Here is a 57671-nt window from a genome sequence, read left to right as displayed (position 1 = left end):
AGATCAGGTCAAATCCCTGTTGCTGGTGCAGCCGGGCCAGGTGTTCTCGCGCAAGGTCATGACCACGACGTCCGAACTGATCACCCGCCGTCTGGGTAACGAAGGCTATACCTTCGCCAACGTCAACGGCGTGCCGACACCGAACAACGAAGACCACACGGTCGATATCACCTTCGTCGTCGACCCGGGCAAGCGTGCCTACGTCAACCGTATCAACTACCGCGGCAACACCAAGTCGGAAGACGAAGTGCTGCGTCGCGAAATGCGCCAGATGGAAGGCGGCTGGGCATCGACCTACCTGATCGACCAGTCGAAAACCCGTCTGGACCGTCTGGGCTTCTTCAAGGAAGTCAACGTCGAAACGCCACCTGTTCCTGGCACCGACGATCAGGTCGATGTGAACTACGCCGTTGAAGAGCAGGCGTCCGGTTCGATCACCGCCAGCGTCGGCTTTGCGCAAAGCGCCGGTCTGATCCTTGGTGGTTCGATCAGCCAGAACAACTTCCTGGGTACCGGTAACAAGGTCAGCATCGGCCTGACCCGCAGCGAATACCAGAGCCGTTACAACTTCAGCTACGTCGATCCGTACTACACGCCGGACGGTGTCAGCCTGGGTTACAGCGCGTTCTATCGCACCACCAACTACGATGACCTCGACGTTGATGTTGCAAGCTATGCGGTTGACAGCCTGGGTGCCGGTATCAACCTTGGCTACCCGATCAGCGAGACTTCGCGCCTGACCTACGGTCTGACCGTGCAGCAGGACGAAATCAAGACCGGCAAGTACACCGTTGACGAGATTTTCGACTTCGTCGAGAAGGAAGGCGACAAGTACCTGAACTTCAAGGGCTCGGTTGGCTGGTCTGAATCGACTCTGAACAAGGGTGTTCTGGCGACCCGTGGTCACTCGCAAAGTCTGGTGTTCGAATCCACCTTGCCGGGTAGCGACCTGTCGTTCTTCAAGCTGGATTACCGTGCTCAGTACTTCCACCCGATCACTGATAACTACACTCTGCGCCTGCACACCGAGCTGGGTTATGGCGACGGCTATGGTTCGACCTCGGGTCTGCCGTTCTACGAGAACTACTACGCCGGTGGCTTCAACTCGGTACGTGGCTTCAAGGACAGCACCCTTGGTCCGCGCAGTACGCCAAGCCGCGGAGAGGGCAATCCAGGTGGCAAGCCTGGAACGATAGCCGATCCGGACCAGGATCCACTGCCGTTCGGTGGCAACGCTCTGGTTCAGGGTGGCGTAGAAGTCATGTTCCCGCTGCCATTCGTCAAGGATCAGCGCTCGCTGCGTACGTCTGTTTTCTGGGACGTGGGTAACGTGTTCGACACCAATTGTGACTCGAAAAAGACCACTGCCAGCAACAAGACCGTAGAGTGCAACAACATCGACCTTTCCGGCATGGCCAGCTCTGTGGGTATCGGCGTCACCTGGATCACAGCACTCGGCCCGTTGAGCTTCGCGCTGGCGATGCCGATCAAGAAGCCGGACGACGAAGCCGAAACTCAGGTTTTCCAATTCTCCCTGGGTCAGACCTTCTAAGCGTCTGATCTTTGATAACGCAACGAATTTTGTAGGAGTTGTATTGTGCGTAAGTTGACTCAACTGGTAATGCTGGCCACCGTACTGGTCGCCAGCCCTGCATTCGCCGACATGAAAATTGCGGTACTTAACTATCAGATGGCCCTGCTGGAATCGGACGCTGCCAAGCGTTACGCAGTGGACGCCGAGAAGAAGTTCGGCCCGCAACTGACCAAGCTGAAAAGCCTGGAAAGCAGCGCCAAGGGTATTCAGGATCGTCTGGTCAGCGGTGGCGACAAGATGGCTCAGCCTGAGCGCGAGCGTCTGGAGCTTGAGTTCAAGCAAAAGGCTCGTGATTTCCAGTTCCAGTCCAAGGAGCTGAACGAAGCCAAGGCCGTTGCTGACCGTGAAATGCTCAAGCAGTTGAAGCCCAAGCTGGATCAGGCTGTAGAAGAAGTCATCAAGAAAGGTGGTTTCGACCTGGTCTTCGAGCGCGGTGCGGTGATCGACGTCAAGCCACAGTATGACGTGACTCGCCAGGTCATCGAGCGCATGAACCAGCTGAAGTAACCATGAGCATAACCATCAAGCTCGGCCAGTTGGCCGAGTTCCTTGGTGCCACGTTACGTGGCGACAAGGACAAGGACATCACCGGGCTGGCCTCTTTACAAGAGGCCGGCCCTGGTCAAATCAGTTTCCTGGCAAAATCCAAATACCGTCAATTCCTGGCCGATGCCCAGGCTGCTGCCGTGCTGCTCAAGCCCGCAGATGCCGACAGCTACGCCGGGGATGCGCTATTGGTCCCGGATCCTTATCTGGCTTATGCCCGCATTTCGCATTTGTTCGACCCCAAGCCCAAAAGCGTAGCCGGCGTTCATCCGACGGCAGTGATTGCCGAGGATGCATTGATTGATCCTGCTGCCAGCGTTGGCGCTTTTGCTGTGATCGAGAGCGGTGTGCGCATTGCAGCAGGTGTCACCATCGGTGCTCACTGCTTCATCGGCGCTCGTTGTGAAATCGGTGAAGGCGGCTGGCTGGCACCGCGTGTGACGCTTTATCACGATGTGCGCATCGGCAAGCGTGTGGTGATTCAGTCGGGTGCAGTGTTGGGCGGCGAAGGCTTCGGCTTTGCCAGCGAGAAGGGTGTCTGGCAGAAAATCGCACAAATCGGTGGCGTCACCCTGGGTGACGACGTCGAGATCGGCGTCAATACGGCGATCGATCGCGGTGCACTGGCTGACACACGCATCGGCAATGGCGTGAAACTGGATAACCAGATTCAGATTGCTCACAACGTTCAGATTGGCGACCACACGGCGATGGCTGCGTGTGTCGGCATTTCCGGAAGCACCAAAATCGGCAAGCATTGCATGCTGGCTGGAGGTGTCGGTCTGGTGGGGCATATCGAGATTTGTGATGGCGTTTTCATCACCGGCATGACGATGGTGACGCATTCCATCACCGAGCCGGGTTCGTACTCGTCCGGTACGGCCATGCAGCCGGCCGCCGAGTGGCGCAAGAGTGCAGCTCGTCTGCGCAAAATCGATGATATGGCGCGACGTCTGCAAAAGCTTGAAAAGGCCATAGAGACGGTGACCTGCGCTGATAATCGCTCATCTGATGGCTGATACCTTTTTAATATCAAGCGTGCTCAGTCGATAAACTGCCTCCTTGATGTAGAGGGGTGCTGCGCAGTCGCGACGCACTCCTAATCTTTACTACAGGCTTCCCCTCGAAATGATGGACATCAAAGAAATTCGCGAATACCTGCCTCATCGTTACCCGTTCCTGCTGGTGGATCGCGTGACCGAGCTGGATATCGAGAACAAGAACATTCGCGCCTACAAGAATGTCAGCGTCAACGAGCCTTTTTTCAACGGTCACTTCCCTGAGCATCCCATCATGCCGGGCGTGCTGATCATCGAAGCGATGGCACAGGCTGCAGGTATCCTCGCGTTCAAGATGCTCGACTCCAAGCCGTCGGACGGCACGCTCTATTATTTCGTCGGTTCGGACAAACTGCGTTTCCGTCAGCCGGTTCTGCCGGGCGACCAACTGGTTCTCGAGGCGAAATTCCTGAGCAGCAAGCGTCAGATCTGGAAGTTCGAATGCAAGGCTACCGTTGATGGCAAGGCAGTCTGCTCTGCCGAAATCATTTGTGCGGAACGCAAACTATGAGTTTGATTGACCCTCGCGCAATCATCGATCCGACGGCCGTTCTGGCCGACAATGTTGAGGTCGGCCCCTGGTCGATCATCGGACCCGGTGTGGAAATTGGCGAGGGTACAGTCGTCGGTCCTCACGTTGTCCTCAAGGGGCCAACCAGAATCGGCAAGCACAACCGCATCTACCAGTTTTCATCGGTGGGTGAGGACACGCCTGATCTGAAATACAAGGGCGAGGAAACCCGTCTTGTCATCGGCGATCATAACGTGATCCGCGAAGGCGTGACCATTCACCGCGGGACCGTTCAGGACCGTGCCGAAACCACGCTGGGCGATCACAACCTGATCATGGCCTATGCCCATATCGGGCATGACAGCGTGATCGGCAACCACGTGATTCTGGTCAACAATACTGCCCTGGCAGGCCACGTTCACGTGGATGACTGGGCGATCCTGTCCGGCTTTACCCTGGTCCATCAGTTCTGCCACATCGGTGCGCACAGCTTCTCCGGCATGGGCACTGCGATCGGCAAGGATGTACCGGCGTTCGTCACGGTCTTTGGCAACCCGGCCGAGGCGCGCAGCATGAACTTCGAGGGCATGCGCCGCCGCGGCTTCTCCGAAGAAGCCATTCATGCGCTGCGCAGAGCCTACAAGACGGTTTATCGCCAGGGGCTGACCATCGGTCAGGCGCTGGCCGATCTGGCAGAGCCTGCGGCGCAGTTTCCTGAAGTGGCCGTATTTCTTCAGTCCATTCAGACGTCGACCCGCGGCATCATTCGCTAACCATGACCAGTCCACTCTGTATCGCTCTGGTCGCGGGTGAAGCATCCGGCGATATCCTCGGATCCGGTCTGATGCGTGCCCTCAAGGTGCGCCATCCCGACATCCGCTTCATTGGTGTCGGCGGTCCGTTGATGGAAGCCGAAGGCATGCAGTCCTCCTTCCCGATGGAGCGCCTGTCGGTGATGGGGCTGGTTGAAGTGCTCGGGCGACTGCGCGAGCTGCTGGCCCGGCGCAAGCTGTTGGTCCAGACCCTGATCAATGAAAAGCCGGACGTCTTCATCGGCATTGACGCGCCTGACTTCACGCTCAATATCGAACTTCAGCTACGTCGCGCCGGGATCAAGACTGTGCACTACGTCAGCCCGTCGGTCTGGGCCTGGCGTCAGAAGCGTGTGCTGAAGATTCGTGAAGGCTGTGACCTGATGCTGACCCTGTTGCCATTCGAAGCGCGTTTCTACGAAGAGCAGGGCGTGCCGGTGCGTTTTGTCGGTCATCCGCTGGCAGACACCATCCCTCTGGAGTCTGATCGTGCAGGTGCTCGCGCAGGCCTGGGATTGGCGCAGGAGACGCCGGTTGTCGCGCTGATGCCGGGCAGCCGGGGCGGTGAAGTGGGGCGTCTGGGCGGGTTGTTTTTCGACACGGCCGAGCGGCTGCTTGCCCGGCGCCCAGAGCTGCGCTTCGTACTGCCCTGCGCCAGCCCGCAGCGACGGGCTCAGGTGGAGCAGTTGCTGCAGGGGCGTGATCTGCCCGTCACGCTGCTCGACGGCCAGTCGCATGTTGCTCTGGCCGCGTGCGATGCGGTACTGATAGCCTCCGGCACCGCGACCCTGGAGGCGCTGCTTTACAAGCGCCCCATGGTGGTTGCCTATCGCCTGGCGCCGCTGACCTTCTGGATACTCAAGCGAATGGTCAAAAGCCCTTACGTGTCGCTGCCCAACCTGCTGGCCCAGCGTCTGCTGGTGCCTGAGCTGCTGCAGGACGACGCTACGCCAGAAGCCCTGGCGCGTACGCTGCTGCCATTGATCGACGACGGTCGCGAGCAAACCGCCGGTTTTGATGCCATTCACCGGATCCTGCGCCGCGATGCGTCCAATCAGGCCGCCGATGCGGTATTGAGCCTGCTCGGACGGTCGCCTTCACTGTGAGGTCGCCCATGATGCAAACAGGTCTGGATTTTACCCTCGTCGAGGACCTGGTGGCGGGTGTTGATGAAGTGGGTCGCGGCCCGCTGTGCGGTGCCGTGGTAACCGCCGCCGTCATTCTCGACCCGACCAGGCCCATTCTCGGTCTCAATGACTCGAAGAAACTGACCGAAGCCAGGCGCGAAAAGCTCTACGTCGAAATTCAGGAGAAAGCCCTGTGCTGGTTCATTGCCAGGGCTGAAGTCGAAGAGATCGACCAGCTGAATATCCTCCACGCCACGATGCTGGCCATGCAGCGCGCCGTTGAGGGGTTGAGTATCACGCCCAGACTGGCGCTTATCGACGGCAACCGCTGCCCGCAGTTGTCGGTGCCCTCGGCGCCGGTGGTAAAGGGTGACTCCAAGGTGCCTGCCATAGCTGCCGCCTCGATTCTTGCCAAGGTGAGTCGAGATCGGGAAATGGCAGCGTTCGAACTCATCTATCCGGGTTATGGCATCGGTGGGCACAAGGGTTATCCTACCCCGGTGCATCTGGAAGCACTGGCCCGGCTCGGGCCGACGCCCATTCATCGGCGTTCCTTCGCTCCGGTGCGTGCAGCCCATGAAGCGCGCGCAACGATAATGATGGGCGGCTCGATTTCGCCTTCAGTCGGGTTGCTGCAGGACTGACGTTTCACTCCGGGCCAGCTACAATCCTGCCCTTCGTTTTTTGTATTTTCGCGTTTTATAGGATCACCATGCTGGCTTCTTTCGTTCATCTACGCCTGCACACCGAATATTCGCTGGTTGACGGTCTGGTCCGGGTCAAACCGTTGATCAAGGCGCTGACCGGCATGAACATGCCCGCCGTGGCGGTGACCGACCAGAACAACATGTGCTCGCTGGTCAAGTTCTACAAGGCCGCCCAGGGCTCCGGAATCAAGCCGATCTGCGGTGTCGACCTGTGGCTGGCGGGCAGGGACGAAGATGCCGCGCTCAGCCGCATCAGCCTGCTGGCCATGAATGCCCAGGGTTACCGTAACCTGACCGAGCTGATTTCCCGAGGCTTTATCGAAGGCCAGCGCAACGGTCAGATCGTCATTCAGCGTCAGTGGGTCGCGCAGGCCAGTGAAGGCGTGATTGCGCTTTCTGCGGCCAAGGAAGGCGAGATCGGCATGGCCTTGCTCGGCGGCAATCCGGGGGAGGCTGACGAACTGCTGCGCGAGTGGCTGGAAGTCTTTCCTGACCGCTTCTATATCGAAGTGCAGCGCACCAACCGCGCCAATGACGAAGAACATCTGCACGCTGCGGTGGCCCTGGCCGAGCGTCACGGTGCACCGCTGGTGGCGACCAACGATGTGCGCTTCATCAAACAGGCCGATTTCGAAGCTCACGAAACCCGTGTGTGCATCGGTGAAGGGCGTGCGCTGGACGACCCGCGTCGCTCGCACAACTACAGCGATCAGCAATACCTGAAAAGTCCGGAAGAAATGGCCGAACTGTTCAGCGATCTGCCGGAGGCGCTGGAAAACACCGTCGAGATTGCCAAGCGCTGCAACATCGACGTCAAGCTGGGCACGCACTTCTTGCCCAACTTCCCGATTCCCGATGGCATGACCATTGATGAGTATTTCCGTAAGGTCTCCTTCGACGGCCTCGAAGAGCGTCTTGCAGTCCTGTTGCCCAAGGACACGACCGAAGATTACGAAGCCAAGCGTCAGGTGTATGTCGACCGGCTGAATTTCGAGCTGGATATCATTATCCAGATGGGCTTTCCCGGTTACTTCCTGATCGTGATGGACTTCATCCAGTGGGCCAAGAGCAACGGCGTACCGGTGGGGCCGGGTCGTGGTTCGGGTGCCGGGTCGCTGGTTGCCTATGTGCAGAAGATCACCGACCTCGACCCGCTGGAATATGACCTGCTGTTCGAACGCTTCCTGAACCCGGAACGGGTTTCCATGCCCGACTTCGACGTCGACTTCTGCATGGATGGTCGTGACCGGGTGATCGAATATGTGGCCGAGAAGTACGGTCGCAACGCGGTCAGCCAGATCATCACCTTCGGTTCCATGGCCGCCAAGGCGGTGGTGCGTGACGTGGCGCGGGTGCAGGGCAAGTCTTACGGGCTGGCTGATCGTCTGTCGAAGATGATCCCGTTCGAGGTCGGCATGACCCTCGAAAAAGCCTACGAGCAGGAAGAGATTCTTCGCGATTTCCTCAAGGTCGATGAGGAAGCTGCGGAAATCTGGGAGATGGCGCTCAAGCTCGAAGGCATTGTGCGTAACGTCGGCAAGCACGCCGGTGGTGTGGTTATTGCCCCGACCAAGCTGACCGACTTCTCGCCGATCTATTGCGACGAGGCCGGTGACGGTCTGGTGACCCAGTTCGACAAGGACGATGTCGAGGCTGCGGGACTGGTGAAGTTCGACTTCCTCGGTCTGCGTACCCTTACCATCATCGACTGGGCACTCAAGACCATCAACCGCGACCGCGCCAAGGTCAACGAAGAACCGCTGGACATCGCGTTCATTCCGCTCGATGACATGCCGACTTATCAGTTGCTGCAGCGCGCCGAGACCACGGCAGTGTTCCAGCTCGAGTCGCGCGGCATGAAAGAGCTGATCAAAAAGCTCAAGCCCGACTGTCTGGAAGACCTGATCGCACTGGTGGCCCTGTTCCGTCCCGGCCCGCTGCAATCGGGCATGGTCGACGACTTCATCAACCGTAAACACGGTCGCGCCGAGCTGTCCTATCCGCACGTCGATTACCAGTACGAAGGCCTCAAGCCGGTACTGGCACCGACCTACGGCATCATCCTGTATCAGGAACAGGTGATGCAGATCGCCCAGGTCATGGCCGGTTACACCCTTGGCGGTGCGGACATGCTGCGTCGTGCCATGGGTAAGAAAAAGCCCGAGGAAATGGCCAAGCAGCGCGGTGGTTTCATCGATGGCTGCAAGACCAATAATATCGACCCGGACCTGGCCGGTAACATCTTCGACCTGGTGGAAAAGTTCGCCGGTTACGGTTTCAACAAGTCCCACTCCGCGGCCTACGGGCTGGTGTCGTACCAGACTGCCTGGCTGAAGACTCACTACCCGGCGCCGTTCATGGCGGCGGTATTGTCGGCGGATATGCACAACACCGACAAGGTCGTGACCTTGATCGAAGAAGTGCGCACGATGAAGCTGCGCCTCGATGCGCCGGACGTGAACACCTCGGAGTTCAAGTTCACGGTAAGTGACGATGGCCGCATTCTTTATGGCCTTGGTGCGATCAAGGGGGTAGGCGAGGGGCCGGTCGAGGCGATTACCGACGCGCGCCAGAACGGGCCGTTCAAGGACCTGTTCGACTTCTGCGCCCGCGTCGACCTCAAGCGGGTCAACAAGCGAACCCTGGATGGGCTGATTCGCAGCGGTGCGCTGGATCGCCTCGGGCCGTACTTCGAACTGGAGCCCAAGGCCTATCAGGCCAATATCGACCGTAACCGTTCGGTGCTGCTTGCCGCACTGGAAGAAGCCATTCAGGCAGCAGAGCAGACGGCGCGCAGTCGCGACAGTGGTCACTCGGACCTGTTCGGCGGCCTGTTCGTCGAAGCGGATGCCGATGTCTACGCCAACCATCGCAAGACCCGCGAGCTGAGCCTCAAGGATCGTCTGCGTGGCGAGAAGGAAACCCTGGGGCTGTACCTGACCGGGCATCCGATCGATGAATATGAAGGCGAGATCCGCCGGTTCGCCCGGCAACGGATCATCGATCTCAAGCCGGCAAGAGACACTCAGACGGTGGCAGGTCTGATCATTGCCCTGCGCGTCATGAAGAACAAGAAGGGCGACAAGATGGGGTTCATTACCCTGGACGATCGCTCGGCGCGCATCGAGGCGTCGCTGTTTGCCGAAGCCTTCCATTCGGCTCAGTCACTGTTGCAGACCGATGCTATGGTGGTGGTCGAGGGCGAAGTCAGTAATGATGACTTCTCCGGCGGGCTGCGCCTGCGCGCCAAGCGTGTCATGAGTATCGAGGATGCCCGCACCAATCTGGCCGAGAGCCTGCGTGTGACGGTGCGTGCCGAAGCGCTCAAGGGCGACCGGCTGCGCTGGCTGGGCGATCTGTGCAAGCGCCATCGCGGTGCCTGTCCGATCACGGTGGACTACACGGGGCAGGACGCCCGTGCATTGCTGCAATTGGGAGAAGCATGGCGGATTGATCCTGCGGACAGCTTGATTCAAGCTCTGCGTGACCAGTTCGGACGTGAGAACGTCTTTCTCCAGTATCGTTGAACGCCGCAGGCGCGACTTGCGCTCAACCCTGAATTTTAATTTCGACCTGAACGCGCCGGTTCCGAACAGGAACGGCGCAGACGGATCAACCGGCCGGCCTCTTGGCCGTCGACCCAAGACGGATGCCTATGAACCCGAATTTTCTTGATTTCGAACAGCCTATCGCTGACTTGCAGGCCAAAATCGAAGAACTGCGCTTGGTGGGTAACGACAACTCGCTGAACATCGGCGACGAGATCTCCCGGCTGCAAGACAAGAGCAAGACGCTCACCGAAAGCATCTTCGGCAACCTGACCAGCTGGCAGATCGCGCGCATGGCGCGCCATCCGCGTCGTCCCTACACGCTGGACTACATCGAAAACATCTTTACCGAGTTCGATGAGCTGCACGGTGATCGTCATTTCTCCGATGATGCGGCGATCGTCGGCGGTATTGCCCGTCTGGACAACCAGCCAGTCATGGTCATCGGTCATCAGAAAGGTCGTGAAGTGCGCGAGAAGGTTCGTCGCAACTTCGGTATGCCGCGCCCCGAAGGCTATCGCAAGGCCTGCCGTCTGATGGAGATGGCCGAGCGCTTCAAGATGCCGATCCTGACCTTTATCGACACGCCGGGCGCCTATCCGGGTATCGACGCGGAAGAGCGCAACCAGAGCGAGGCCATTGCCTGGAACCTGCGCGTGATGGCCCGTCTCAAGACGCCGATCATCGCTACCGTCATCGGTGAAGGCGGTTCCGGTGGTGCGCTGGCGATTGGTGTCTGTGACCAGTTGAACATGCTGCAGTATTCGACCTACGCGGTGATCTCTCCGGAAGGCTGCGCATCGATTCTGTGGAAGACCGCCGAGAAGGCCCCGGATGCTGCCGAAGCCATGGGCATCACCGCTGATCGCCTGAAAGGCCTGGGTATCGTCGACAAGGTCATCGCCGAACCACTGGGTGGCGCGCATCGTGACCCGGTAGCCGCCGCTGCCTTGATTCGTGAAGAGCTGAGCAGTCAGCTGGCGATGCTCAAGGAGTTCGATAACGACGAACTGCTGGCCCGCCGTTATGACCGCTTGATGAGCTACGGTCTGTAAGCTGCGTCGCCCCGATTGTTTCCACGTCTTGCGGGCTTCTGCCCGAAGGGCGTGGGAGCGAACCTGTTCGCGAAAGGGCGGGTTCGAGCACTGAAGCCGTTAGTGTGCGAACCCGTCAGGCCGGTGAAAACACCCATGACCACCCCCTCACGCACCGGTCATGATCTTTCTGTCAGGCTTCTTCAAGTCCTGGCCCCCTGGCGCAATGCGCCTGTCTGGCATGTCGGTTTCTCCGGCGGCCTCGACTCAACCGTGCTTTTGTATCTTCTGGCTGAGCTCGCCAGTCGCGAAACCCTGCCTGCGCTAAACGCCATCCACGTGCATCACGGTCTGCAGCCCGCTGCCGATGCCTGGCCAGAGCATTGTCAGCAGGTCTGCAGGACGCTCGGTGTGGCATTCGAGTCGGTTCGTGTTCAGGTCGAGCCGGGTGCAAGTCTCGAGCAGGCGGCCCGGCAGGCGCGATACAGCGCGTTCAGCGAGCGGCTGGGTGAGGGCGAGGTGCTGCTGACGGGGCAGCATCGCGATGATCAGGCCGAGACCCTGTTGTTCCGTCTGCTGCGCGGCGCAGGCGTACGCGGTCTGGCTGCGATGCCCGATCAGCGGGTGCTGGGGTGTGGGCACCTGGTGAGGCCGCTCCTGGATATGTCGCGAATGCAGCTGGAGGATTACGCGCATCGGCACGGGCTGAACTGGATCGAAGATCCCAGCAATGACGATCAGCAGTTCTCGCGCAATTTTCTGCGCAGTCAGGTACTGCCGTTGCTGACCTCCCGATGGCCACAGGCAGCGGCCAGTCTGGCGCGAACCGCACGTCACCTTGGCGAAGCGCAGCAATTGCTGGACGAGCTTGCGCTGCAGGATATTGCCCATGCCCAGGCTGCAACGTCGTTCGCTTGGATTGGCCTGCCGGTATTGAGTCTTGGGCCGATTGCCGCATTGTCCGCAGCCCGGCAGCGCAATGCACTGCGTCACTGGCTTGCACCGCTGACGCGCCTGCCGGACACCGATCACTGGGCCGGCTGGGAGGCGTTGCGCGATGCGGCGCAGGACGCGGGTCCGCTGTGGCGGCTCGCCGATGGAGCGCTGCACAGGGCGCAGGGCTGCCTCTGGTGGGTGCCCGCTGGCTGGGAGCCGCTCGGTCATCAGACAATGGACTGGTCAGACCCTGGCGCGGCGCTGCTCCTTCCCGGTAATGGCCGCGTGGTTCTGCAAGGCGAGGCGCCGTCGGGGTGTCTGCAAGTCCGCTATCGGCAGGGCGGTGAAGTGTTACGCCTGGACGGGCGTGGCAGCCGTGACCTCAAGCGCTTGCTCAACGAGCAGGCAGTGCCGGCGTTTCTGCGCGGCAGATTGCCGCTGCTGTACCTCGATAACGTGCTGCTGGCGGTCGCCAACCTGCCAGGGCTGGACGGTTCGCCCAATGAAAACTGGCGTTTGCGCTGGGTTGCGCCGACCGGCGACCAAAGTTTGAGCTGAAAGGCCCTTTCAGGTAGACTACGCTCCCTTCTTGATACAGCTTCTGTCGGCTCTTTTGAAACGACATGAGTTGCCGGTTACCAACCAGTATTTACTGGGTAATTCTTAAAATGTAGCGCACACCACACTGGCTTCGGCCGGTCGGTTTCAACGCAGCAGTTTCGGGAGTGCACCGTGAATTTTGTCGGTAATCGGGGGCTTCGGCCTTCCTTCGCTATCCCCGGCGGCTCTGACCGCTTTAACGCAGACTTCTAGGGTTTTTCATGACGCGCTACATCTTCGTCACGGGCGGTGTTGTTTCTTCATTGGGGAAAGGCATTGCCTCGGCTTCATTGGCGGCCATCCTGGAGGCGCGGGGACTCAAGGTCACCATGCTCAAACTGGATCCCTACATCAACGTGGACCCAGGCACCATGAGCCCGTTCCAGCACGGTGAGGTGTTCGTCACTCACGACGGCGCCGAGACCGACCTGGACCTTGGTCACTATGAGCGGTTCATCCGCACCACCATGACCCAGAACAACAACTTCACCACCGGCCGTGTGTACGAGCACGTCCTGCGCAAAGAGCGCCGTGGTGATTACCTGGGCGCGACCATTCAGGTCATCCCGCACATCACCGATGAAATCAAGCGCCGCATCATCAAGGGTGCAGGCGATGCCGACGTGGCGCTGGTCGAGATCGGCGGCACGGTGGGTGACATCGAGTCCCAGCCGTTCCTTGAAGCCATCCGCCAGTTGCGTTTCGAAGTCGGCGCGCGCCGCGCGATGCTGATGCACCTGACGCTGGTGCCGTATATCGCCACTGCCGGCGAGACCAAGACCAAGCCGACCCAGCATTCGGTGAAGGAATTGCGCTCCATCGGCCTGCAGCCTGATGTGCTGGTCTGCCGTTCCGATCACCCGATCGACGTTTCTTCGCGTCGCAAGATCGCTCAGTTCACCAACGTCGAAGAGCGTGCAGTCATCGCCCTCGAAGACGCGGACACCATCTACAAGATCCCGGGCATTCTGCATTCGCAAGGCCTGGACGATTTTGTGGTCGAGCGCTTCGGCCTGCAATGTGGCGGTGCCGACCTGTCCGAGTGGGACAAGGTTGTCGACGCCAAGCTCAACCCGGAGCACGAAGTGACCATCGCGATGGTCGGCAAGTACATGGAACTGCTCGACGCCTACAAGTCGTTGATCGAAGCCATGAGCCACGCCGGTATCACCAATCGCACCAAGGTCAACCTGCGCTACATCGACTCTGAAGACATTGAAAACCAGGGCACCGGCCTGCTGGAAGGCGTGGATGCGATCCTGGTTCCGGGTGGCTTCGGTCTGCGCGGCGTGGAAGGCAAGATCACGGCCGTTCAGTTCGCCCGTGAGAACAAGGTTCCGTATCTGGGCATCTGCCTGGGCATGCAGGTCGCAGTCATCGAGTTCGCGCGTAACGTGCTGGGCTGGAAAGACGCCAACTCCACCGAGTTCGACCGCACCAGCGCACACGCTGTGGTGGGGCTGATCACCGAATGGGAAGACGCCACCGGCGCGGTCGAAACCCGTACCGAAAGCTCCGATCTGGGCGGCACCATGCGTCTGGGTGCGCAAGAGTGCCAGCTTGAAGCCGGTTCGCTGGTTCACGATTGCTACACCAAGGACGTGATCGTCGAACGTCATCGGCATCGTTACGAAGTGAACAACAACCTGTTACCGCAACTGATCGAGGCCGGCCTGAAGATTTCCGGTCGCTCCGGCGACGGCGCGCTGGTTGAAGTGGTCGAAGCACCGGATCATCCATGGTTCGTTGCTTGCCAGTTCCACCCGGAATTCACCTCCACGCCCCGTGACGGTCATCCGCTGTTCAGCGGTTTCGTCAAGGCGGCACTGGCTCAACATCAGAAAAATTCCTGACAGGGACTGCAGACATGGCTCAGAAAATCATCCGCGTAGGTTCGATCGAGGTCGCCAACGACAAGCCAATGGTGCTGTTCGGCGGCATGAACGTACTCGAATCCCGGGATATGGCCATGCAGGTCTGTGAAGAATACGTAAAGGTCACCGAAAAGCTCGGTATCCCTTACGTGTTCAAGGCCAGCTTCGACAAGGCCAACCGCTCTTCGGTGAACTCCTACCGCGGGCCGGGCCTTGAAGAAGGCATGCGTATTTTCGAAGAGATCAAGCGCACCTTCAACGTGCCGCTGATCACCGATGTTCACGAGCCTCATCAGGCTGCCGTGGTGGCCGAAGTCTGCGACATCATTCAGCTGCCGGCTTTCCTGTCGCGGCAGACCGATCTGGTTGTGGCGATGGCGAAAACCGGCGCGATCATCAACATCAAGAAAGCCCAGTTCCTTGCACCCCAGGAAATGAAACACATCCTGACCAAGTGCGAAGAGGCCGGTAACGATCAGTTGATTCTCTGTGAGCGGGGTTCCAGCTTCGGTTACAACAACCTGGTCGTGGACATGCTTGGCTTCGGCATCATGAAACAGTTCGAGTACCCGATCCTGTTCGACGTAACCCACGCCCTGCAGATGCCGGGCGGTCGTTCCGATTCTGCCGGCGGCCGCCGCGCCCAGGTGCTGGACCTGGCCAAGGCCGGCATCAGTCAGAATCTGGCCGGTCTGTTCCTTGAAGCCCATCCGGACCCTGACAACGCCAAATGCGACGGGCCATGTGCCCTGCGTCTGAACAAGCTGGAGCCGTTCCTGGCCCAGCTCAAGTCACTGGATGAACTTGTCAAAAGTTTTCCGATCGTAGAGACCGCTTGAGCAGGGTTCTCCGGTAAAGTGCCGTTCCCCGTCATTCGTGACGGGGTTGTCACATTCAGGGCTGCCGGTTTTTGCGCCTGACTGTGAACATCGTTTTCCCGCTGCGTCGTTTTCGTCAATCCTGGAGTGTTTACAACAATGGCAAAAATCGTTGACATCAAAGGTCGTGAAGTTCTTGACTCCCGTGGCAACCCAACCGTTGAAGCAGATGTGCTCCTCGATAACGGCATCATCGGCAGCGCCTGCGCGCCGTCTGGCGCTTCAACCGGCTCGCGCGAAGCGCTGGAGCTGCGTGATGGCGACAAGAGCCGTTACATGGGCAAGGGCGTTCTGAAGGCTGTTGCCAATATCAATGGTCCGATCCGCGACCTGCTGCTGGGCAAGGATCCGGTTGACCAGAAGGCGCTGGATCACGCGATGATCGAGCTGGACGGCACCGAAAACAAGGCAAGCCTGGGCGCGAACGCCATCCTCGCAGTCTCCCTGGCAGCTGCCAAGGCAGCGGCACAGGATCAGGACCTGCCGCTGTACGCGCACATCGCCAACCTCAATGGCACACCGGGCGTGTATTCCATGCCGGTGCCGATGATGAACATCATCAACGGTGGCGAGCATGCCGATAACAACATCGACATCCAGGAATTCATGATCCAGCCTGTCGGCGCCAAGTCCTTCGCTGAAGGCCTGCGCTGGGGCACCGAGATTTTCCATCACCTCAAGGCGGTTCTCAAGGCGCGTGGCCTGAACACCGCAGTGGGCGACGAAGGTGGCTTCGCGCCTAACCTGGCGTCCAACAAGGAAGCGCTCGACGCCATCGCCGAGGCGGTTGCCAATGCGGGTTACACGTTGGGCACTGACGTGACTCTGGCGCTGGACTGCGCAGCGAGCGAGTTCTACAAGAACGGCAAGTACAAGCTGAGCGAAGAGGGCGAGTACAGCTCTGCCGAGTTTGCCGAATACCTTGCCGAGCTGACTCGCAAACACCCGATCATTTCCATTGAAGACGGTCTGGACGAGTCCGACTGGGATGGCTGGAAAATCCTCACCGACAAGATCGGCGAGAAAACCCAGTTGGTAGGTGACGACCTGTTCGTGACCAACACCAAGATCCTCAAGGAAGGCATCGACAAGAAGATCGCCAACTCGATCCTGATCAAGTTCAACCAGATCGGCACGCTGACCGAAACCCTGGAAGCCATTCAGATGGCCAAGGCTGCCGGTTATACTGCGATCATCTCTCACCGTTCCGGCGAGACCGAAGATTCGACCATTGCCGACCTGGCGGTGGGCACCTCTGCCGGTCAGATCAAAACCGGTTCGCTGTGCCGCTCCGATCGCGTGTCCAAGTACAACCAATTGCTGCGCATCGAGGAGCAATTGGGCTCCAAGGCTGTGTATCGTGGTCGTGCCGAGTTTCGCGGCTGAGCCATAGATGGTAAAAAGACGCAGAGTGCTGCACGGATTCGGGTTCCCTGACTCGCCTGTGCAGCTCCGATGCTGACGCTCCGCGGTAATCTGGAGTGATTGAGCCTGGCTTATGTCAGGCTCAATGCCCTCAGTCGTTTGTTGTTCACGTTGGCTCTGCTGTCTTTTTTACTGGGTACCTGATATTTCAATGCGCAGTCCTAACTGGTTGTTCCTCGTCCTGCTCCTGTTGCTGGCTGGCTTGCAGTACCGCCTTTGGGTCGGTAACGGAAGCCTCGCGCAAGTGGCCAGCCTGACTCAGCAGATTGCCGACCAGCACGCTGAAAATCAGGTGCTGCTGGAGCGCAACCGCGTGCTTGATGCCGAGGTCATGGAATTGAAAAAAGGTCTGGAAACCGTCGAAGAGCGTGCCCGACATGAATTGGGCATGGTCAAGGACGGCGAAACCCTTTACCAGCTCGCGCAATAATCAAGTTGGTGCGATGAAAGACTTTCTTCCTGCCTTCTGGGCGGTGATACCTGCAGCGGGCATTGGTGCTCGCATGGCAGCCGACCGTCCCAAGCAATACCTGTCACTGGGCGGCCTGACAATTCTGGAACACAGCCTGCTTTGTTTTCTCGATCACCCCCGTCTCAAGGGGTTGGTGATCAGTCTGGCTGTGGACGACCCTTACTGGGCGGCATTGCCCTGCGCGCATGACACTCGCATCCAGCGCGTGGACGGCGGCAGCGAGCGCTCAGGCTCGGTGCTCAACGCGCTTCTGCACCTGCATGCGCAGGGCGCCAGTGACAATGACTGGGTGCTGGTTCATGACGCTGCGCGTCCGAATCTGGCGCGCAGTGATCTGGATAATCTGCTCGGCGAGCTGGCCGATGATCCTGTCGGCGGCCTGCTGGCCGTGCCGGCCCGCGATACGCTCAAGCGTGCCGACAGCAGCGGTCGCGTGCTTGAGACTGTGGATCGCAGCCTGGTCTGGCAAGCGTTCACGCCGCAGATGTTTCGTCTTGGGGCCCTGCATCGCGCCCTGGCGGACAGCCTGGTCTCCAACGTCAGCATCACCGATGAGGCATCGGCCATCGAGTGGGCAGGGCAGTCGCCCCGCCTGATCGAGGGGCGCTCGGATAACATCAAGGTCACTCGCCCCGAGGACCTGGAATGGCTACGTCAGCGCCGCAGCGAGTTCGGGCGCTAGGTTTTCGCTATTGGCGATATTCATCCCGCATCGCCAACCCTTCCTTAAGATAATCCACCAGCTTGCGCACCTTGGGTGACAGGTGCCTTTGCTGCGGATACAGCGCCCACACGGCGGTGTTGGGCGGTTGATGTGCCTCCAGCAACGACACCAGCGTGCCGTCGTTGAGGTGTTTCTGCACGTAGTAATCCGGCAACTGGCATAAGCCGACCCCGTGCAGCGCGGCATCCAGCACGGCCTGGCCGCTGTTACAGCGCCAGTTGCCTTGCACACGTTGGGAAAATTCACGCCCGTTCTGCTGAAGCTGCCAGGTGTCGCTGCCACCGATCAGGCAATTGTGGCGATTCAGTTCTGAAAGGCTGTGCGGCCGGCCGTAACGCTGGATGTAGGACGGCGAAGCGCACAGGTACATCTGCCGTGGCGCGAGGCGGGTTGCGACCAGACGCGAATCCTGCAGCCGACCCAGACGAATCGCCAGGTCCATGCCTTCATGAACCAGATCCAGCGTGTCGTTGCTCAGCTCGATATCGACCCGCAGGTGTGGGTACACATCCATGAAACGCGTGACCAGCGGCGTGATGAAGCGCTCCCCGTACGCCACGGCGCAGGTCATGCGCAACAACCCCTTCGGTTCGCTGGCCAGATCGCCCACGGCGCGCAGTGCTTCTTCACGGCCGTCCTGCAGGCGCTGGCAGTGATGCAGAAAGGTCTGCCCGGCTTCGGTGAGTGCGACCTTGCGTGTACTGCGGTAGAGCAGACGGGTCTGCAGGCGTTCTTCAAGACGCACGATCTGACGGCTGACGTGCGACGAGGAGACCCCGAGCCGCTGAGCCGCCGCCGTGAACTGCCCGCATTCCGCGACAGCAACGAACTCATCCAGACCTTCCCAACGATTGGTGTACATCGATTATCCCTGTACAGCATTAATGTTTTGCTTTTAGCCGCATTACTCGTCAATTGGCACTGTACTACACTGCAATCCTTGTTTTTACCCGTCGGAGAAGATTGATGATCAAGTCGCGCGCTGCTGTCGCTTTTGAAGCCAAAAAGCCATTGGAGATCGTTGAAGTCGATGTGGCCATGCCCAAGGCGGGAGAAGTGCTGCTCAGAGTAGTAGCCTCCGGCGTTTGCCACACCGATGCCTACACATTGTCCGGGGCTGACCCTGAAGGGATTTTTCCGTCGATCCTCGGCCACGAAGGTGGTGCGATTGTCGAAGCGGTGGGTGAGGGCGTGACCTCGGTGGTGGTCGGCGACCACGTGATTCCGCTGTACACCCCGGAATGCCGTCAGTGCAAGTTCTGCCGCTCGGGCAAGACCAACCTGTGCCAGGCGATTCGTGCCACGCAGGGTAAAGGCCTGATGCCGGATGGCACCACGCGCTTTTCCTACAAGGGCGAGCCGATTTTCCATTACATGGGCACCTCGACCTTCTCCGAATACACCGTACTGCCGGAAATCTCGGTGGCCAAAATCGACAAGCAGGCACCGCTGGAAAAAGTCTGCCTGCTGGGATGTGGCGTCACCACCGGTATCGGTGCGGTGCTCAACACCGCCAAGGTCAAGCCTGGTGATACCGTGGCCATCTTCGGTCTGGGCGGTATTGGCCTCTCGGCATTGATCGGTGCGGTCAAAGCCAAGGCGGCTCGAATCATCGCCATCGACATCAACCCGGCCAAGTTCGAGATCGCCAAACAGCTGGGCGCGACTGATTGCGTCAATCCGAAGGATTTCGACCGTCCGATCCAGGAAGTCATCGTCGACATGACCGATGGCGGCGTCGACTTCTCGTTTGAGTGCATCGGTAATGTGCAACTGATGCGTGCAGCGCTGGAATCCTGCCACAAGGGCTGGGGCGAGTCGGTCATCATCGGCGTGGCCGGCGCCGGTCAGGAAATCGCTACCCGTCCGTTCCAGCTGGTGACCGGGCGCGTCTGGCGCGGTTCGGCATTTGGCGGCGTGCGTGGCCGTACCGAATTGCCGAGCTATGTGGACATGGCGCAGACCGGAGAAATCCCGCTGGATACGTTCATCACCCACACCATGGGCCTGGAGGACATCAACAAGGCGTTCGACCTGATGCATGAAGGCAAAAGCATCCGCACCGTCATTCATTTTTAAGGAGCAGCGGCAAGCTGTCAGCTCCAAGCGGCAAGCACGAAGGTCTCTTACCTGCTTGTAGCTTGCGGCTTATAGCTTGCAGCTGGAGGACATCACATGCCTTTGGAAAATATTTCCTGTCAAAAGAGTTTCGGCGGCTGGCACAAGCGCTACAAGCACCACTCCCAGGTGCTGGGCTGCGACATGGTGTTTGCCGTCTATCTGCCACCGCAGGCGGAGCAGGGCGGCAAGCTGCCGGTGTTGTACTGGCTGTCCGGCCTGACCTGTACGGATGAAAATTTCATGCAGAAAGCCGCCGCCCATCGACTGGCGGCCGAGTTGGGCATCATCATCGTGGCGCCTGATACCAGTCCGCGTGGTGCAGACGTGGCAGATGACCCTGACGGCGCCTGGGACTTCGGTCAAGGCGCGGGCTTCTACCTCAACGCTACCGAGCAGCCTTATGCACGGCATTACCAAATGCATGATTACGTGGTCAAGGAGCTGCCGGCGCTGATCGAGGGGCATTTTCCGGCGTCACAGGTGCGCAGTATCAGCGGGCACTCGATGGGCGGTCACGGCGCGCTGGTCTGCGCATTGCGTAATCCGGGTCGCTATCGGTCGGTGTCGGCGTTCTCGCCGATCAGTAATCCGATCGATTGCCCATGGGGGCAAAAGGCATTCTCGCGTTATCTGGGCGAAGACCGTTCCCGCTGGCGCGAATGGGATGCCAGCGTGTTGATTGCGCAGGCGTCCGAAAAGCTGCCGACGCTGGTCGATCAGGGCGATCGTGACGATTTTCTGGTCAATCAGCTCAAGCCTGAGGCGCTGGTTCAGGCGGCCAAGGCTGCGGACTATCCGCTGACCCTGCGCATGCAGCCAGGCTACGACCACAGCTATTTCTTCATCGCCAGCTTCATTGAGGACCATCTCAGGCATCACGCTGCAGCCTTGAACAGCTAACGCGCGCCAAAGCAGGTAGAATCACGCCCTGACTTTTTTCAGGGCGTTTTTTTATGCGTATTGGCCATGGCTATGATGTGCACCGTTTCGCTGAAGGCGACTTCATTACCTTGGGCGGCGTGCGGATTGCACACGGGTTCGGCCTGCTGGCCCATTCCGATGGCGATGTCCTGCTGCATGCCTTGAGCGACGCGCTTCTGGGCGCCGCAGCGCTGGGCGATATCGGCAAGCATTTTCCCGACACCGATCCGCAGTTCAAGGGCGCCGACAGCCGCGTGCTGCTGCGTCATGTCCTCACGCTGATCCATGGCAAAGGCTGGAAGGTCGGTAATGTCGACGCCACCATCGTCGCTCAGGCACCAAAAATGGCACCGCATATCGATGCCATGCGGGCATTGATCGCTGAAGATCTTCAGGTTGAGCCGGACCAGGTCAACGTCAAGGCCACAACGACCGAAAAGCTTGGCTTTACCGGGCGTGAAGAAGGCATCGCGGTGCATGCCGTTGCGTTGTTGCTGCGCGCATGAACGAACTTGAACTGCTGGGCCCGCGAGCTTACGGCGAGGCACTGGGGCGTGCAGTCCTCAAGGCGACTGCCGAAGACTTTCAGGTCGACGAAGTGCTGGACATTCCGCTTTCCGGGGATGGCGAGCACTTGTGGCTATGGGTCGAGAAGCGCGGTCTGAACACGGAAGAGGCGGCACGTCGGCTGGCCAGGGCTGCGGGCGTTCAGCTGCGCACAGTCAGCTACGCCGGGCTCAAGGATCGCCAGGCACTGACCCGCCAGTGGTTCAGCATTCAACTGCCGGGCAAGGCCGATCCTGACCTGTCCGCGGCGCAGGACGACACGCTGCAGATTCTCAAGAGCGGCCGCCACAAACGCAAGCTGCAGCGCGGCGCCCATGCGGCCAATGGCTTCACGCTGCGTCTGACCCAGCTGGATGCAGACAAGGACGCCTTGAATCAGCGTCTTGAAACCATCGCCCGGCAGGGCATCCCCAATTATTTCGGCGCGCAGCGTTTCGGTTATCAGGGCGGAAATCTTGGCGAGGCACGCGATTACGCCGCCCGCAAGGCGCTGCCTGAGCAACGCGCGGTGCGTTCGCGACTGTTGTCCACGGCGCGCAGTTACCTGTTCAATCGGGTGTTGGCCGCCCGGGTTGCCGATGGCAGCTGGCAGAAGGCTCAGGTCGGTGATTTGCTCGCGTTCACCGACAGCCGCAGCTTTTTTCCGGCCGGGGTGGATGAATGCAGCGATCCTCGTCTGGCGATCCTCGACCTGCACCCCACCGGACCTCAATGGGGTGAAGGCCCTTCGCCGGCTGGCGGTGCGACGGCAGCGCTGGAAAATACCGTTGCCGATGACGAATCAGTGTTGCGTGACTGGCTGGTCAGAGCGGGCATGGAGCACGAACGTCGCATCCTGCGACTGCCCATTGGGCGGCTGACGTGGCATTATCCCGAGTCTGACATTCTGCAACTGGAATTCGTCCTTCCGCCCGGATGCTTTGCTACCGTTTTGGTACGCGAACTCATCGATCTGGTGCCGGTTGGGCAGACGGACAGCTCATGCGTATTCTGATATCAAATGATGACGGGGTGAATGCGCCCGGTCTTGTCGCGCTCCATGCGGCGTTGGCGGACTACGCCGACTGCGTGGTGATTGCGCCTGATCAGGACAAAAGTGGTGCCAGCAGTTCTCTGACACTCGACCGGCCCCTGCATCCGCACACCCTGGAAAATGGCTTCATCAGTGTCAACGGTACGCCCACCGACTGCGTGCATCTGGGCATTCACGGGCTACTGGAGCGTCAACCGGACATGGTGGTTTCAGGCATCAACCTGGGGGCCAATCTGGGCGACGATGTACTGTATTCCGGAACGGTCGCTGCAGCCCTGGAAGGGCGTTTTCTGCAGCGCCCGTCGTTTGCCTTTTCGTTTCTGTCACGTCAGCCGGATAATCTGGCGACGGCGGCGCATTACGCGCGTTTGCTGGTCGAGGCCCATGAGCAACTCGACCTGCCACCCCGCACGGTATTGAACGTGAATATTCCCAACCTGCCGCTCGAGCATATCCGCGGCATTCAATTGACCCGATTGGGGCATCGTGCCCGCGCTGCGGCGCCGATCAGGGTCGTCGACCCGCGTGGCCGTGCAGGCTACTGGATCGCGGCTGCCGGCGATGTCGAGGACGGCGGTGCCGGGACCGACTTTCATGCGGTCGTACAAGGCTACGTATCGATCACGCCGTTGCAACTGGATAGAACCTGTCAGGACGGATTCAGCAGCCTGAACACCTGGCTGGAGGGACTTCGTTGATGTCACGCGAGCAGGATGATTTATTGCGTCGAGGGATCGGAATGACGTCGCAGCGTACCCGCGAGCGTCTGATTCAACGCCTCTGTGAAGAGGGCATTTCCAATCAGCGGGTACTGGACGTGATTCGCAAGACGCCCCGGCATCTGTTTGTCGATGAAGCGCTGGCGCATCGCGCCTACGAAGACACCGCATTGCCCATCGGCCACAACCAGACGATATCCCAGCCCTACATGGTCGCGCGGATGAGCGAGCTGCTGCTGGCAGCAGGGCCGCTGGACAAGGTCATGGAGATCGGTACAGGGTCCGGCTATCAGACCGCTGTGCTCGCCCAGCTGGTAGAGCGAGTGTTTTCGGTCGAGCGCATCAAGGGGCTGCAGGATCGCGCCAAGGAGCGTCTGGTCGAGCTCAATCTGCGCAACGTGGTTTTTCGCTGGGGTGACGGCTGGGAGGGCTGGCCAGCCCTGGCGCCGTATAACGGCATCATCGTCACGGCGGTGGCAACCGATGTACCGCAGGCATTGCTCGATCAACTGGCACCGGGAGGCCGTCTGGTCATCCCTGTTGGCTCTGGGGAGGTTCAGCAGTTGATGCTGATCATTCGTGAAGAAAACGGTTTTTCCCGGCATGTGCTGGGGGCTGTGCGCTTCGTACCCTTGCTCAACGGGCCCATCGCTTGAAGATTGTCTGCGGTAAACAATGAATTCTGGCGTCAGTCATCGGTCTACAGCGCGCGGCCCGGAATGTTGAATGGCCTGATGGCATCATTTCCACGCAGCTGATTGATACTTAACAGCGTTTTTCAGCGGCTTATCACTGGCTGCCCGTTGCTATTACGACACAATAGGCATCTTTTTTGAATTCAGTCACCAGTAAAGGGAGTGGCGGGTGAGTCTCACAGTCATTCAGCAGCTCAGGTCTTCAAGAAGTTATCAGCGTCTGGTGATTGGCATTGCTCTCAGTGTCCTTTTGGTCGGCTGCTCCAGCTCGCCTTCAGGCGGCGTTCGCGTGGTCGATCGCAACGGCAATGCAGTCGCCCAGCGCCCGACGGTGACCACCGGCCAGTATGTGGTCAGGCGCGGTGACACACTTTTTTCCATTGCATTTCGTTACGGCTGGGACTGGAAGGCGCTGGCTGCCCGTAACCAGATCCCGGAGCCGTTTACCATCAAGCCCGGTCAGACAATTCGCTTTGACGGACGCTCCTCTTCAACGCCGAACGTGGTTTCAACGTCCGGCGCGGGGCGTCCGGTGACGTCTACATCGACCAGTACCGGCAGTTCCGGATCCGTCAAAACCACGGTCATGTCCAAACCCGTTGCGGTTGTACCTGTGGTTATACCTCCGTCGGCGACCACCGGGACAGGCCCGGCCGGCAAGTCTCCGACGGGTTGGACCTGGCCTTCGAGTGGCATTTTGATAGGAAAATTTTCCTCAAACGGCAGTTTGAATAAAGGAATTGATATCGCTGGTGATTTGGGACAGCCTGTTTTGGCAGCGTCTGATGGTTCAGTTGTTTACGCCGGAAGTGGATTACGGGGCTACGGCGAATTGATCATCATCAAACACAGCGATACCTACGTCAGTGCCTACGGTCATAACCGCAGGCTTTTGGTACGGGAAGGACAACAGGTCAAGGCAGGGCAGACGATTGCCGAAATGGGGTCAACAGGAACTGACCGGGTGAAACTGCATTTTGAGATTCGCCGCCAAGGGAAACCTGTAGATCCGTTAGGATTCTTGCCACGTCGTTGATAGTTGTCAGCCTGTTCCTGGCGTAGTAGGAACAGGCTCAAGCGTTGCCATGGAACCAGGCGATGCTGGAGCTTGAGGTCGAACTCACCAAAGGACTAAAACAATGGCTCTTGGCAACGAAGCGCCGGAGTTTGACATCGATGATGAAGTGCTCCTTATGGAAGCCGGCATTGTCCTGAAGGAAGCGTCAAACGAGAAGCAGCCAGCCGCTGTCTCGGGACGTACCAAGGTCAAGCATTCAACATCGCTCAAACAACACAAGTACATTGACTACACGCGGGCGCTCGATGCTACCCAGCTGTACCTCAATGAGATCGGTTTTTCTCCTCTATTGTCCCCGGAAGAAGAAGTTCATTTTGCGCGTCTGTCGCAAAGTGGAGATCCGGCCGGGCGCAAACGCATGATTGAAAGCAATCTGCGGCTGGTAGTGAAAATTGCCAGACGCTATGTCAATCGTGGGCTTTCATTGCTTGATCTGATCGAGGAGGGCAACCTGGGGTTGATCCGGGCGGTTGAGAAGTTCGACCCAGAGCGCGGCTTTCGTTTTTCGACCTACGCCACCTGGTGGATTCGTCAGACCATTGAACGCGCGATCATGAATCAGACGCGGACCATCCGGCTGCCGATTCATGTGGTCAAGGAGCTGAACGTTTATCTGCGTGCGGCCAGAGAGCTGACCCAGAAGCTGGATCACGAGCCCTCTCCTGAAGAGATCGCCAACCTGCTGGAAAAACCGGTAGGCGAGGTCAAGCGCATGCTGGGCCTGAACGAGCGTGTTTCGTCGGTGGACGTTTCGCTGGGGCCGGATTCGGACAAAACACTGCTCGATACCTTGACCGACGACCGTCCGACAGACCCCTGCGAGCTGCTGCAGGACGACGATCTTTCACAGAGCATCGATCAATGGCTGTCTGAACTGACCGAGAAGCAGCGCGAGGTTGTGATTCGTCGCTTTGGCTTGCGCGGGCATGAAAGCAGCACGCTTGAAGATGTAGGACTTGAGATTGGTCTGACGCGTGAGCGTGTAAGGCAGATTCAGGTCGAAGGACTCAAGCGTCTGCGCGAGATCCTTGAGAAAAACGGTCTGTCCAGCGAGTCGCTCTTCCAGTAATCCCCCCTCCGTAGCCACCATCCAGGGCCGATATAACACTGTGTGTATATCGGCCTTTTTATATGTCTTCCGTCATTCCAATGTTGCTGCACGTGCTGCCAGCAGACGCTGCTCTGCCTGGTCGATAACTACGTGCCTGTACTCATAAGTTTCAAAGCCTGTAAGTCATTGCGTACGCTTGCTGTAAGTCATTCAGTTAAGCAGAGTGAGGCTTGTCGCCAACTCGCCGGTTTTTCCATTGCAAGGCTTTGTTTTAGAAGAGGTTCTAATTCTGAAAGGCGATCTTCCAGGAAATATTCTGGAGCGTTTCGGGTGTTGCTCTCCAGGGTTAAATCTCTAATATCGAAGCTGTGCCAACGGACAGGCACAGGCCATCAAGGATGAAGGCCGGGATATTGCGGGATGCGATTCATCAGGATGATGACTAGGGAATACAGGGATCAAGGAAAAATGTGGGCGGGTCATACCGCCCCTTTTTTTATCTGCAGAAAATCGTCTTCAACAAAAAAGGCCCTCTTGAGGGCCTTTTGTCTGTATGGAATCTAGCGTTCCAGATCAGCGATCTTGCCGGTTTTGCCATCCCACTCTGCCGCATCCGGCATAGCGTCTTTCTTTTCGGTGATATTGGGCCAGATTTCAGCAAGCTCGGCATTGAGCTCAATGAAGTTTTCCATGCCGGCAGGAATCTCGTCTTCAGAGTAAATGGCTACGGCAGGGCACTCTGGCTCGCAGAGCGCGCAGTCGATGCACTCGTCCGGGTGAATCACCAGGAAATTCGGGCCTTCGTAAAAGCAGTCCACCGGACAGACTTCTACGCAGTCGGTGTACTTGCACTTGATGCAGTTGTCGGTGACGACGAAGGTCATTTCTAATTTTCTCCTCAGGCGGCTGCGGCAGAGCCCTTCCAGACAGGGATGTCAGGTTCGGGAGGTTTCCCGGCCCTATGAAAACACGTGCTTGTGGTGGGTGGCCTTGAGGCAGTAAGACTGCGTCGTCTGCTACCTCTCCCTGCTACCTACCGGCGGTTCGCTGCATTTTCACGCGGCTCGAAAAACGCCTCGACCAGGCTAAAAGCCGAGAGCGTCCCAAACCGCGCGGGATTCTAACAGTATGTAACGCTTCGCGTCACAGGCGAGTTTGCAATGTGTATAGCAAATCCAGCGCCTGTCGCGGGGTCATATCGTCGACCTTGACCTTCGACAGCTCGTCGAGCACCGGGTGCGGCAGACTTGCGAACATATCGCTCTGCTGCGGGACAGCGGGCTTGCCGGGTTTGGCGCGCGGCTGCTCGTGCGGCAGGCTGGTGGTTTCCAGACGTTGCAAGTGCTCCTTGGCGCGGCTGATGACCTTGCCCGGCACACCGGCCAGTTGCGCCACGGCCAGGCCATAGCTCTGGCTCGCAGGCCCGGGCAGGACGCGGTGCAGGAACACGATGCGCTCGTTATGCTCGGTGGCATTGAGGTGCACGTTGGTCACCAGCGGTTCGCTTTCCGGCAACACCGTCAGTTCGAAATAGTGCGTGGCGAACAGCGTGTAGGCACGCAGTTGCGCCAGACACTCGGCTGCCGCCCATGCCAGCGACAGGCCGTCGAAGGTGCTGGTACCGCGCCCGACTTCATCCATCAGCACCAGACTCTTATCGGTGGCGTTGTGCAGAATGTTTGCCGTTTCGCTCATTTCGACCATGAACGTCGAGCGTCCGCCCGCCAGGTCGTCGCTGGAGCCGATGCGCGTGAAGATCCGGTCGACCAGCGACAGTTCGCAGCTGGCGGCGGGGACGAAGCTGCCGATATGGGCCAGCAGTACGATCAGCGCCGTCTGACGCATATAGGTCGATTTACCGCCCATGTTCGGGCCGGTGATGACCAGCATGCGCGTGCTGTCGTCCAGCGCCAGGTCGTTGGCCACGAAAGGCGTACTCAGGACCTGTTCAACGACCGGATGGCGACCCTGCTCGATGCGCATGCACGGTTCGGCGACAAAGCGTGGGCAATTGAGGTCCAGGTTCAGCGCGCGTTCCGCAAGGTTGCTCAGCACGTCCAGTTCGGCCAGAGCCGCTGCCGTGTCCTGAAGCGGCGCAAGATGACCGATCAGGTCTTCGAGCAGCGTTTCGTAGAGCATCTTTTCCCGTGCCAGTGCACGGCTCTTGGCCGACAACGCCTTGTCTTCGAACTCCTTGAGTTCGGGCGTGATAAAGCGCTCGGCGCCCTTGAGGGTCTGGCGGCGTATGTAATCAGCCGGCGCCTGCTCGGCCTGCTTGCTTGGCAGCTCGATGAAGTAGCCATGCACGCGGTTGTAGCCGACTTTCAGGTTGCCGAGGCCGGTACGGGCTTTTTCGCGGGCTTCCAGATCGATCAGGAACTGACCGGCGTTTTCGCTCAGCGACTGCAGATCATCCAGTTCAGCGTCGTAGCCCGTCTTCAAAACGCCGCCGTCACGGATGACGGCTGGCGGATTGTCGATGATCGCGCGCTGCAGCAGGTCGGCCAGCTCGGGATAGGTTCCGGCAGTCTGCGCAAGTTGCTGCAGATGCGGCGCGTCCAGATCGGTCATCGCCTGTTGCAGTTCGGGCAGGGCGCTCAGTGCGTCGCGCAGGCGGGCGAGGTCACGTGGCCGCGCGTTACGCAGGCCGATACGCGCCAGAATCCGCTCGATGTCGCCGATTTCCTTGAGCTGTGGCTGCAGGTTTTCGAAGCGATAGCGTTCCAGAAAACAGGTGATCGATGTCTGCCGTGCCTGAAGGATGGTCAGGTCGCGCAGTGGCCGGTTCAGCCAGCGGGTCAGCAGCCGCGTGCCCATTGCGGTCTGGCAGCGGTCCATGACCGATTGCAGGGTGTTGTCACGGCCCCCGGACAGGTTGGTGTCCAGTTCCAGGTTACGGCGGCTGGCGGCATCGAGGATCACGGTATCGTCGAGACGTTCGTGACGCAGGCTGCGTAAATGGGGCAGGGCGGTACGCTGGGTTTCCTTGGCATAACTGAGCAGGCAGCCGGCAGCACCAATGGCCAGCGTGAGGTTTTCGCAACCGAAACCCTTCAGGTCCTGGGTTGCAAACTGCTGACACAGACTTTTATGGGCTGAGTCGCGCTCGAAATCCCAGGGTGCGCGACGTCGAGAACCACGGCGTTTCTCGGCGGGCAGACCTTGTGGCCAGTCATCCGGAATCAACAGCTCGACCGGGTTGATGCGCTCGAGCTCGGCCAGCAGGTTCTCCCAACCCTTGATCTCCAGCACACTGAAGTTGCCGCTGGTGATATCCAGTACCGCCAGGCCGAACAGGCGTTCGTCACCCAGCACGGCGGCGATCAGGTTATCGCGGCGCTCGTCGAGCAGGGCCTCATCGCTGATGGTCCCTGGCGTGATGATCCGCACCACCTGACGATCCACCGGCCCCTTGCTGGTGGCCGGGTCGCCGATTTGCTCGCAGATCACCACCGATTCGCCCAGTTTCACCAGCTTGGCCAGATAACCCTCGGCTGCGTGGTAGGGAATCCCGCACATGGGAATGCTCTGACCTGCCGACTGGCCGCGTGCGGTCAGGGTTATGTCCAGTAGCTTGGCGGCTTTCTTCGCGTCTTCGTAGAAGATCTCGTAGAAATCGCCCATGCGATAAAACATCAGCTGATCCAGGTGCTGGTTTTTGAGTTTCCAGTACTGCTGCATCATCGGAGTGTGTGCGGAGAGGTCGGAAATTGCTTTATTCATCAGTGGCTTAGGCAAGTTCTTGAGAGGAGTGAGGCAACCTTGAGACGCGACGGGTAGCCCTTGTCTGAATCAAGGGGCGTCTGCCGGGTATGTGCGATGGCGGCAAGGTTATCACGCTCGACCGGGTGGTGCAGTGACAGCGTGGCGCCCGCGTATTGGTGACCGGGCGTTTCCAGACAGCCATGCAGCTCGATTTGCCGTATAGACTTTCATCGCTGCCACTCGATCTCCGGGCGGTAACTTATAAAAAAGGATTTTTATATGAAGAACAAACGAGCAAGGGACTCTGTCAGCGGGCGCTTCATCCCTTTGGAAGAAGCCAGAAAAAGGCCGAGAGAAACCACGGTGGAAACGGTCAAAAAGCCCGGGCGCAGGAAAAGTGACAAGTAAAGCAGCATGCTCAGTACCGTTGCGCGGCAGGTGCGCGGCTCCAGGATTCACCTTTACAGGCTTTCCAGCATGAACGATTACACCGTGAGTGAGATAACCGGGCTTGCCGATACGCTTGGCAGGCTTCTCGACGCAATGAACGCGCAAGTGACCACTGCCGAATCCTGTACGGGGGGCGGAATCGCCGAAGCGATCACGCGCATTGCCGGCAGCTCGGCGTGGTTCGAAGCCGGTTACGTGACCTATTCGAACGCCCAGAAGACCCGTCAGTTAGGGGTGCCCGAGGTATTGTTCGAACAGGTCGGGGCGGTCAGCCAGCCGGTCGTCGAAGCCATGGTGCGAGGCGCGCAGCGTGAAAGCGGTGCACGATTCGCCGTCGCGGTCAGCGGTGTCGCAGGCCCCGGCGGCGGTTCGCCGGACAAACCGGTCGGTACTGTGTGGCTGTGCTGGGGCAAGGATGATGTGTCGGTCAGCCGCTGTTACCGGTTCGATGGCGACCGTGATCAGGTTCGTCGACAGACGGTCGGAGCCGCGCTGCACGGGCTGATACAGCTTGCGCGCGGAGAAATGCCAAAACAGGGGTAGGCGCGCGCTCACTGCTGTGGAATAATACTGTCTACTTATACAGGTGTTGTGGCCATCAAGGCCCTAATTGAATTTGATTACGTGAGGACTTCAATGGACGACAACAAGAAGAAAGCCTTGGCTGCGGCCTTGGGTCAGATCGAGCGTCAGTTCGGTAAAGGCGCCGTGATGCGCATGGGCGATCACGATCGCCAGGCGATCCCTGCCATCTCCACCGGTTCGCTGGGTCTGGATATCGCTCTCGGTATTGGCGGACTGCCAAAAGGCCGGATCGTGGAAATCTACGGTCCTGAGTCTTCCGGTAAAACCACACTGACGCTGTCGGTCATCGCCCAGGCCCAGAAAATGGGCGCTACCTGCGCCTTTGTCGACGCCGAGCACGCACTGGATCCGGAGTACGCAGGCAAGCTGGGCGTCAATGTCGACGACCTGCTGGTTTCGCAGCCGGACACTGGTGAGCAGGCGCTGGAAATCACCGACATGCTGGTGCGCTCCAATGCCATCGACGTGATCGTGGTCGACTCCGTTGCTGCGCTGGTGCCGAAGGCAGAGATCGAAGGCGAAATGGGTGACATGCACGTGGGTCTGCAGGCGCGTCTGATGTCGCAGGCGCTGCGCAAGATCACCGGCAACATCAAGAACGCCAACTGCCTGGTGATCTTCATCAACCAGATCCGCATGAAGATCGGCGTGATGTTCGGCAGCCCGGAAACCACCACCGGTGGTAACGCGCTGAAGTTTTACGCTTCGGTACGCCTGGACATCCGTCGTACGGGCGCGGTCAAGGAAGGCGATGAAGTTGTCGGCAGCGAAACCCGCGTCAAGGTTGTGAAGAACAAGGTGGCTCCGCCGTTCCGTCAGGCCGAGTTCCAGATTCTTTACGGCAAGGGTATCTACCTGAACGGTGAAATCGTCGATCTTGCCGTTCTGCATGGTTTTGTCGAGAAGTCCGGTGCCTGGTACAGCTACCAGGGCAGCAAGATTGGTCAGGGCAAGGCCAACTCGGCCAAGTTCCTGGCAGATAACCCGGAAATCTGCAAAGCGCTCGAGAAGCAGATCCGCGACAAACTGCTGACCCCTGGCGTCGACACCAAGGCTGTCGGCTCCCGTGAAGCAGTGGCTGCCGATGATATGTCTGAAGCAGATGTCGATATCTGATAGACATGCCTGCCGTACTCGATACACCTGTCGCCGTCAGGCGCACTGCAATGGACCTGCTCGCACGTCGCGAGCACGGTCGAGTCGAGCTGACGCGTAAACTGCGTCAGCGCGGCGCTCCCCCCGAGCTTATCGATGCCGCCCTTGATCGCCTGGTCGAGGAAGGTCTGCTCTCTGAATCCCGCTACCTTGAAAGCTTCGTGTCTTACCGGGCACGTTCGGGCTACGGTCCTGTTCGTATTCGCGAAGAGCTTGGTCAGCGTGGCTTGCAACGTGCCGACATTGAGCAGGCGCTCAGGGACTGCGGTATTGATTGGCAGGAGAAGCTTTACGAGCTTTGGCAGCGCAAGTTTGCCGGTGCTCTGCCTGTCGATGCGCGCGAGCGAGCCAAACAGGGGCGTTTTTTGAGTTATCGAGGCTATCCGCTGGAAATGATCGGCCGCTTGTTAAGCGGCCGTGGCGGAGATGACTGATATATCGGGGCGTTTACTGTGGCGCCCGTTTCTGAGCTGCGTCCCTGGTCGCTGAAGCGTCTTCCCAGTTTTCCTGTTGGTTGATGTAATCCACCAGTTCACGAAGCCTGCCCTGATTGCGGCCTGTGAAGGTGAACGCCAGTCGTGTCAGGTGACTGAACTGCGCTTCATCGTGTTCTTCGCCCTGATAACTGTGCTGGTGAAAGTTTTCATTGATGCACAAGTCAGCGAACGCTTCCTGCATGTGCTCCAGAGCTTGCTCGCTCAGCGCATGATGCATACGGATCACGAACTTGTTTTTCAGCCAGCGGCTGGAATGGAAGTTGGCGTAAAACCGGTTGATCTCTTGCACCGCTTCGTCGGCGCTGTAAACCAGCCTCATCAGCTTCATGTCGGCTGGCAGAATGTAGTGATTGTCCTGCAACTGGTGCTTGATGAAGTCCAGCGCACCTTGCCAGAAACTCCCGCCAGGCGTGTCCAGCAATACCACAGGCACCAACGGGCTTTTGCCGGTTTGTATCAACGTCAGCACTTCCAGGGCTTCGTCCAGAGTTCCGAAGCCGCCTGGGCATAGCACCAGCGCGTCGGCTTCCTTGACGAAGAACAGCTTGCGCGTGAAGAAGAAATGGAAGGGCAGCAGGTTTTCGCTGCCCTCTACCGTCGGGTTGGCATGCTGTTCGAAGGGCAGGGTAATGTTGAACCCGAGGCTGTGTTTCAAGCCTGCACCGGCATGGGCTGCCGCCATGATGCCGCCGCCTGCGCCGGTGATGACCATCATGTCGGAGCGGGCCAGTTTTTCTCCCAGCTCTCTGGCCTGGGCGTACAGCGGATGTTCCATTGGTGTACGAGCGGAGCCGAAGACAGTGACTTTGCGGCGGCCCTTGAAGCGCTCTAGCACCCGAAAGGCTTTGTCCAGTTCGCGCAGGGTCTGCAGCGTTATCTTGACGTCCCAGCGGTTACGGTCATCCTGGGCCATGCGCAACACGGTGAGCATCATGTCGCGGTACAGCGGAAGGTTTTTCGTGCCCGGAGCCACCTCATTGATGTGCTCTTCAATCTTGCTGGTCAGGTCGAGACCGTCGCTTTGAAAGTGTCGGGATAGAAGATCGTCAGGTACATACGGCATTCGAGATTTTTCCTCCTGCAGGATCGATGGCCCGGTGGGGCGTGTTGAATCGATGATGTCCCGGTTTGCAGAGAAAGGCTACCCATTCCCTGTTCATTGCCAGGGTGGATTGGTTGCAGGATGTCTTGAGTACTGCTCGAATGACGCGCCTGAAGAACAGGCGCGCGGGGGGAGGCTACATGTCGGGCGTGGCTTATTGCTTGGGCTTTACAGTGCAGTCGGAAGCCTGAAAGGTCTGCGTCGCAACCGGGCGGTTGGTCTTGTACTCGGTGAACTGATACTTGAGTACGGCACCCTTGGTCATCAACTGGCGAAAACCATTGTTGTGGCACACGCTATTGCCCAACTGGTTGCGCATCACGTCCGGGTTGGCGCGCATCTGCTGAGCCTGGCCTTCACGAACGCTCAGGTGGTTGATCAGCTGGTTGCCGCTGACGGTATAGCCCTGATCGAGGATGTCTTCGTTGATCGCTCTCGGCGTGCCGACACTGCTTTCCTTAGCGACTTTTTCCAGCATCTTGCTGAGTTCGAACTCCTGTTTCGACGCCGCCTGGGCGCACAGTGGAGTAACGAGCAAAAGCGTAAGGGTGGGTACGATAAGGCGCAGCATTAAACTCTCCTGATTAAGTCACTGGCCGTTGGACCAGCGACTTCAAAGTGCGTTCCGGGCAGCCCACCGATAGCGCGGGGTGCTGTGGCGCAGCAGTATAGAGCAGGAGTCTTCCTCGGGCCTAGACTCTGGACGAAAAGAGGCTGCCGTACCGAAAGCGCGTTGAAGTGCCGGGGCTCTGATAAACTGCGCGCACTTTAGTCCTGCCGAGTCTTTGTGGTGTCGATGTATCTCCCCCGCAGGTGTGTCCTGTAATGAGCCATGCCGTGTCCCGCCTGCGCGATGAGCGTCTGGCCCGCAGTACCAGGCCTTTTATTGCCCGAGGCTCGCGCGCGCCGCGCTGCCCGGAATGCCGGGTGATCTCCAGCTATTGTCTGTGCGAATGGCGACCCAGCGTCGCTGCCGACTCAGGCATCTGCCTGCTGATGTATGACACCGAGCCCTTGAAGCCGACCAACACTGGTTGGCTGATCGCCGATGTCATCCAGGACACTCATGCCTTCCTCTGGTCGCGGATAGAGGTCGATGAGCAATTGCTCGCCTTGCTGGACGACCCGCAGTGGCAGCCCTACATCGTCTTTCCCGGAGAATTTGTCGCCGAGGAGCGCGTGGTCAACAGGGTCTCGCGCCTGGATGGCAAGCGCCCGCTGTTCATTCTGCTGGATGCCACCTGGACCGAAGCACGCAAGATGTTTCGCAAGAGCCCGTATCTGGAGCGGTTTCCGGTCTTGAGTCTGGAGCCCGAGCAGATCTCGCGTTACCGTTTGCGTCGATCGAGGCGTGACGATCACTTCTGCACGGCGGAAGTGGCCGCCCTGTGTCTGGAACTGGCCGGTGACGCCAGTGCCAGCGGAGTGCTGGATGCTTATCTGGACGTGTTCAGCGCTCATTACCTGGGCGCCAAGTACCAGAACCCGATCGATCCCGACGACGCGGCGCATACCCACTTGAAGGCGTTCATTTGAAGGCTGTTCATAACCAGGGGCTGCCGAACTGCACGGGTTTGGCTAATTGCCATCTATGTTCCCGGGTATCGACGCTTCGCGCTTGACCGTCATGGCCATGCTGGGCATGCTTGGCGCCGCCTGGAAGCCGATTCATCTGGTCTGGCAGGGCACCGGGGCCCGCTTCGGGTTTCGCACTGTGCGTTCGCCAGCCTTGCTGGGCGGCCGAGTCTTCGGCCCCTCACTATAAAAACAGGATCATTACATGACCTACGACATCCTGATCGCTGATGATCATCCCCTGTTTCGCAGTGCGCTGCATCAGGCGCTGAGCATTGGCCTGGGGCCTGACGCACGGCTGGTCGAGGCAGAAAGCATTGCCCAGCTTGAGTCGCGCCTGGGGGAGAAGGCTGATTGGGATCTGGTTCTGTTGGACCTGAACATGCCAGGGGCCTACGGCTTCTCCGGGCTGGTCCTGTTGCGTGGCCAGTACCCGCAGATACCGGTGGTGATGGTCTCGGCGCAGGAAGAAGCCTCCATCGTGGTGCGCTCCAGAGAGTTTGGTGCCAGCGGCTTCATTCCCAAATCCAGCTCGCTGGAAGTCATTCAGCAGGCGGTACGCACGGTGCTTGACGGTGACGTCTGGTGGCCGCCGCAGGTCAATGAAGTGATCAGTGTTTCAGACGAAGCAAAGGCTGCCAGCGCAGGCCTTGCCAGCCTGACGCCTCAGCAGTTTCGAGTGCTGACGATGGTCTGTGAAGGCTTGCTGAACAAGCAGATCGCTTCCGAACTCAGCGTGTCCGAAGCGACCATCAAGGCACATGTCACAGCCATTTTCCGCAAGCTTGGCGTACGCACGCGTACCCAGGCAGCATTGTTGTTACAGCAGCTTGAGTCCATTTCGTCCAGCTGACGGCTTTCAGGTTGCGAGCATTCACGCTTTTTTGACCTTTATTGCCTTAGCTTTCCTCATCTTTTTTACACAGCAGCCTCTCTATGTCGCCCTTCAAAGGCCAAACCGGTCTGAAACGTATTCTTAATGCCGCGGGTTATTCACTGGACGGTTTGTGCGCAGCCTTCAAAGGTGAAGCGGCTTTCCGCCAGTTGGTACTGCTCAACGTGGTCCTGGTCCCGCTGTCGTTTTTCCTGCACGTCAGCAAGGGCGAGCATGCCCTGCTGGTTGCCGTGTGCCTGCTGGCGCTGATCGTGGAGCTGCTCAATTCGGCCGTAGAGGCGGCCATTGACCGCATCTCGCTGGACCTGCACCCGCTGTCCAAGAACGCCAAGGACATGGGCAGTGCTGCCCAGTTCATCGCCCTGAGCATGATCGGCCTGGTGTGGGCGATCATTCTGCTGGGCTGACGCCTTTGGTACAGATCGTCAATACAGGCTGGGCAGCACGATCTCGTCGCTGCGCTGCACCCCGGCGGTGAACGCGCGGCACAGTTCGAGAAACTCGCGCATGGCCGAGGTCTGGTATTTCTGTTTGTGCCAGATGAAGTAGAACTGCCTGGCCAGGTCCAGCTCGGGCGTAGCCAGTTCGACCAGATTGCCGCGACGAAAGGCATCACGCAGCGCCAGTCTGGAAATGCAGCCAATGCCCAGCCCGGATTCGACTGCGCGTTTGATGGCTTCGGTGTGCTCAAGCTCCAGTCGGACATTCAGCCCGTTACGGTGATGACGCATCGCCTGATCGAACGTCAGGCGTGTGCCTGAGCCCTGTTCCCGAAGTATCCAGGCTTCATGGGTCAGCTCTTCCAGGGTTACCTGGGCGCGCTTGGCCAGCGGATGCTGCGGGGCGCAGAACACCACAAGTTCGTCTTCGACCCAGGATTGCACTTCGATGTCCGGGTGGCTGCAATCGCCTTCGATGAGGCCCAGATCGATCTCGTAGTGCGCAACCTGTTGCACGATATGCGCCGTGTTCTGGACATGTAGCTTGACCTGGCTTTCCGGATGGCGCTGCATGTAGCCGCCGATCAGCAGGGTCGCCAGGTAATTGCCGATCGTCAGCGTCGCCCCGACCGCCAGTGAACCGAAGCCTGATTTACCGTTGAGCAGGTCTTCGATTTCCTTGGCCTGATCGAGCAGCGCGACGGCTTGGGGCAGCAATTGTCTGCCGGTGGCGTTGAGGCTGAGGCGCTTGCCGGCACGGTCAAACAGCTGGCAGCTCGATTGGCGCTCCAGCTCGGTGATGGAGGTGCTGGCAGCCGACTGCGAAAGCGAAAGCAGCACTGCGGCCTTGGAGACGCTTTCCTGCCGGGCGACGGCCACAAATACCTGGAGCTGACGGAGAGTAAATCGCATATCTATATAACCGATAACCTATATCTTGATAATTCATTTAACAGATATTGTGTCTGCCACTAGAATGTCGCGCAATAGCGCAGTGCTTCTGCGCGCACTATTTTTTCAGGAGTCCTCACGTACATGAGCAACATGAACCACGAGCGTGTCCTCAGCGTCCACCACTGGAACGACACCCTCTTCAGTTTCAAGTGCACCCGCGACCCTGGTTTGCGTTTCGAGAACGGTCAGTTCGTAATGATCGGTCTGCAGCAGCCAAACGGTCGTCCGCTCATGCGCGCCTATTCGATTGCCAGCCCGAACTGGGAAGAGCATCTGGAGTTCTTCAGTATCAAGGTGCCTGACGGCCCGCTGACTTCCCAGTTGCAGCACCTCAAGGAAGGCGACGAGATCATCATCAGCAAGAAGCCTACGGGTACGCTGGTGCTGGACGATCTCAAGCCAGGCAAGCATCTTTACCTGCTGAGCACCGGTACCGGCCTTGCGCCGTTCATGAGTGTCATCCAGGATCCCGAAACCTACGAGCGTTTCGAGAAGGTCATCCTCTGCCACGGCGTGCGTTACGTGAACGAAGTCGCCTATCGCGAATTCATCACCGAGCACCTGCCGCAGAATGAATTCTTCGGTGAAGCGCTGCGTGACAAACTCATCTACTACCCGACGGTCACCCGCGAGCCTTTCGAGAACGAAGGTCGTCTGACCGACCTGATGCGCAGTGGCAAGCTGTTCAGCGACATCGGCCTGCCGCCGATCAACCCGCAGGACGACCGTGCCATGTTGTGCGGCAGCCCGAGCATGCTCGACGAGACCAGCGAAGTGCTCAACAGCTTCGGCCTGACCGTTTCGCCGCGTATGCGTGAGCCGGGCGACTATCTGATCGAGCGTGCATTCGTCGAGAAGTAAGCCGCCTGCACAAGACCCGCCTCGTCCTTGAGTGGATCAGGCGGGTTTTTGTTGCGCGGGATTTGTTGCCCCGATCAGTTCAGATCAGCAGCAGCCTCAGGCGAGCTGCACTTCAAGCACGCAAATCACGCCGGCCTGCGGGTAGTGCCAGCGCACGTCCAGATCCCAGAACTGAGCACCATAGCGACGTTCCGGCGTGGGCAGCTGATAGGCCGGGCGCGGGTCCTGGGCCAGGCACTGCTCGATCAGTTCGACCAGCGGCTCGTTCAGGCGCAACGCGTGTTCACGAGCCTGTTGCAGCGCGGCCTCCTGCCAGCGCACCGGTATCAGGTCTGGCGCAGCACTGGCGATGTGGTTGGTCGCGTCGGCGATTGCGTCGGCGTAGGGCACATAGGGCTTGATGTCCAGCACCGGCGTGCCATCCAGCAGGTCGATGCCGGACAGCCAGAGTCGCCCGGGCTCGACCTTGTCCAGCTTGACCACCGACTGGCCGATGCCATTGGGGCGATGGGTTGCGCGGGTAGCGAACACGCCCATCGACTGGTTGCCACCCAGGCGCGGCGGGCGCACCTTCAGGCGTGGCTTGTCTTCCAGCGTCAGGTGGAACAGAAACAGCAGCCAGACGTGACTGACCTGTTCCAGCCCCTGAACCGCTTCACCCTGATCGAACGGTGCCACCAGCTCCAGCACGCCGCGTGCCGCCGGTGCCAGCTGTGGCTGGCGCGGGATGGCGAACTTCTCCTTGAAGCAGGAGCGCACGAAGCCGACAGGGGAGACGTTGTAGCTCATCGGGACCGATTCAGCCACGCACGCGCAGGGTCAGGCCCTTGAGGAAATTGCGCAGCAGTTGATCGCCACAGGCGCGGTAGTTGGTGTGTCCGACCTTGCGGAACAGGGCGCTCAGTTCTGGTTTGGAAACCGGGAAGTCGACTGATTTGAGGATGGCGTGCATGTCGTCTTCTTTCAGTTCGAACGCCACGCGCAGTTTTTTCAGGACGATATTGTTGGTGATCGGCAAATCGATCGCCTGTGGCGGACGGCTGTCGTCCTTGCCACGCTTGAAGTAGACCAGGCCATCGAGGAAGTGCGCCATGATTTCATCGCTGCAATCCAGGTAGCCTTCTTCTTCCTCTTTTTTCATGAAGGCGATGACATCGCTCTTCGACACTTCAAAACCGGTCAGTGCGGTGATCTCGACAATCTTGCTGTCGCTGATATCGAGCATGTAGCGCACGCTGCGCAGTACATCGTTGTTCATCATGAGGCGTGTTTCCTGATAAGTCGTAGGGCAGCGCATGACGGTGCGCATGCGCGCTGTAATAAGGTGGGTGGCGCGAGGGTCAGAATTTTTCCTTGGCCGTCATGTAGCGCCACTGGCCCTCGGGCAGTTTGCCCATGGACACGCCGCCGATGCGGATGCGGCGGATGGCGACGATCTTCAGGCCGACGGCCTCGCACAGCAGGGCGATGATGCCGGGCTGCGGATTTTTCATTGCAAAGCGCAGGCGGTTCTCGTTCTGCCAGCTGGCTTTCACGGCTGGCAGCTCCTTGCCTTTGTAGGTCAGGCCGTGGTTCAGCCGATTGAGGCCGTGAGCAACCATCTCGCCCGAGATTTCCACCACGTATTCCTGCTCGATCTTGCTGCGGTCATCGGTGAGCTTGCGCAGGATTTTCCAGTCCTGGCTGAATACCATCAAGCCGCTGGCGTTGGCCTGCAGGCTTGAAATCGCCTCAAGGCGCATGAAATGGCCCTTGAGCGGACGCTTGCTGTAGCTATGCTCTACGGAGAGCGTGCCCGGCGTGATCATCTGCAAAGCCTCTTCGGCGCTTGCCGAGGCGGGTTTGTGCAGGATGATCGTCACAGGCTCCGGAGAGTCGGCCTTGGCATCCGGGCTGAGCTCGATTTTCTGGGTGGTGACCTTGAAGTGCGGCTCTTCGATGACCTCGCCGTCCACAGTGACCCAGCCACCCTCGATAAACAGTTCGGCCTCCCGGCGGGAGCAACCGACCAGCTCGATAAGGCGTTTGGAAAGGCGAATGGGGTCTGTCATGACAAAAAAGCCGTTTGCTAAAATAAAGTCGCCATTGTAACCGCCCGGCGACGGTTAATCGCGGCAACATTGCATTTGCGCTGCAATCGGTGTCAGTTACGACTGATCAGGCGCATTCTGAGCATGGGGTAAGGCTGGCCCAGACCATCGATTTCAGAGCGGCTGACAACCTCGAAACCATGCCTGCGGTAAAACCCCAATGCCTGCGTATTCTGCTCGTTGACGTCCAGCTCGCGGATATTGAACTGCTCGATTGCATGAGTCAGCAACTGCGTGCCCAGCTTCTGGCCGCGATGGTCCGGGTCGATGAACAGAATATCCAGACTGTCCTTGTGTGCACCCGCAAAGCCGGTGATGTTGAGCTGCTCATCCCTTGTACAGAACAGGGTCACACTGCCCAGATACTGCGGCAGCAGCCCCTTGAGCCGGGTGATGTAGGCGTCTGGCAGAAAGTCATGGGTCGAGCGCACCGAGCGTTCCCATACCTCGGTCAATTCCGGGTAATCATGGGTATCCGGTGTGTATAGCTGCATATCGCGTCCTCCTTTAAGCCGGTCCAGGATAGACAACAGCCAGAGACGAAAAAGCCCTGCCGGTTAAAGGGCAGGGCTTTCGCTTGCGACCAGGGAGAGCGCTTAGAGCATCTCGGCCCACAGGTCGTATTCGTCGGCATCGGTCACTCGGCACATGATCTTGTCGCCGGGCTGAACGGTGCTGCCGTCTTCCAGGCCGATGAACACGTTGCCGTCGATTTCCGGGGCGTCGAAGAAGCAGCGGCCCACGGCACCCCGATCGTCGACTTCGTCGATCAGCACTTCGATTTCCTTGCCGATCTTCATCTGCAGGCGCGCAGCGCTGATTGCCTGCTGATGAGCCATGAAGCGATCCCAGCGATCCTGCTTGACGTCGTCCGGCACGATGGCCGCGTCCAGCAGATTGGCGGGCGCGCCTTCAACCGGCGAGTACTGGAAGCAGCCAACCCGGTCCAGCTGCGCTTCGGTCAGCCAGTCCAGCAGGTACTGGAAGTCTTCTTCGGTTTCACCGGGAAAGCCGACAATGAAGGTCGAACGGATGATCAGGTCCGGGCACTGCTCACGCCAGTTCTTGATGCGCGCCAGGGTCTTGTCTTCGAAGGCCGGACGTTTCATCAGCTTGAGGATTTTCGGGCTGGCGTGCTGGAACGGGATGTCCAGGTACGGCAGGATCTTGCCCGCGGCCATCAACGGGATCAGTTCGTCGACGTGCGGGTACGGGTAGACATAGTGCAGGCGCACCCAGACACCCATCGAGCCCAGCGCCTGGCACAGCTCGGTCATGCGGGTTTTGACCGGCTGACCGTCCCAGAAACCGGTGCGGTATTTGACGTCAACGCCATAGGCGCTGGTGTCCTGGGAAATGACCAGCAGTTCCTTTACGCCGGATTTGACCAGGCGCTTGGCTTCGTCCAGTACATCACCCACCGGGCGGCTGACCAGCTTGCCGCGCATCGACGGGATGATGCAGAAGCTGCAACTGTGGTTGCAGCCTTCGGAAATTTTCAGATACGCGTAGTGGCGCGGAGTCAGTTTGACGCCTTGTGGCGGCACCAGGTCGATCAACGGATTGTGATCCTGGCGGGGCGGCACGACATCATGCACCGCGTTGACCACCTGCTCGTACTGCTGCGGGCCGGTCACCGACAGCACGCTCGGATGCACATTGCGAATGACACTCGCATCGACGCCCATGCAGCCGGTCACGATGACCTTGCCGTTTTCCTTGATGGCTTCGCCGATCACTTCCAGCGACTCGGCCTTGGCCGTATCGATGAAGCCACAGGTGTTGACCACCACCACGTCGGCGTCCTCGTAGGTCGCAACGACTTCGTAACCTTCCATGCGCAGCTGGGTCAGGATGCGTTCAGAGTCAACGAGTGCCTTTGGGCAACCCAGTGAAACGAATCCAACCTTGGGGGCGGACGGCGTGGTGACGGTGGACATGGCAAACCTCGGCGTGAAGGGCGCCCGGACGCGAAGCGCAGGCGCTGACTGGGCGCTTGCTGCGCCTCTGATCAAAAAGTGCGCAATTCTAGCGGCGAGTGGGCAGGATGACCAGCGTTTGCATGAGAATTACGACGTACGCGAGACGCAGCCAGGGCCAGCGCTTGACGAGCCGATCGCATCACGACCGGCAGTAACGCCGGCACACGCAGTGTATTGAGGGAAATAGCCGATGTTGCAAAGGGCGGCAGTGACAGTTTGAATGAAGTCCAGGCCCGACTGCGCAGGCCTGGACTGGCTGTCACATGCTCTCAGCGCCGCGGTTCATGCATCGGGCAGCCGTTGTGCTGGCTGCGAAAGCCCGCCGAGTGTTCATAGGCCGGTTTGCGCACGCGCATGACGCCGCCCAATGGACGATGCGCCTCAAGGCCATGCCACGGGCTGAATGCCATGGCTTCGTCGATTTCCTGGACGTTTTGCTCCGACCACGATGACTGGCGGGGCACATCGATTCGAGCCACGGTTACGTAAGGACTGAGGTCTTCCGGCCAGATCGCCGAGGCGTCCTCGATCGGCATTTTCTCCAGGTCCGTGGCCAACTGGACGCGCACTTCCCAGCTGGCATCGTGTTCAAGAAAGAACGCTTTGACTGCTTCGCGCAGACCGTCCGGGTTGTCTTTCAGGTCCACAGCCTTGTCGGTCAGTGCAATCAATTCGGCGCAGACCGGCACGACACTGAGTTTGGCGTAGTAGGGGCCGTACAGAAACGGTACGACGGTGTAGAACGTCTCGCCCAGGATGTGGGTCATCGGGTGCCCGCCGAGACTTCTCAGCGTGCCACTTTCGCCCCCGGCAGACTCGATCACCGACTCGATGCCGCGCAGGACGGCAGACAGCGCGCGTTTCATGCTCGGCGCCTTGTCGGTGGTCTTGGCCAGCAACTTCAGGGTCTTCAAGAACGCTTTGGGGTCCTTGGCAGTAAACGCCTTGGCGTTTTGCATGACAAAGTCCTGGGTGGTTGCCTCTGCGCTGCCGGGCAAGCGCGGGCCTTCGACGCCGACCAGTTTGATGGCCAGGCCTCGAGGCGTTGATACCTTGTCGTCGAGAATGTCGCCCGGATTGGTCGAGAATCTCATGACAACCGGGAAGTTGCCGGGCCTGGCGAAGGCACCCTGGGCCAAAGGCTCGGGCAGGTCGCCGTACACTTGAATCTGCCCGTGAAGCAAGCCGTGAGCCTTGGCATGCACACTGCGAATGGCGTGCCCTGTATCTTGATAAGTGGTCTCGAGGATGGAGTGCATGGCTTCGACCAGCTCTTTGCTGGTCTGCGCTTCATCATCCGGAACGACTTCAAATGAGGGCTGGAAGGGTAAAGGCTGGACAGTCAGGTTTTGTGTGGTCATCAGAGCATCTCGGTCAGAGGTAATCAGGGGGCCCGGGCGTCGGTGCGGTTCTTGAAGACCCCTGATGCGGCAGGCTTAACTAATGACCGGCCGATATTTTTGTCGTTCCATGAGAAACGCTGCCTCGAAAAACGCCTTCAACAGGCAGTGATCAAGGCGTGGTGGCAGGTCGGATCGTTGCGACGATCTGCGTTTCACCAAGAATTACGACGAGTGCTGCGTTATGCTTCGCGCCATCGCGCCGAGGCATGTCAATGTCTGGCTGAATCTGAATTGTTACGCCTTGTGATGTTCTCAGTGTTGAACCTCATGTCTGGTTTCCGGGAGTAGTGGATGAGTCAAGCAAACAGTCATGCGGAGGCCGGAGGCGCTGCCAAGCCCATCGGGCTGCTGATCGCCGCGGTAGGGGTGGTTTACGGCGACATTGGCACCAGTCCGCTGTACACCCTCAAGGAGGTGTTTCAGGGTGGTTACGGTGTGGACGTGACCCATGACGCGATTCTCGGCGTGCTGTCGCTGATCTTCTGGTCGCTGATCTGGGTGGTTTCGTTCAAGTACATGGCGTTCGTCCTGCGTGCCGATAACCAGGGTGAGGGCGGCATCATGGCGCTGATGGCCCTGGCGCGGCGCGCTTCGGCCAAGCATCCCCGGCTGCAAATGATGATGGTGGTATTCGGCCTGTTCGGCGCCGCATTGTTCTACGGTGACAGCATGATCACCCCGGCGGTTTCGGTGTTGTCGGCGATGGAAGGGCTGGAGCTGGCGTTCGATGGCCTCGATCACTGGATCGTGCCCATGGCGCTGATTGTGCTGGTGGGGCTGTTTCTGATTCAGCGTCATGGCACCGCGCGTATCGGTGTGCTGTTCGGCCCGGTCATGGTGACCTGGTTTCTGGTGCTCGGTGCGCTGGGGGTCTACGGCATCATGCAGTCGCCGGAAGTGCTGAAAGCGGTCAACCCGGCATGGGGCGTGAATTTCTTCATTATCCATCCGGGCATTGGTGTGGCCATTCTGGGGGCTGTGGTGCTTGCCCTGACCGGTGCCGAAGCGCTGTATGCCGACATGGGCCACTTCGGTCGCAAGCCGATTTCACGCGCGTGGTTCATCCTTGTGCTGCCTGCGCTGCTGCTCAACTATTTCGGTCAGGGTGCGCTGGTGCTGGGCAATCCTGAAACGGTTCGTAACCCGTTCTACCTGCTGGCGCCGGGCTGGGCGCTGCTGCCCCTGATCGGCCTGTCGACGATGGCGACCATCATTGCCTCGCAAGCGGTGATCTCCGGCGCCTTCTCGATGACGCTGCAGGCGATCCAGCTGGGCTACATTCCGCGCATGCACATCCAGCACACCTCCAGCGACGCGCAAGGCCAGATCTACATTGGTGCCGTCAACTGGGCGCTGATGGCGGGTGTCATTCTGCTGGTGATCGGCTTCGAATCGTCTGGCGCGCTGGCGTCTGCCTACGGCGTCGCGGTGACCGGAACCATGCTCTGCACCACCATTCTGGTGTCGACGGTCATGCTGATGCTCTGGAAATGGCCGCCATTGCTGGCTGTTCCGTTGCTGATCTGCCTGCTGCTGGTGGACGGTCTGTTCTTCGCGGCCAACGTGCCGAAGATCTTCCAGGGCGGGGCCTTCCCGGTACTGGCGGGCGCGGTGTTGTTTATCCTCATGACCACCTGGAAGCGCGGCAAGCAGTTGCTCGCGGAGCGAATCGACGAGGGCGGCCTGCCATTGCCGATCTTCATCGGCAGCATTCGCGTCCAGCCGCCGCACCGGGTACAGGGCACGGCAGTGTTCCTGACTGCACGTTCGGATGCCGTACCCCATGCGCTGTTGCATAACATGCTGCACAACCAGGTGTTGCACGAGCAAGTGGTGCTGTTGACCGTGGTATATGAAGATTCGCCGCGTGTGCCGTCCGCTCAGCGCTTCGAAGTCGAATCCTATGGCGAAGGTTTCTATCGGGTGATCCTGCACTTCGGCTTTATCGATGAGCCTGACGTACCGGCTGCGCTGGCCTTGTGTCACTTGCCGGAGCTGGACTTCAGTCCGATGCGCACCACGTACTTCCTCAGCCGCGAGACCGTGATCCCGTCCAAGATGGATGGCATGGCTCGCTGGCGTGAAGCGTTGTTCGCCTTCATGCTCAAGAACGCCAACGGCAACCTGCGCTTCTTCAAGCTGCCGTTCAACCGGGTGATCGAGTTGGGTACGCAAGTGGAGATGTAAGCGTTAGCCGGGTTGTCCGGCAGCGCAGATAAAAAAATCCCGGCCACCTCACGGTGCCGGGATTTTTTTGTCGCAGACTGTGGCGTTACTGAGCGGCAGTCTTGCCCTGACGCTTGTTGATCGCGTCGATCAGACGTTTGGCCAGCGCCGGATAGTCCTCATCGAAGTGATGACCGCCTGGCAACTGAACCGCTTCGCCGACGGCGGTGGTGTCAGTGCAACCGCTGTCTTTCTTCTCTTCGACGCCGTAAACGCAGAACACCTTGGCGGCTGGCAGCTTGGCCATTTCCTGTCCGGTGGTGGCTTCCTTGCCTGCGTTGCCAAGCCAGCCGTCGACGTGAATCTCGAAGCTGCCAGTGCGCGCGAAGGCCAGCAGAATGATCGCGTCGACCCGATTCTGATCGTCTGCGGCCAGGCGATTGTAGATAGCCGGCATGACGTCAGCACCGAACGAGTAGCCCGCCAGAATGAAGCGCTTGGTGCCCCACTTCTGACGGTAGTGGTTCATCAGGTCGGTGAGGTCGACGGCGGTCTGTTCCGGTGTCTTGTGTTCCCAGTAGTAGCGCAGTACGTCGATGCCCACCACCGGGTAGCCCATCTTGGCCATGTCGCCGGCCACGACCTTGTCCAGGTCGCGCCATCCGCCGTCACCGGACATGAACAGCGTCACGGTGTCGGAAGGCTGGCTGGCCGGAACTTCGACCGTCGGTATACCCAGTCCGCCACTGTCATTCTCGCCGAGCAACAGATGACGAAGTTCGGTATTGAGCACCTGAGGCAACGGGATGTCGTAGTCGCTGATGCTGGTGTCGGCGTTGCTCTGATCGCGCACGAACGCTGCGCTCGGATCATCCGGCGCGTCGTTCCAGGCGGCCAGCCAGTGACCGTGCGCAGCCTTCTGCGGCAGCGGCACGTCGCAGATCTGCGGCGGCTTTTCGTCCTCCTCCACAACGGGCGGCGGATTAGACACGTGCTCGAGCGCAAAACCTACGGAAATGGCCTGCGCCTGGTCATCGGTCTGCCCGGCCAGCCAGCGCCAGGCCAGGGTTGCGCCCGGGCCTATGCCACCGACGACCTTTGCCGGGCCGTCGAGCTTCGTCAGAGCGTCCTGAAAGGTCTTCTGTTGCAGGACGCAGTCGTCCTTGGGCAGCACCACCTGAATGATGCGTGCCGACGCATCCTTGCTGATCGCCAGCAATTGCTTGTCGCTCAGCATGTCTTCAGCGGTGACGGCCAGTGCGATACGGGTCTTGATGCTGGTGGCCGGCGTTACGCTGGTCAGCGGCGCGCCCCCGTCAAGGTTCGAGTGTTCCAGTGATGCGGGCGGAGCGGGGCGGGTCCAGACCCAGACTCCCAGCGCCACGATTAAAAGAACAATTACCAGAGCTGCGAGCAAAAGGCGCCAGGAGCGTCGAATCATCAGCGTTTCACCAATCCAGTCAGGCCGCCCGCAATCAGGGCGGCGGTGTCAGCCAGTGCCACGAGCGGATCGAGTCCGGCAGGCACGGCCATATAACGAGGTTCCCAATCGGGCTGGAACTTGTCCTTGAAGCGACGCAGCCCCTGGAAGTTGTACAGCTGTTCGCCACGGCGGAAGATCATCGAACCCAGACGCTGGGTGATGGGTGCGCCACGTCGTGGCTGCAGACCCGACAAAGGCACCATGCCCAGGCTGAAGCGCGCGTAGCCCTGGGCTTTGTAATGCAGAATCAGGCCGACCATCATGAATTCCATGGTCAGCTTGGGTGCATCCGGGTGGGAGCGCATCAGGTCCAGGCTGGCCAGTTCCGGGCTGGTGGTTTCCAGCAGGTTGGAGAACGCAACCGGCTTGCCCTGGAAGTGCACGATGGCAATGCGGAAGTACTTCAGGTACTCAGTGCTGAAACGGCCCAGCGAAAAGCCTTTTTCGCGGACATTCTTGCCCGTCAGCCAGGCGTCGGAAATCACTTTCAGCTCGTCGATCGGCGCCTGGCCCGGTTCGTAGATCTCCAGCGAAAGACCGTCGCGGCCACCCCGGTTCCAGGTGTAACGCAGGTCTTTCATCTCCTTGCCCTTGGCGTCGATGTCGAAGCGATGCAGGTCGACGCGCGCTTCTTCACCCAGCTTGATGGCCGTGAGACCGATGTCCATGTAGAACGGCAGGTTTTCTGCACGTACCTGATAGAACACCGGGCGCGCATGGTGCACGTCGCACAGGTCGCGGAACTGCCAGATCAGCTCGGCACGCTGTTGTGTGGGGCCGATCGGGTCGTAAAGTGCTACCAGACTGCGGCCGCGATGCGAGTACATCAGGAACGCATTGCCGGCCGGATGGAACAGGATCGCCTTGTCGCCGGTGAGCACCAGGCCGCCATCGGGCTGTTTGGAGGCCTTGAGGATCTCGGCCGCCTTGTCCAGATCTGCGGCGTCGGGCAGCTTGATGACCGGTCTGGCAGTACGCAGTAACCAGGTCAGCGAAACCACTACCAGCAGCACGGCGCTGCCGAGCGCCGAACGCAGGCCGCGCGGGGCGTCTGCATCGAGGGTGAACTGCCACCACAACTGGTGACTGTAGGGCACGTCCTGATAGGCGAACAGCAGCAGCCAGATCGAGGCACCGACCACGCAGATGCTGGCAATCAGGTAGACCGGCGAGAACGGCAGCTCCAGCAGGCGGCTTGGACGGTAGAACGAACGGCGGAAGGTCAGCAGCAGGCAGGCGGTCAGCAGCAGCATGCTGGCTTCTTCCCAGTCGAAGCCCTTGAGTATCGACAGCACTGCACCTACCAGCAGCAGGATAGAGGTCAGCATCCAGGCAGCCGACAGCCGGCGACGCAGGCCCTGGGCGAGCAGCAGGCACAGCACGCCCACCAGACTGGCTCCAAAGTGCGACGCATCGATCAGTCGATGCGGGATCATGAAGCCGACGTTTTCCAGACGGGTATCGATTTCAGGGGTGGCACCAGAGAAGAGCAGCACCACCCCCGACAAGAAAACCAGTAGTGCCAGAATCGGTGCCGCCAGTCCTGAGGCGACGCGCATGGCCTGCCTGGTCGGCAGCAGGCGCTGAGCCTCGGTGAACAGCAGGGTAAGGCAGGCCAGCAGCAGCGGCAGGATCACGTAGATCAGGCGGTACAGCAGCAGTGCAGCGGCGAGCGGCGCGGCACCCAGTTCGTTGGCAAAGGCTGCGAGCAGAATCGCCTCGAACACGCCGACGCCACCAGGCACATGGCTGAGCACGCCAGCAGCGAGCGCCAGCAGGTAGATAAGGATGAATGCACCCAGCGGCGGCGCATGCGGCAGCAGCAGGTACAGCACCATCGCTGCGGCGGCGACGTCCAGCGCGGTGATCACCAGCTGAATCAGCGTCAGCTTCAAATCCGGCAGGCGCAAGGTGCGACGACCGAGACGAACCAGAATATTGTGCGGGATGTCCTGTTCCGGCAGGCGTCGACGGTAGATTAACACCGCCAGCAGCAGGCTGCCGATCAACACCGCTGTAGCGACTACAGCCAGCACGTCGACGGGAAGCTTGAGGGCCAGTGACGCGCCTGACAGGTTGCTCAGCGTGGCCAGTGCAGCCAGCGGCGGCAGCGCACAGCCCAGTGACAGGCTGGCGAACACGGTCATGCGGGCGATTTCAATTGCGCCTACGCCATGGCGTGAATAAAGCCTGTAGCGCACCGAGCCACCGGACAGCATCGACAGGCCGACCGCATTGCCGATGGCAAATGAGGTGAAGCCGCCGAGAAGCAGCGTCTTGATAGGCAGGTCGACATTGGCGTATCGACTGGCGGACAGTTCATAGCCCATCAGAATGATATAGCCGACGATTGCCGCGAGCAGCGCACCGCCCAGGGCGGGCAGGGGGACTGCGAACAGCGAGTCGTGCAGCGCATACCAGTCCATTTCGACCAGCATGTGGCGGCAGGCTATAAGGGCCAGGCTGAACAACAGCAGCATCACCGCCAGCCCGATGGGCTGTCGGTATTTGCTCAGCAGCTCCCGCCAGTTATGGCGCGGTGGGCTGACGGGTTGCTCTGCATCAATGGTTTCATTGGAATCGGACATGTTGTCGCGCATCAATCACTCCTTGGATCGTGCGCGACAGGATGGAGGTATGCAGCCAAGTTACCAATCCCTACGCAGAAAATATTTCAGGATGTTAGCGCGTCAACGTCTAACGAGCGAATGGCGAATCGAGCCGGGTGATGCTGTTCAGCTACGGTTCAGTCGTGATTCAGCTTAGTAACACCTATCGGCAGCGCACGCAAAAACTGTCGTAAATGCACGCATTACGTTACAGATGTGATGATAGGGTTTCAAAGGGCTTTGGAAATAGTCTTTTTTGTCAGACAGTTAGCCGTTGCCCGCGCTACTTTTTTACCGGAAACAAAAAAGGCCACTCTTTCGAGTAGCCTTTCTTGATGTTTGGTTGCGGGAGCCGGATTTGAACCGACGACCTTCGGGTTATGAGCCCGACGAGCTACCAGACTGCTCCATCCCGCGTCTGTGTGGCGGCATTCTACAGCCGAACGCTGAAGTGTCAACCCTTAATCCGCAAAGCATGCAAATGAATAGCAGATTGTGCACATTGTGCACGCTCTATAGCCAAGGCAGAGGGCCACGGCGGCGTGCAGGTCAGGGCTTGAGAAGAGGGCTTTTCAGGCACGCACAAAAAAGGCCACTCTTTCGAGTAGCCTTTTCTGATGTTTGGTTGCGGGAGCCGGATTTGAACCGACGACCTTCGGGTTATGAGCCCGACGAGCTACCAGACTGCTCCATCCCGCGTCTGTGTGGCGGCATTCTACAGAGAGATGACAAGGTGTCAATGGTTAGTTTTAAAAAAGTGCTTTTTCTTCAAACGCTTAGCGGATCCAAATGATCGATCTGCACGGCATCGGCGCTTGCATGACGGGGCTTTGCAGCTGTTTCGGTCATGCGTGATGGGCTTTTGACTACTTTTCGTGGCGGCCTTTCGCATCATTGGATGTTACTTGGCGGCACGAATGAGATACTGCCCGGCCATTGATTGCAAAATCCCATCAGGTCATGACGCAGCGCAAAATCATCCACATCGACTGTGACTGCTTTTATGCAGCCATTGAAATGCGTGACGAGCCCGACCTCGCCGGCAAACCGTTGGCGGTAGGCGGCTCTGCGGAGCGGCGCGGGGTGATTGCGACCTGTAATTACGAGGCGCGCGCCTATGGCGTGCGTTCGGCCATGTCGTCCCGGCATGCGCTCAAGCTCTGCCCGGACCTGACCATCGTCAAGCCGCGCATGGATGCCTATAAAGAAGCATCGCGGGAAATCCACACGATCTTTCGCGATTACACCGACCTGATAGAGCCGCTGTCTCTGGATGAGGCCTTTCTGGATGTGTCCGAGGCCGGGCACTTTTCCGGCAGCGCCACGCGCATCGCGCAGGACATCCGTCGTCGGGTCTCGAATCAGTTGCACATCACCGTGTCGGCGGGCGTTGCGCCCAACAAGTTTCTCGCCAAGATCGCCAGCGATTGGAAAAAGCCCAACGGGTTATTCGTCATTACGCCGGATCAGGTCGAGGAATTCGTCGCTTCCTTGCCGGTCACCAAGCTTCATGGCGTAGGCAAAGTCACCGCAGACAAACTCGGCCGGCTGGGTATCGTCGACTGCGCCGACCTGCGAAGCCGCAGCAAGCTCGCGCTGGTCCGGGAATTCGGCAGCTTCGGTGAGCGCCTCTGGAGTCTGGCGCACGGCATTGATGACCGACCGGTGCAGAATGACAGCCGACGTCAGTCAGTCAGCGTTGAAAATACCTACGACACGGATCTGCCTGATCTGGCGGCCTGCCTGGAAAAGCTGCCCGACCTGCTGGAAACCTTGAGTGGCCGGATGGCCAGAATGGAAGGGCAGTACCGGCCCGGCAAGCCGTTCGTCAAGGTGAAGTTTCATGACTTTACGCAGACGACTCTGGAGCAGTCCGGAGCCGGAAGGGATCTGGGCAGTTATGAACAGTTGCTGGCTCAGGCGTTCGCCCGCGGTGGCAAGCCGGTCAGGTTGCTGGGCATAGGCGTGCGCCTGCACGACCTGCGTGCAGCCCATGAGCAACTGGAATTGTTCTCTCGACAATGACTGGCCGCGGTTAAACGCCGCGGCCTTTCATGTTGCGGGCTTTTTTTACTGGCTCTGGGCAGGAACGGCGACCAGGCGGCCAGCGTCTCTGGCGAGCGACTTGAGAAATTCACCCTGCAGTTGCGGGTCGTTGCGCGTCAGTTCGATCAGGTTCTGTTCCAGCTCGCTGGCTTCTTCTTCCAGTCCCATGTCAGAAAGACGTTTGACGCGATGCACCCACTGGCTGACCTCATCATCTTCAAGGTCGTCGTAGATCAGGGCGTGCGCCTCCAGCAACTTGCCGCGTAGCGAATGGCTGATTGGCAAACTGGCGCTCGTGTGCGCGCTGTCCTGATCGTCTTCGACATTGATATAAATGCGCGTTATGCGGCTCAGGTCCTGTTCGGCAAACGGACTGTCCAGCAGGTTCAGGCGCAGGATGCCGTTGCGGTCGGTGCTCATTTCGTGAGTTTCATTGCCAGCCTTGACCATCACCGGGCGTTCATTCCAGGGCAGGGTGGAGTTCTCGATCCGCTTGTCCTTCTGAACTTCGTCGATGCTCGCCAGATTCTGCTCGGCGCGACCGTGGGACGGGGCGTTCATGAACGGGTTCAGACCTGCCACGCCATAGTGAATCCAGTCCTTGGTCATGCTTTCCGGCAGATTACCCAGCGCAAACACGTTGACCACGTTAGCCCCGACACCTGCGACAACAGCGACTGCGCCGAGGGGGATCTCGTAGACCTCCCGCCACGGTTGGTAAGGCGTATAGCGGTCATAGTGGCGGGTGACTTCAAAGTCGGTGACCTCGAACGATTTGTGCTCGTGAATCCGCACGCGGCGTTGCGGCAACTCCAGTGTCTTGGGTTCGCCGATATCGACTTGCAGGGTGTGTTCGAGCAGTTTGCGTTCGACTCGCTCCTCGTGCTCGCTGCGCTGAGAGAGCTGGTTGGCACAGCCGCCGACGAGAAATGAGCCGCACAGAACGGCGCTGCCGAGGCTTAGGGTGCTTCGTTTGAGCATGGGATCTCTGATGCGGATTGGGCGAGTGAAGAGCGGCGCACCTGCGAGCAGGTGCGCACGTTGACTCAGCGGTTCACTTTGCCCTGGATGAACGACAGCACGTCCGCGACCGCAATGGCTTGCGGTTGCGATTCGGTACGGCTCTTGTATTCCAGATTACCTTCGGCCAGGCCTCGGTCACTGACCACGATACGGTGCGGGATACCGATCAGTTCCATGTCGGCGAACTTGATGCCCGGGCTGGTCTTCTTGTCGCGGTCGTCGAGCAGTACTTCAAAACCGGCAGCCGTCAGGTCGGCGTAGAGTTTGTCCGTCGCTTCACGAACGGCGTCCGTCTCGTAGCGCAGCGGGACCAGCGCAATCTGGAACGGCGCGAGGGTGTCGTTCCAGATGATGCCGTTTTCGTCGCTGTTCTGTTCGATGGCAGCGGCAACCACTCGGGAAACACCGATGCCGTAGCAACCCATCGCCAGATTGACCGGCTTGCCGTTTTCACCCAGCACCTGGCACTTCATCGCTTCGCTGTACTTGGTGCCCAGCTGGAAGATGTGACCCACTTCGATGCCGCGCTTGATTTCCAGCGTGCCCTTGCCGTCCGGGCTTGGGTCGCCCGCAACCACGTTGCGCAGGTCGGCAACGGTCGGAACCGGCAGATCGCGCTCCCAGTTGACGCCGAAATAGTGTTTGTCGTCGATGTTGGCACCGACGCTGAAGTCGCTCATCAGCTCGACAGAGCGGTCGATGATGCACGGCAGTGGCAGGTTCAATGGGCCCAGTGAGCCCGCGCCTGCGCCGATGGCGTCGCGCAGTTCGGCTTCGGACGCCATGACCAGCGGATTGGCGACCTGTTCCAGCTGACTGGCCTTGATTTCATTGAGCTCGTGATCGCCGCGGATGATCAGGGCGATCAGCTTGCCTTCTTCGGCAGCACGCACCACCAGGGTCTTGACGGTTTTCTCGATTGGCAGACCGAAACCTTCGACCAGTTGGGCGATGGTCTTGGTGTTCGGCGTGTCGATCAGACGCAACTCTTCGGTCGCGGCAGGGCGCGTCTTCTCGCGAGGAATCGCCTCGGCCTTTTCGATGTTGGCTGCGTAATCGGAGCCGTCGCTGAACACGATATCGTCTTCGCCGGATTCGGCCAGTACGTGGAATTCGTGCGAGCCTGCGCCACCAATCGAGCCGTTATCCGCTTCGACCGGGCGAAACTTCAGGCCCAGTCGGGTGAAGATGTTGCTGTACGCCAGATGCATGCGGTCGTAGGTGACCTGCAACGATTCGTGATCGGCATGGAACGAGTAGGCGTCTTTCATGACGAACTCGCGTCCACGCATCAGGCCGAAGCGTGGGCGGATCTCGTCACGGAATTTGGTCTGGATCTGGTACAGGTTGATCGGCAGCTGTTTATAGCTGTTGAGCTCATTGCGTGCCAGATCGGTGATGACTTCTTCGTGGGTCGGGCCCAGGCAGAACTCACGGTTGTGGCGGTCGACCAGACGCATCAGCTCCGGGCCATACTGCTCCCAGCGTCCGGATTCCTGCCACAGTTCTGCGGGTTGAATGCCGGGCATCAGAATTTCGAGTGCGCCTGCGGCGTCCATTTCTTCACGAACGATGGCTTCGACCTTGCGCAGTACGCGCAGGCCCATCGGCAGCCAGGTGTAGAGGCCGGAGGCCAGCTTGCGAATCATGCCGGCGCGCAGCATCAGCTGATGGCTGACCACGACCGCATCGGAAGGGGTTTCTTTCTGTGTGGCGAGCAAAAATTGACTGGTGCGCATGGTTGGCCGTTGTCGGTTGCTGAGACAGGAAATGACCTGGCATTGTACGGCGCTGTGCAGGTCGCGTACAGGGCGGGGCTGGCTTGCATGTGGCGTTGGAGTGCTTTCTTGGGGGCATGAAAAAGCCCGGCATGTGCCGGGCTTCTTCTATTAACGAGTGCTGAGCGGTGATTACAGGATCGAGATCGGGTAATCGACGATCAGGCGGAACTCGTTGACGTCGCCATCTGCCTGGGCATCGTTACCACGGTGCCATGCCTGACGCATACGGAAGGACAGGTCTTTGGCCGGGCCAGTCTGTACAACGTATTTGGCTTCAAGGTTGGTTTCGTGGTGCTTGCCGTCAGCTCCATACATGTTGGCATAGGCACTGGACGCGTCTACTTTGGTGCCATCAATGTTGTCACCGTTGAGGTAGCGTGTCATGAAGCTCAGGCCAGGAACGCCGTAAGGCGTCATGTTCAGGTCGTAGCGCACTTGCCACGATTTCTCGCCTGGGCCGTTGAAGTCAGAGTACTGAACGGAGTTGGCCAGGAAAATAGAGTCGCCGCCACGATTGTTGTCGCCTATACCGATATAGTCGAACGGCGTATCGCCGTCGACTTTCTGGTACGCAACGGTAATGGTATGCGCTGCCAGGAACGAATAAGCCGCCGACGCCGAGTAAGTGGTGTTGTTAATCGACCCAGCTTTAGCGCTGCCTTCGTCAAGGGTGCGGTACAGGTTGACGTCGAAAGCCAGTGACTGATCATTCCCCAAAGGCAATGCATAGTTCACGTTACCGTAGTACTGATCCCAGATGTCTTCGAGTTTGGCTGCATAGAAAGCCACGCCCAAACCATCGGTCACTGCGTACTTGCCGCCAACAAAATCTGCACTGCTGGCTTTCAGGCCGTTGAAGCCGTTTGCGTAAGTTGCCCAGATGCTGCCGTCGTGACTCGTGTCATCCTGGCTTGTGCCCGAGTAGAAGTGTCCTGCTTCAAGATCAAGACCTGCAATCTCACTGCTTTGCAGGCTTAGACCGCTAGCGGTTTGAGGTAGCAGGCGTGATCCGCCAACCGCAAATACTGGACTGGTAGGCTGCATGTCGCCGATTTTCAATTCAGTCTTCGATACGCGGAATTTTACAGCGCCGCCCAGCTTGCCCTGCGTAGCCTCGTTATCACCATTGGCGTCAGTGACCAGGTTTCCAGAGCCTGAGTATTTGTCGAGACCCCAAAGCCTGAGGCCTCCATAGCCGAATGCCTCAACGCCTACACCGATGGTGCCTTGAGTGTAGCCGGTACTGAAGTTGGCCCAGATGCCTTGGGTCCAGTCTTTGTCACTGCGACCGCCTGGAGCAGGGTTGTTTTTCTTGTCACGGTTGTAATAGTAATTGCGCAACTTCAGGTCAAGCGTGCTGCCTTCCACAAAGCCCTTGGCATCAGCCTGATCGCTGACGAAAGGTGCGGCTGTTGCCATTTGGGCGCTGGCTGCCGTAACGGCCAGTGCGATTGCGCTCCACTTCATCACTCTCATCGTGATTGCTCCTTTGGTTTTTAGAAGATTTGTCTGCCGTCCCACCTGTTTTTTTATCTGGGCGGCTCTTTCTATTTTTGTCGGCGGAATCTATATCACGCTGACTTGGGTTGCTATAGCTACAGCCTTATCCTTTCAGAATCTTTACGACGCGCAGCCGAGCTAGCCTGTAGTGGCATTCTGCACCTTGTCTGATTGATCAAAGTGCGGTCCGTCACAGCGTCCCTCAGGGTCGCAAGCCTTGTTTCCCTTGATTCTGCCACCCCTGTTTTCCGCCAGGGGTGCCTTGATCATATGGGTGATAAAGCAACAAGCGTGCACAAAGTTTCCGAAAATGAAAAAATTTTGTGAAAAATCAGAATCAGGATCGCATTTTTGCTCTATCTACATGTTTTTGTTAGCCATTTTTATTTTTTAAAAATACCTGTGGCTTTTCCTCGCCAAGGATGAACGCTGCCCTGATTGCCCAAAACGTTACCGGTATCGGCTCACGTTGAGTAGAAAACGAATCCGCTTTGTTGCTGTCGCAACAGCAGTGTGTGATTTTGGTGCAGTCCTTATCGGATTCGCCTGAACCTGGAGCATTGCTCTGGTGGCGGTCATGGTGAGGCAGTGGATGTTTCATTTTCATGTACGTCAGGCAGGCAATTGTAAGGCACTGGTTCAACGTGTGGCTGTTTGCAGCGGGATCTGCCGTCATTCAGTGGCGTCAAATTGGTGCGGCGACCGTTGTGGTGGGTGCATTCTGGTGCATAGGTGAAGCCTCACGCGAAGCCTAGTATCCTGCCTGCCTATCGCAGCACCCTGCCACAGGCAGGGCAGGTGCATTTACCTGGCAGTCAGGAGCTTTTTATCGTGTTCGTTCTGGATTCCCGTCTTCAACAAGACACCCTGCCGATTGGCGACTTTCCGTTGTGCCGGTTACTGCTCTCCAACGACAGTCACTACCCATGGTTCATTCTGGTGCCGCGTCGGGCTGAGATCACTGAAGTCTTTCAGCTGAGCGCTGCAGATCAGGTGCAGTTGTGGCAGGAGACGACTGCACTGTCCAGGGTGCTGAACGAGCTCTTCGATGCGGATAAAATCAACGTTGCCGCCTTGGGGAACGTGGTGAGCCAGCTGCATATGCACGTCATCGTGCGCAAGCGTGACGATGCCGCCTGGCCTGCGCCCGTGTGGGGCAAGCAGGCTGCCATCGCTTATACTGACGAACAGTTCTCGGCAATCCGCCAGCAACTGAAGCCGGTACTGACAAATGATTTCCGATTTGAGGAGGAGCAATCATGAGCCTTGAAGAGCGAGTCATGGAGCTTGAAAGCCGTATGGCCTTTCAGGACGATACGATCCAGGCGCTCAATGACG

At 59.1% G+C, this 57671-nt stretch carries 51 protein-coding genes, 2 tRNA genes and 1 pseudogene (2 of these 54 only partly in view); 35 read left to right on the top strand and 19 right to left on the bottom strand.

The window, feature by feature from the left end; genetic code table 11:
- The 15 genes from bamA to ispD all read left to right on the top strand — a co-directional run.
- On the top strand, window positions 1–1552 hold the 3' portion of the coding sequence (gene bamA, locus KBY02_RS16530; RefSeq protein ID WP_096135100.1) for an outer membrane protein assembly factor BamA. It extends 839 nt beyond the left edge of the window; only the last 1552 of its 2391 coding nucleotides appear in the window; its start codon lies beyond the left edge, outside the window; it ends in the stop codon at window positions 1550–1552.
- A 45-nt stretch (window positions 1553–1597) separates the two neighbouring features.
- Entirely contained in the window at window positions 1598–2101 is a 504-nt protein-coding gene (locus KBY02_RS16525) for an OmpH family outer membrane protein (RefSeq protein ID WP_003314303.1), read from the top strand.
- Window positions 2102–2103: 2 nt separating this feature from the next.
- Entirely contained in the window at window positions 2104–3159 is a 1056-nt protein-coding gene (gene lpxD, locus KBY02_RS16520; protein ID WP_096135099.1) for a UDP-3-O-(3-hydroxymyristoyl)glucosamine N-acyltransferase, read from the top strand.
- 109 nt (window positions 3160–3268) lie between these two features.
- Window positions 3269–3709, top strand: a complete 441-nt coding sequence (fabZ, locus tag KBY02_RS16515) for a 3-hydroxyacyl-ACP dehydratase FabZ (RefSeq protein ID WP_002554719.1) — start codon at window positions 3269–3271, stop codon at window positions 3707–3709.
- A complete protein-coding gene (gene lpxA, locus KBY02_RS16510; RefSeq protein ID WP_003314305.1) occupies window positions 3706–4482 on the top strand; it encodes an acyl-ACP--UDP-N-acetylglucosamine O-acyltransferase in 777 nt (258 codons plus the stop codon). Before fabZ ends, lpxA begins: the two co-directional genes overlap by 4 nt.
- Window positions 4483–4484: 2 nt before the next feature.
- Entirely contained in the window at window positions 4485–5627 is a 1143-nt protein-coding gene (lpxB, locus tag KBY02_RS16505) for a lipid-A-disaccharide synthase (RefSeq protein ID WP_024651769.1), read from the top strand.
- An 11-nt stretch (window positions 5628–5638) separates the two neighbouring features.
- Window positions 5639–6292: a ribonuclease HII gene (gene rnhB, locus KBY02_RS16500; protein WP_024639907.1), complete on the top strand. Its 654-nt coding sequence runs from the start codon at window positions 5639–5641 to the stop codon at window positions 6290–6292.
- Between the two features lie 68 nt (window positions 6293–6360).
- A complete protein-coding gene (gene dnaE / locus KBY02_RS16495) occupies window positions 6361–9882 on the top strand; it encodes a DNA polymerase III subunit alpha (protein WP_225650622.1) in 3522 nt (1173 codons plus the stop codon).
- Window positions 9883–10010: 128 nt separating this feature from the next.
- Window positions 10011–10958, top strand: a complete 948-nt coding sequence (gene accA / locus KBY02_RS16490) for an acetyl-CoA carboxylase carboxyl transferase subunit alpha (RefSeq protein ID WP_003364825.1) — start codon at window positions 10011–10013, stop codon at window positions 10956–10958.
- Window positions 10959–11093: 135 nt separating this feature from the next.
- Complete coding sequence (gene tilS / locus KBY02_RS16485; RefSeq protein WP_225650621.1) at window positions 11094–12431, top strand: tRNA lysidine(34) synthetase TilS; 1338 nt, start codon at window positions 11094–11096, stop codon at window positions 12429–12431.
- A gap of 263 nt (window positions 12432–12694) precedes the next feature.
- A complete protein-coding gene (locus tag KBY02_RS16480; RefSeq protein WP_003364819.1) occupies window positions 12695–14326 on the top strand; it encodes a CTP synthase in 1632 nt (543 codons plus the stop codon).
- Between the two features lie 14 nt (window positions 14327–14340).
- Window positions 14341–15186, top strand: coding sequence for a 3-deoxy-8-phosphooctulonate synthase (gene kdsA, locus KBY02_RS16475; protein WP_058398425.1), 846 nt, complete (start codon window positions 14341–14343; stop codon window positions 15184–15186).
- A gap of 138 nt (window positions 15187–15324) precedes the next feature.
- A complete protein-coding gene (gene eno, locus KBY02_RS16470) occupies window positions 15325–16611 on the top strand; it encodes a phosphopyruvate hydratase (RefSeq protein ID WP_003339565.1) in 1287 nt (428 codons plus the stop codon).
- Between the two features lie 190 nt (window positions 16612–16801).
- Window positions 16802–17080 carry a cell division protein FtsB gene (gene ftsB / locus KBY02_RS16465; RefSeq protein WP_003314315.1) on the top strand — a complete coding sequence of 93 codons (279 nt, stop codon included), beginning with the start codon at window positions 16802–16804 and terminating at the stop codon, window positions 17078–17080.
- Between the two features lie 13 nt (window positions 17081–17093).
- Window positions 17094–17804 carry a 2-C-methyl-D-erythritol 4-phosphate cytidylyltransferase gene (ispD, locus tag KBY02_RS16460; RefSeq protein WP_004406223.1) on the top strand — a complete coding sequence of 237 codons (711 nt, stop codon included), beginning with the start codon at window positions 17094–17096 and terminating at the stop codon, window positions 17802–17804.
- 7 nt (window positions 17805–17811) lie between these two features.
- Here ispD and KBY02_RS16455 read toward each other — a convergent pair whose 3' ends face one another.
- The gene (locus KBY02_RS16455) at window positions 17812–18708 is read right to left on the bottom strand and encodes a LysR family transcriptional regulator (protein ID WP_004406220.1); all 897 of its coding nucleotides are present in this window, start codon (window positions 18706–18708) and stop codon (window positions 17812–17814) included.
- Window positions 18709–18812: 104 nt separating this feature from the next.
- On the opposite strand from KBY02_RS16455, the gene KBY02_RS16450 reads away from it, so the two are divergent.
- The 8 genes from KBY02_RS16450 (at window position 18813) to rpoS (ending at window position 26049) form a co-directional block, all read left to right on the top strand.
- Complete coding sequence (locus KBY02_RS16450; RefSeq protein WP_003314319.1) at window positions 18813–19925, top strand: S-(hydroxymethyl)glutathione dehydrogenase/class III alcohol dehydrogenase; 1113 nt, start codon at window positions 18813–18815, stop codon at window positions 19923–19925.
- A 96-nt stretch (window positions 19926–20021) separates the two neighbouring features.
- Window positions 20022–20867: an S-formylglutathione hydrolase gene (gene fghA / locus KBY02_RS16445; RefSeq protein ID WP_004406217.1), complete on the top strand. Its 846-nt coding sequence runs from the start codon at window positions 20022–20024 to the stop codon at window positions 20865–20867.
- Window positions 20868–20920: 53 nt separating this feature from the next.
- Entirely contained in the window at window positions 20921–21394 is a 474-nt protein-coding gene (gene ispF, locus KBY02_RS16440) for a 2-C-methyl-D-erythritol 2,4-cyclodiphosphate synthase (RefSeq protein WP_011266985.1), read from the top strand.
- Window positions 21391–22449, top strand: coding sequence for a tRNA pseudouridine(13) synthase TruD (gene truD / locus KBY02_RS16435; RefSeq protein ID WP_011266986.1), 1059 nt, complete (start codon window positions 21391–21393; stop codon window positions 22447–22449). Before ispF ends, truD begins: the two co-directional genes overlap by 4 nt.
- Window positions 22437–23186, top strand: coding sequence for a 5'/3'-nucleotidase SurE (gene surE, locus KBY02_RS16430; protein ID WP_004406214.1), 750 nt, complete (start codon window positions 22437–22439; stop codon window positions 23184–23186). The genes truD and surE overlap by 13 nt, the downstream gene beginning before the upstream one ends.
- A 41-nt stretch (window positions 23187–23227) precedes the next feature.
- On the top strand, window positions 23228–23863 hold the full coding sequence (locus KBY02_RS16425) for a protein-L-isoaspartate(D-aspartate) O-methyltransferase (RefSeq protein WP_004406213.1): 636 nt from the start codon (window positions 23228–23230) through the stop codon (window positions 23861–23863).
- 208 nt (window positions 23864–24071) lie between these two features.
- The gene (locus KBY02_RS16420; RefSeq protein ID WP_004406211.1) at window positions 24072–24938 is read left to right on the top strand and encodes a peptidoglycan DD-metalloendopeptidase family protein; all 867 of its coding nucleotides are present in this window, start codon (window positions 24072–24074) and stop codon (window positions 24936–24938) included.
- Between the two features lie 103 nt (window positions 24939–25041).
- Window positions 25042–26049, top strand: a complete 1008-nt coding sequence (rpoS, locus tag KBY02_RS16415; protein ID WP_003314325.1) for an RNA polymerase sigma factor RpoS — start codon at window positions 25042–25044, stop codon at window positions 26047–26049.
- A 542-nt stretch (window positions 26050–26591) separates the two neighbouring features.
- On the opposite strand, the gene fdxA is transcribed toward rpoS, so the two are convergent.
- Window positions 26592–26915: a ferredoxin FdxA gene (gene fdxA / locus KBY02_RS16410; protein ID WP_003314327.1), complete on the bottom strand. Its 324-nt coding sequence runs from the start codon at window positions 26913–26915 to the stop codon at window positions 26592–26594.
- Between the two features lie 259 nt (window positions 26916–27174).
- Entirely contained in the window at window positions 27175–29742 is a 2568-nt protein-coding gene (gene mutS, locus KBY02_RS16405; RefSeq protein WP_172980092.1) for a DNA mismatch repair protein MutS, read from the bottom strand.
- A 471-nt stretch (window positions 29743–30213) separates the two neighbouring features.
- On the opposite strand from mutS, the gene KBY02_RS16400 reads away from it, so the two are divergent.
- The 3 genes from KBY02_RS16400 (at window position 30214) to recX (ending at window position 32360) form a co-directional block, all read left to right on the top strand.
- The gene (locus KBY02_RS16400; RefSeq protein WP_032656481.1) at window positions 30214–30729 is read left to right on the top strand and encodes a CinA family protein; all 516 of its coding nucleotides are present in this window, start codon (window positions 30214–30216) and stop codon (window positions 30727–30729) included.
- 93 nt (window positions 30730–30822) lie between these two features.
- Window positions 30823–31887, top strand: coding sequence for a recombinase RecA (gene recA, locus KBY02_RS16395; RefSeq protein WP_002554688.1), 1065 nt, complete (start codon window positions 30823–30825; stop codon window positions 31885–31887).
- Between the two features lie 5 nt (window positions 31888–31892).
- A complete protein-coding gene (gene recX, locus KBY02_RS16390) occupies window positions 31893–32360 on the top strand; it encodes a recombination regulator RecX (RefSeq protein WP_004406202.1) in 468 nt (155 codons plus the stop codon).
- Window positions 32361–32373: 13 nt separating this feature from the next.
- Here recX and KBY02_RS16385 read toward each other — a convergent pair whose 3' ends face one another.
- Together KBY02_RS16385 and KBY02_RS16380 are read right to left on the bottom strand one after the other, a co-directional pair.
- Window positions 32374–33486, bottom strand: a complete 1113-nt coding sequence (locus tag KBY02_RS16385) for an LOG family protein (protein ID WP_024639918.1) — start codon at window positions 33484–33486, stop codon at window positions 32374–32376.
- Between the two features lie 193 nt (window positions 33487–33679).
- Window positions 33680–34096 (bottom strand): quorum-sensing-regulated virulence factor family protein, encoded by a 417-nt coding sequence (locus tag KBY02_RS16380; protein WP_004406195.1) that lies wholly within the window; start codon window positions 34094–34096, stop codon window positions 33680–33682.
- A 254-nt stretch (window positions 34097–34350) separates the two neighbouring features.
- On the opposite strand from KBY02_RS16380, the gene KBY02_RS16375 reads away from it, so the two are divergent.
- The 4 genes from KBY02_RS16375 to KBY02_RS16360 all read left to right on the top strand — a co-directional run bounded on the left by KBY02_RS16375 (window position 34351) and on the right by KBY02_RS16360 (window position 36402).
- On the top strand, window positions 34351–35061 hold the full coding sequence (locus KBY02_RS16375) for a tRNA-uridine aminocarboxypropyltransferase (RefSeq protein ID WP_004406193.1): 711 nt from the start codon (window positions 34351–34353) through the stop codon (window positions 35059–35061).
- Between the two features lie 46 nt (window positions 35062–35107).
- Window positions 35108–35290: a hypothetical protein gene (locus KBY02_RS16370; protein WP_011266990.1), complete on the top strand. Its 183-nt coding sequence runs from the start codon at window positions 35108–35110 to the stop codon at window positions 35288–35290.
- Window positions 35291–35305: 15 nt separating this feature from the next.
- Window positions 35306–35953, top strand: coding sequence for a response regulator transcription factor ErdR (gene erdR, locus KBY02_RS16365; RefSeq protein WP_003319664.1), 648 nt, complete (start codon window positions 35306–35308; stop codon window positions 35951–35953).
- Between the two features lie 83 nt (window positions 35954–36036).
- Window positions 36037–36402, top strand: coding sequence for a diacylglycerol kinase (locus tag KBY02_RS16360; protein WP_003364775.1), 366 nt, complete (start codon window positions 36037–36039; stop codon window positions 36400–36402).
- 18 nt (window positions 36403–36420) lie between these two features.
- Here the strand turns inward: KBY02_RS16360 and KBY02_RS16355 are convergent, their stop codons facing one another.
- Entirely contained in the window at window positions 36421–37347 is a 927-nt protein-coding gene (locus KBY02_RS16355; protein WP_003339525.1) for a LysR family transcriptional regulator, read from the bottom strand.
- A 123-nt stretch (window positions 37348–37470) separates the two neighbouring features.
- Here KBY02_RS16355 and fpr point away from each other — a divergent pair, with 123 nt between their 5' ends.
- Window positions 37471–38250 (top strand): ferredoxin-NADP reductase, encoded by a 780-nt coding sequence (gene fpr / locus KBY02_RS16350; protein WP_002554680.1) that lies wholly within the window; start codon window positions 37471–37473, stop codon window positions 38248–38250.
- 96 nt (window positions 38251–38346) lie between these two features.
- On the opposite strand, the gene tsaA is transcribed toward fpr, so the two are convergent.
- The 6 genes from tsaA to KBY02_RS16320 all read right to left on the bottom strand — a co-directional run bounded on the left by tsaA (window position 38347) and on the right by KBY02_RS16320 (window position 43683).
- Complete coding sequence (tsaA, locus tag KBY02_RS16345; RefSeq protein WP_104683841.1) at window positions 38347–39039, bottom strand: tRNA (N6-threonylcarbamoyladenosine(37)-N6)-methyltransferase TrmO; 693 nt, start codon at window positions 39037–39039, stop codon at window positions 38347–38349.
- 10 nt (window positions 39040–39049) lie between these two features.
- Window positions 39050–39511, bottom strand: coding sequence for a DUF1456 family protein (locus tag KBY02_RS16340; protein WP_003409371.1), 462 nt, complete (start codon window positions 39509–39511; stop codon window positions 39050–39052).
- A gap of 79 nt (window positions 39512–39590) precedes the next feature.
- The gene (locus tag KBY02_RS16335; protein ID WP_104683843.1) at window positions 39591–40301 is read right to left on the bottom strand and encodes an rRNA pseudouridine synthase; all 711 of its coding nucleotides are present in this window, start codon (window positions 40299–40301) and stop codon (window positions 39591–39593) included.
- A gap of 92 nt (window positions 40302–40393) precedes the next feature.
- Window positions 40394–40834, bottom strand: a complete 441-nt coding sequence (locus KBY02_RS16330) for a GNAT family N-acetyltransferase (protein WP_024643239.1) — start codon at window positions 40832–40834, stop codon at window positions 40394–40396.
- Between the two features lie 102 nt (window positions 40835–40936).
- On the bottom strand, window positions 40937–42280 hold the full coding sequence (gene rimO, locus KBY02_RS16325; RefSeq protein ID WP_003415573.1) for a 30S ribosomal protein S12 methylthiotransferase RimO: 1344 nt from the start codon (window positions 42278–42280) through the stop codon (window positions 40937–40939).
- A 311-nt stretch (window positions 42281–42591) separates the two neighbouring features.
- Window positions 42592–43683 (bottom strand): catalase family protein, encoded by a 1092-nt coding sequence (locus KBY02_RS16320; protein WP_024659891.1) that lies wholly within the window; start codon window positions 43681–43683, stop codon window positions 42592–42594.
- A gap of 333 nt (window positions 43684–44016) precedes the next feature.
- Here KBY02_RS16320 and KBY02_RS16315 point away from each other — a divergent pair, with 333 nt between their 5' ends.
- On the top strand, window positions 44017–45912 hold the full coding sequence (locus KBY02_RS16315; protein WP_004406174.1) for a potassium transporter Kup: 1896 nt from the start codon (window positions 44017–44019) through the stop codon (window positions 45910–45912).
- Between the two features lie 85 nt (window positions 45913–45997).
- Here the strand turns inward: KBY02_RS16315 and KBY02_RS16310 are convergent, their stop codons facing one another.
- The 4 genes and pseudogenes from KBY02_RS16310 to KBY02_RS16295 form a co-directional block, all read right to left on the bottom strand.
- Window positions 45998–47332 carry a virulence factor family protein gene (locus KBY02_RS16310; RefSeq protein ID WP_004406171.1) on the bottom strand — a complete coding sequence of 445 codons (1335 nt, stop codon included), beginning with the start codon at window positions 47330–47332 and terminating at the stop codon, window positions 45998–46000.
- Window positions 47332–49949: pseudogene (gene mprF / locus KBY02_RS16305) on the bottom strand (bifunctional lysylphosphatidylglycerol flippase/synthetase MprF). Before mprF ends, KBY02_RS16310 begins: the two are co-directional and overlap by 1 nt.
- Before the next feature lie 374 nt (window positions 49950–50323).
- Window positions 50324–50400: transfer RNA gene (locus KBY02_RS16300), tRNA-Met, on the bottom strand.
- Window positions 50401–50605: 205 nt separating this feature from the next.
- Window positions 50606–50682, bottom strand: a tRNA-Met gene (locus tag KBY02_RS16295).
- A 261-nt stretch (window positions 50683–50943) separates the two neighbouring features.
- Here KBY02_RS16295 and dinB point away from each other — a divergent pair.
- The gene (gene dinB, locus KBY02_RS16290; RefSeq protein ID WP_004406165.1) at window positions 50944–52008 is read left to right on the top strand and encodes a DNA polymerase IV; all 1065 of its coding nucleotides are present in this window, start codon (window positions 50944–50946) and stop codon (window positions 52006–52008) included.
- A gap of 45 nt (window positions 52009–52053) precedes the next feature.
- Here dinB and KBY02_RS16285 read toward each other — a convergent pair whose 3' ends face one another.
- The 3 genes from KBY02_RS16285 to KBY02_RS16275 all read right to left on the bottom strand — a co-directional run bounded on the left by KBY02_RS16285 (window position 52054) and on the right by KBY02_RS16275 (window position 56309).
- Window positions 52054–53010 carry a lipoprotein gene (locus KBY02_RS16285; protein ID WP_003390980.1) on the bottom strand — a complete coding sequence of 319 codons (957 nt, stop codon included), beginning with the start codon at window positions 53008–53010 and terminating at the stop codon, window positions 52054–52056.
- A gap of 65 nt (window positions 53011–53075) precedes the next feature.
- The gene (locus tag KBY02_RS16280; protein ID WP_004406161.1) at window positions 53076–54791 is read right to left on the bottom strand and encodes a proline--tRNA ligase; all 1716 of its coding nucleotides are present in this window, start codon (window positions 54789–54791) and stop codon (window positions 53076–53078) included.
- A gap of 171 nt (window positions 54792–54962) precedes the next feature.
- The gene (locus KBY02_RS16275; RefSeq protein WP_024639923.1) at window positions 54963–56309 is read right to left on the bottom strand and encodes an OprD family porin; all 1347 of its coding nucleotides are present in this window, start codon (window positions 56307–56309) and stop codon (window positions 54963–54965) included.
- An 855-nt stretch (window positions 56310–57164) separates the two neighbouring features.
- Between KBY02_RS16275 and KBY02_RS16270 the strand changes: the two genes are divergently transcribed.
- Together KBY02_RS16270 and KBY02_RS16265 are read left to right on the top strand one after the other, a co-directional pair.
- A complete protein-coding gene (locus KBY02_RS16270) occupies window positions 57165–57596 on the top strand; it encodes an HIT domain-containing protein (RefSeq protein WP_004406157.1) in 432 nt (143 codons plus the stop codon).
- A protein-coding gene (locus tag KBY02_RS16265) for a SlyX family protein (protein WP_003364741.1) crosses the window boundary here: on the top strand, window positions 57593–57671 show its 5' portion. Its footprint extends 128 nt past the window's final position; 79 of the gene's 207 nt are visible here — the first part of the coding sequence; the start codon lies at window positions 57593–57595; the stop codon falls past the right edge of the window. The genes KBY02_RS16270 and KBY02_RS16265 overlap by 4 nt, the downstream gene beginning before the upstream one ends.

Origin of the sequence: Pseudomonas sp. P129 (genome assembly GCF_020312195.1) — a bacterium.
GTDB lineage: Bacteria > Pseudomonadota > Gammaproteobacteria > Pseudomonadales > Pseudomonadaceae > Aquipseudomonas > Aquipseudomonas fragariae.
This window is presented reverse-complemented; position numbering and strand designations above follow the sequence as displayed.

Coding starts and splice junctions, on each gene's coding strand:
- lpxD (WP_096135099.1), top strand. CDS start 2,104: ATGAGCATAACCATCAAGCTCGGCCAGTTGGCCGAGTTCCTTGGTGCC.
- fabZ (WP_002554719.1), top strand. CDS start 3,269: ATGATGGACATCAAAGAAATTCGCGAATACCTGCCTCATCGTTACCCG.
- lpxA (WP_003314305.1), top strand. CDS start 3,706: ATGAGTTTGATTGACCCTCGCGCAATCATCGATCCGACGGCCGTTCTG.
- lpxB (WP_024651769.1), top strand. CDS start 4,485: ATGACCAGTCCACTCTGTATCGCTCTGGTCGCGGGTGAAGCATCCGGC.
- rnhB (WP_024639907.1), top strand. CDS start 5,639: ATGCAAACAGGTCTGGATTTTACCCTCGTCGAGGACCTGGTGGCGGGT.
- dnaE (WP_225650622.1), top strand. CDS start 6,361: ATGCTGGCTTCTTTCGTTCATCTACGCCTGCACACCGAATATTCGCTG.
- accA (WP_003364825.1), top strand. CDS start 10,011: ATGAACCCGAATTTTCTTGATTTCGAACAGCCTATCGCTGACTTGCAG.
- tilS (WP_225650621.1), top strand. CDS start 11,094: ATGACCACCCCCTCACGCACCGGTCATGATCTTTCTGTCAGGCTTCTT.
- KBY02_RS16480 (WP_003364819.1), top strand. CDS start 12,695: ATGACGCGCTACATCTTCGTCACGGGCGGTGTTGTTTCTTCATTGGGG.
- kdsA (WP_058398425.1), top strand. CDS start 14,341: ATGGCTCAGAAAATCATCCGCGTAGGTTCGATCGAGGTCGCCAACGAC.
- eno (WP_003339565.1), top strand. CDS start 15,325: ATGGCAAAAATCGTTGACATCAAAGGTCGTGAAGTTCTTGACTCCCGT.
- ftsB (WP_003314315.1), top strand. CDS start 16,802: ATGCGCAGTCCTAACTGGTTGTTCCTCGTCCTGCTCCTGTTGCTGGCT.
- ispD (WP_004406223.1), top strand. CDS start 17,094: ATGAAAGACTTTCTTCCTGCCTTCTGGGCGGTGATACCTGCAGCGGGC.
- KBY02_RS16455 (WP_004406220.1), bottom strand. CDS start 18,708: ATGTACACCAATCGTTGGGAAGGTCTGGATGAGTTCGTTGCTGTCGCG.
- KBY02_RS16450 (WP_003314319.1), top strand. CDS start 18,813: ATGATCAAGTCGCGCGCTGCTGTCGCTTTTGAAGCCAAAAAGCCATTG.
- fghA (WP_004406217.1), top strand. CDS start 20,022: ATGCCTTTGGAAAATATTTCCTGTCAAAAGAGTTTCGGCGGCTGGCAC.
- ispF (WP_011266985.1), top strand. CDS start 20,921: ATGCGTATTGGCCATGGCTATGATGTGCACCGTTTCGCTGAAGGCGAC.
- truD (WP_011266986.1), top strand. CDS start 21,391: ATGAACGAACTTGAACTGCTGGGCCCGCGAGCTTACGGCGAGGCACTG.
- surE (WP_004406214.1), top strand. CDS start 22,437: ATGCGTATTCTGATATCAAATGATGACGGGGTGAATGCGCCCGGTCTT.
- KBY02_RS16425 (WP_004406213.1), top strand. CDS start 23,228: ATGACGTCGCAGCGTACCCGCGAGCGTCTGATTCAACGCCTCTGTGAA.
- rpoS (WP_003314325.1), top strand. CDS start 25,042: ATGGCTCTTGGCAACGAAGCGCCGGAGTTTGACATCGATGATGAAGTG.
- fdxA (WP_003314327.1), bottom strand. CDS start 26,915: ATGACCTTCGTCGTCACCGACAACTGCATCAAGTGCAAGTACACCGAC.
- KBY02_RS16400 (WP_032656481.1), top strand. CDS start 30,214: ATGAACGATTACACCGTGAGTGAGATAACCGGGCTTGCCGATACGCTT.
- recA (WP_002554688.1), top strand. CDS start 30,823: ATGGACGACAACAAGAAGAAAGCCTTGGCTGCGGCCTTGGGTCAGATC.
- recX (WP_004406202.1), top strand. CDS start 31,893: ATGCCTGCCGTACTCGATACACCTGTCGCCGTCAGGCGCACTGCAATG.
- KBY02_RS16385 (WP_024639918.1), bottom strand. CDS start 33,486: ATGCCGTATGTACCTGACGATCTTCTATCCCGACACTTTCAAAGCGAC.
- KBY02_RS16380 (WP_004406195.1), bottom strand. CDS start 34,096: ATGCTGCGCCTTATCGTACCCACCCTTACGCTTTTGCTCGTTACTCCA.
- KBY02_RS16375 (WP_004406193.1), top strand. CDS start 34,351: ATGAGCCATGCCGTGTCCCGCCTGCGCGATGAGCGTCTGGCCCGCAGT.
- erdR (WP_003319664.1), top strand. CDS start 35,306: ATGACCTACGACATCCTGATCGCTGATGATCATCCCCTGTTTCGCAGT.
- KBY02_RS16360 (WP_003364775.1), top strand. CDS start 36,037: ATGTCGCCCTTCAAAGGCCAAACCGGTCTGAAACGTATTCTTAATGCC.
- KBY02_RS16355 (WP_003339525.1), bottom strand. CDS start 37,347: ATGCGATTTACTCTCCGTCAGCTCCAGGTATTTGTGGCCGTCGCCCGG.
- fpr (WP_002554680.1), top strand. CDS start 37,471: ATGAGCAACATGAACCACGAGCGTGTCCTCAGCGTCCACCACTGGAAC.
- tsaA (WP_104683841.1), bottom strand. CDS start 39,039: ATGAGCTACAACGTCTCCCCTGTCGGCTTCGTGCGCTCCTGCTTCAAG.
- KBY02_RS16340 (WP_003409371.1), bottom strand. CDS start 39,511: ATGATGAACAACGATGTACTGCGCAGCGTGCGCTACATGCTCGATATC.
- KBY02_RS16335 (WP_104683843.1), bottom strand. CDS start 40,301: ATGACAGACCCCATTCGCCTTTCCAAACGCCTTATCGAGCTGGTCGGT.
- KBY02_RS16330 (WP_024643239.1), bottom strand. CDS start 40,834: ATGCAGCTATACACACCGGATACCCATGATTACCCGGAATTGACCGAG.
- rimO (WP_003415573.1), bottom strand. CDS start 42,280: ATGTCCACCGTCACCACGCCGTCCGCCCCCAAGGTTGGATTCGTTTCA.
- KBY02_RS16320 (WP_024659891.1), bottom strand. CDS start 43,683: ATGACCACACAAAACCTGACTGTCCAGCCTTTACCCTTCCAGCCCTCA.
- KBY02_RS16315 (WP_004406174.1), top strand. CDS start 44,017: ATGAGTCAAGCAAACAGTCATGCGGAGGCCGGAGGCGCTGCCAAGCCC.
- KBY02_RS16310 (WP_004406171.1), bottom strand. CDS start 47,332: ATGATTCGACGCTCCTGGCGCCTTTTGCTCGCAGCTCTGGTAATTGTT.
- dinB (WP_004406165.1), top strand. CDS start 50,944: ATGACGCAGCGCAAAATCATCCACATCGACTGTGACTGCTTTTATGCA.
- KBY02_RS16285 (WP_003390980.1), bottom strand. CDS start 53,010: ATGCTCAAACGAAGCACCCTAAGCCTCGGCAGCGCCGTTCTGTGCGGC.
- KBY02_RS16280 (WP_004406161.1), bottom strand. CDS start 54,791: ATGCGCACCAGTCAATTTTTGCTCGCCACACAGAAAGAAACCCCTTCC.
- KBY02_RS16275 (WP_024639923.1), bottom strand. CDS start 56,309: ATGAGAGTGATGAAGTGGAGCGCAATCGCACTGGCCGTTACGGCAGCC.